Here is a 57,671-nt window from a genome sequence, read left to right as displayed (position 1 = left end):
GGAAAAAACACGGTTTGGCGTTTATTAATTCAGAAAAACTTAACCCAATATCTTGATGTAAATGTAAATTATCAAGGTCGAAAAAGTGAAACAAGCCAAACTATACATACCGGAAGTGTACAATTGAGAGCCTATTTTTAAAAAAAATATTTATGGAATGGTTTTTGTTAAATAAAAAACATTAATTTTAACATTCAAATTTAATTAAAGAAAAACTATGAAATCGAAGATTCACGAATCCCAAAAAACAAATCTTTTCACCATGAGTAAAAAAGTATTATTGTTATGTTTAGTATTTGTTTTCTCAAATACGATTTTTGCTCAAGAAGTAAAAGAGAAAAAATCTAAAACAAAAGCTAAAACAGAAAAAATTGTAAAAGAAAAAGCTGAGAAAGCTGAGAAAGTAAAAGCAGATAAAGCTAAAGCTAAAAAGGACGCAGAAAAAGAAGCTAAAAAAGCAGAAAAAGATGCAGCTAAAGCGAAAAAAGAGGCTGACAAAACTAAAAAAGACGCTAAGGAGAAAACTACTAAAGCTAAGAAAGATGTAGAAGAAAAAGCGACTAAAACTACAAAAGAAGCTAAAGAGAAAACTACTAAAGCTAAAAAAGAAGTAGAAGAAAAAGGAACAAAACTTAAAAAAGATGGAACAGTTGACAAACGTTTCAAAAATACTGAAGATAAAGCTACAAAAGTAACTAAAGGTGTTGATGCAAAAGCAACTACTGCTAAAAAAACAGCTACTACTAAAGCAAAAAAAGTAGAAAAAGAAACTAACGAAAAAGCTCCAAAAGTTGCTGACAAAGTAACGGGAGAATACAATGGAAACAAAGTATACACTGGACCAAGAGGTGGAAAATACTACATCAACAAAAACGGTAACAAAACATATATTGATAGAGACGAAAATTAATTTTTTCGCTTTTCTAAAATAGAAACTCCAAAGCTTCAATGTTTTGGAGTTTTTTTATTGGAGTTTGACAAGACGTAATCATGTTAATGAGTTGTTAAGTCTAGTTTTGATTATAAAAAATGACTATTTTTAGCATTGAATTTAAAAGAAGTTTTTTGAAAATTAACAGATTAAATACCATTATAATTCTCGGATTGGTTGCTATCATTGGGATTTTGGTGGCACAATTACTTTGGACAAAGCAAGCCTACACGATTGAAGAAAAAAAATTCAGTCAAAAAGTGTACGTTTCTTTGCTAGAAGTTGCCAAAAAATTATACGAAGGAACCAATAATGAACTGCCGTCTGAAAATCCAATTCAGAAGGTTTCTAACGATTATTATATTGTAAATGTCAACAACGATTTTGATGCCGAAGTTTTAGAATTTTACCTAAAATCTGAATTTGAAAAAGCGTCGATCAAAACCGACTTTGAATACGCCATGTACAATTGTCAAAGTGACGAAATGGTTTATGGAAATTACATTTCACTAGATAAAAGCAATAATAAAACATCCGTTTTTTTTCCAAAGCATGAAAATTTGGTTTATTATTTTGCGGTTCGTTTTCCTAATGAACGCTCTTTTTTGTTCAGTTCACTCAAATTTTGGTTTATACTTTCATTTGCTTTAATCATTATTTTATTGGTTTATGTATATTCAATTGTAACGATTTTGCAACAAAAAAAATACTCCGAATTACAGCGCGATTTTATCAATAATATGACGCACGAATTCAAGACGCCATTGTCTTCCATTTTGATTGCTTCCAATTATTTAATCAATCAAGACAAAATAAAATCGGACGCGAGACTTTCTAATTATTCCAAAATCATCATCGAACAAAGTAAAAAATTAAACAGTCATATCGAGAAAATTTTGACCGTTGCCAAGTCCGATAGTGTGCAAATGGTTATTAGAAAAGAAAAAGTTTTAGTCATTTCAATCATCGAAGAAGTAATTGAAAATGTGAAACTTAGAAATGAAGAGGTGACTGTTGAACTAAAAACCATTTTGTCAAATATCGAAATCGAAGCCGATGTTTTTCACTTTACCAATCTCATTTATAACTTAGTTGATAATTCAATAAAATATTGTGACGGAAAACCAAAAATAACTATCGAAATTTCAAAAACTTACACACATTCAGTCATCAAATTTATCGACAACGGAATTGGAATTTCAGAGAAAAAATTGCCATTTATTTTTGATAAATTTTATCGCGAAGCCACACAAAAAAGCAATGAAGTCAATGGTTTCGGGCTTGGATTGTATTACGTAAAAAAAATATGCGAACTTCATAAATGGCAAATTAGCGCAAAAAACAACACCGAAAAAGGAATAACAGTATCACTTTTAATCAAATAAAAATGAGTCAATTTAAAATTTTATATGCCGAAGACGACGAAACTTTAGCTTTTTTAACCAAAGACAATTTGGAGCAAAACGGCTACGAAGTCCATCATTGCTCAGATGGTGCTTTGTGTATAGAAAAATTTCAAAAAGAAAATTTTGACATTTGCATTTTCGATATCATGATGCCCAAAATGGACGGTTTTGAATTAGCAGAAGCCATTAGAAAAGTAAATTCAGATATTCCAATCATTTTTCTTTCGGCAAAAACACTAAAAGAAGATCGAATCAAAGGCTTGCGATTAGGTGCCGATGATTATCTGGTAAAGCCTTTCAGCATCGAAGAGTTGGTGCTCAAAATTGAAGTTTTTCTCAAGCGTTCACAAAAAAATAAAGTCCAAGGACAAGAATTTTATAAAGTGGGCAACTACCAATTTGACCCAACCAATTTTTTGGTTTTTAATTCAAACGAAAAAGTAAACCTTACCCAACGCGAATCAGAATTGTTAAAACTTTTCCTCGATAACAAAAATAAAGTACTAAAAAGAGAAGAAATTCTCAAGGCTTTATGGGGAAATGACGATTATTTTTTGGGCAGAAGTTTGGATGTTTTTATTTCGCGTTTGCGCAAAATTCTAGTAAACGAAAAAAACATCACTATCGAAAATCTTCACGGAATCGGGTTTAAGTTTTCTGTTTCGGAGTAAATTTAAATTATTTATTTTATTGAAAATCATTTGATAAAAACAGGAATATTTATTACTAAAAATTTTGCCTGCCAATGATTACCATGATTTCTATTTCATCGGCATTAATTTTATAAAAAATAGTGTCAACTCCACAAACACAATAGCGATATCCTCTTTTATAATGATTACCATTGGGAAACAAAAAAGGATTTGATGCTATTTTAGAAAAACATTCAAAAAACATTTCGTAATATTTAACAGCTTGTTCCAACCCAAATAGACCAATACCATATTCAAAAATCCGAGTCAAATCTTCTTCAACTTGAATGTTAAGTTTATAACTATACATTCAATTTTTTCTTAATTTCTTCTAATAATTCTTCTTTAGTCTTTGTGCTAAAACCACTTTTCTCTGCCTTTTCTATCTTCATTCTCACAAATTCAACATAAGCATCTTGCTCACGAGCTTGCTTGATTAAATAATTTACTGCTTCACTTTTACTAGTAAATTCTTCGTTAGCTACTTGTTGTTTTAACCATTCATCATTTTGATTAGCTAATGTAATACTTTGTCTCGACATATATAACATATTTTGTGGTGTAAATATACACCATTTTGTTTTGATTATACTAATTTTTTCTCAAAATAAATTAGTAAACTATTGTTCAAAACCATTAATAACTTCTGCTAAATAGATTTGTAACAACTATAAAATACATTTACTTTTGCCACATCATAAATTTAACTACATATAATGGCAAACATTCAACAACTACAAGATTTAACAACACAAGTTCGTCGCGACATTTTGCGAATGGTACATGCTGTAAATTCAGGGCATCCGGGTGGTTCACTTGGCTGTGCAGAATTTCTAGTGGCACTTTACCAAGAAATCATGAACAGAAAAGATGGTTTTGATATGGACGGAAAAGGAGAAGATTTATTTTTCCTTTCTAACGGTCACATTTCTCCTGTTTTTTATAGCGTTTTAGCAAGAAGCGGCTATTTTCCAGTTTCAGAATTGGCAACTTTCCGAAAATTAAACACACGTTTACAAGGGCATCCAACAACTCATGAAGGTTTGCCTGGAGTTCGTATTGCATCAGGGTCATTAGGACAAGGTTTGTCGGTGGCAATTGGTGCTGCTCAAGCAAAAAAATTAAACAATGATACTAATTTAGTGTATTCACTTCACGGTGACGGCGAACTACAAGAAGGTCAAAACTGGGAAGCCATTATGTATGCTTCTGCCAAAAAAGTTGACAACTTAATTGCAACTGTCGATTTAAACGGAAAACAAATCGATGGAACAACTGACGAAGTTTTGAACATGGGAAGTTTAAGAGCAAAATTTGAAGCTTTTGATTGGGATGTTTTAGAAGTTGTTGAAGGAAATAACCTAGAAGCAATAATAGCTGGACTTAATGAAGCCAAATCACGAACTGGAAAAGGAAAACCAGTTTGTATTTTGTTGCATACCGAAATGGGGAATGGTGTAGATTACATGATGTATTCACACGCATGGCACGGAAAAGCTCCAAATGATGAGCAATTAGCAAAGGCTTTAGAACAAAATGTTGAAACTTTAGGCGATTACTAGAATTATGAAAAAATATACAAATACAGGAAGTAAAGATACACGTTCAGGTTTTGGTGCAGGAATGACCGAATTGGGACAAAAAAACGAAAATGTTGTGGCGCTTTGTGCCGATTTAATAGGTTCGTTAAAGTTTGACGATTTCAAGAAAAACCATCCAGAACGTTTTTTCCAAATTGGAATTGCTGAAGCTAATATGATTGGTATTGCAGCAGGATTAACTATTGGTGGAAAAATTCCATTTACAGGAACATTTGCCAATTTTTCTACTGGTAGAGTTTATGATCAGATACGTCAATCGGTTGCTTACTCAGATAAAAATGTAAAAATTTGCGCCTCTCATGCCGGATTAACATTGGGTGAAGATGGTGCTACACACCAAATTCTTGAAGATATTGGTTTGATGAAAATGCTGCCAGGAATGACCGTAATCAATACTTGCGATTATAACCAAACCAAAGCAGCAACACTTGCTCTTGCCGACCATCATGGACCAGCTTATTTGCGTTTTGGTCGTCCAGTTGTGCCAAATTTTATGCCAGCCGACGAACCATTTGTAATTGGTAAAGCGATTATGCTTAATGAAGGTACAGATGTCACTATTGTAGCAACTGGACATTTAGTATGGGAAGCATTAATTGCTGCTGAAAAGTTAGAAGAAAAAGGAATTTCAGCTGAAGTAATCAATATTCATACTATTAAACCTTTAGACGAAGAAGCTATTTTAAAATCGGTTGCTAAAACTGGTTGTATTGTAACAGCCGAAGAGCATAATTTTTTAGGCGGATTAGGAGAAAGTGTTGCAAGAGTTTTGGCACTTAACAATCCAAAACCTCAAGAGTTTGTTGCCGTAAACGATAGCTTTGGCGAAAGCGGAACTCCAGAACAATTGATGGAAAAATACAAGCTAAACAATCAAGCAATTGTTGATGCCGTTGAAAGAGTTATGAAAAGAAAATAACTAGTTTAGTATAATTTAAAAATCCCTTCAAGTTTTAGTTTGAAGGGATTTTTTTATTTAATAAGTAGTATATGGCGGTTTTGCATTTTTGTCTAAATGTCTTCTAACTCTTGTTGGAGTTGAGAAATCTCCTGATTTATCTGGAATTCCTTTTGGTTCGGATTCATCAATATCCGTAGTTAACGGATTGTCAACTATTGGATTAAATGGGTAATACAGACTTGTTCCTTGATTTATTCCTAAAGGAGTTGGTTTTTTTATTTCATTTAGAGTTGTAAAACCATCATTATCATCATCAATATCTCCAAAATCATATATACCATCACCATCAGTATCTGTATATTTGCCCTCACTATTTACTGCAAGTTCATCAACTGTTAAAATACCGTCGTTATCATTATCACTTCTTTTAAGATTTAATAATTGAAAACTAAAAACAAGAGGTGAATAACTTGGTATATTTGTTTGTGGTGATTGTTGGTAATAAGCTAATCCAGATGGTAAAAACATAATACCAGCTCCATAATTAGTATATACATTTGGTCCATTACCAGTAGCTGTTTCGTCAAAAACTCCTATACCAAACATAGGGAATATTTCAGGCCAGCCTTTTACAAAAACAGTACCTAAATTAAATAAGTTTGCAACAGGTGAATTTTCAAATTCAGTTTCGTTTACAACTTTAACTTGACCACTTGTCTGAGTTTCGGTTTCACTTTTTAAAGATGTTCCTCTGTAGGTAACCAATATTTCATCATATGGACACGGTTTTTCTACTGAATTCCCTTCTTGAAATTGTAAGTAATAGACTTTGTATGTTATATCGTGTTTATTAACTAATTTAGAAAGTAATTTAGGACTGGTATTTTCGCCTAATAAAGATAATCTAGCTAAATCTGTTGATGAACATTTAATTAATAAATTTGAACTATTTACGTTTGCTGCATAATCGGTAATATCAGGATTCAATTTGTGAGTACTTAAATATAATTCAATATTTTCAATGTCAGTTTTAAATTGATCACCAAAATCTCTTAAAGGTGTTGCGGCAACTTCGTCATCATCTTTATTACAAGAAGAAAATAATACTAAAAGAGTTGAAAAAAGAATAAAATAAAACTTAAATTTGTTCATTATAATGTGTTTTGATGGCGCAAGATACAATATAGATTTATTTTGGTAAACAAATTTAACGTTGATTTTAAGAAAATTTATGAGAGTTGACAAATATTTATGGTGTGTACGATATTATAAAACCCGAAATATGGTTACCGAAGCTTGTAAAAAAAATCATGTTACTGTAAATGGTCAAGTAGCAAAGCCATCTAAAGAAGTTTTTGCAACGGACACGATTACTTTTAGAAAAGACCAAATTACGCATATTATCACCGTTTTGGACGTGCCTGAAAATAGAGTAGGCGCGAAGCTGGTTGATATTTATAGAAAAGACGAAACGCCAGCAGAAGCTTATCAGCATTTAGAGTTATTAAAGCTATCAAAAGAACATTATCGAAAAACTGGTGATGGTCGACCTACCAAAAAAGATAGAAGAGATTTAGACGAGTTTGGAAATGAAACAATAACCGAAGATTGGGATAATATAGTATAATTATGAATGAAAATAGAATTTTAAATCATCAAGAAATTGAGCATAAGATCAAACGAATTGCTTACCAAATCTATGAAACGTTTGTTGGTGAAGAAACCATTATTATTGCTGGCATTGCTTCAAACGGTTTTGTTTTTGCAAATAAAATTGCTCATGCTTTAGAATCAATTTCTGATATCAAAGTCATTCTTTGTGAGGTTACTATTGACAAACAAAATCCAAGTAAACCAATTTCAACATCTATTTCAAAAGAAGAATATACTAATAAAGGATTGGTTTTGGTTGATGACGTACTAAATTCTGGAACTACTTTGGTGTATGGTGTGAAGCATTTTCTAGATGTTCCTTTGAAGAAATTCAAGACAGCAGTATTAGTAGATAGAAATCATAAAAAGTATCCCGTAAAAGCCGATTTTAAGGGGATTTCGCTAAGCACATCTTCCCTTGAGCATGTTCAAGTCGTTTTTGATGAAAAAGGAGATTATGCTTTTTTAGAAGAGTAAATCTTTAATTTCACGGACTATTTCATCAGGTGATTTTCCATCAACATTAATTGTATATGTGGCTTGATTGTAAAATACACTTCTCTCAAAAAGGTGTATTCTAATATATTCTCTCATTTGTTCTGAATTTAAGTTGGCTAGTAACGGACGTTTGTCTTTGTTTTTCTCAAGTCTATTGTAAAGCTCGTTTATTGAAGCTTTAAGATAAATCGTTATGTATTTATCTGTAAAAAGAATTTTATTGTTATTTGTAAAACAAGGTGTTCCTCCGCCAAGACTTAAAACCATTTTTTCATTTGATTCTAAAAGTTCAACTAAAAATTGGTTTTCAATTTTCCTAAAATAGATTTCTCCTTTTGTTTTAAAAATCGTTTCGATAGAAGTTTCTAACTTTTTTTCGATAAAAAAATCTAAATCTTCAAACTCAAAATTAGATGATTTCGCCAATAATTTGCCAATTGTTGACTTTCCACAACCCATATAACCTATCAAAATTATTTTTTTCATGAGAATAAAACCTTATATATTAGGTTGTTAAAGATAATTACTAAAAAAAGACAAATTTATAACAAATTTGATTTGAAATATAAATAATATCGCCTTATATTTGCACCCGCATTGAAGAAATGATAATGACTTGGTAGCTCAGTTGGTAGAGCACATCACTTTTAATGATGGGGTCCTGGGTTCGAGCCCCAGCCAGGTCACAATAAAAGTCGTTCGCCTTAGGTGAATGGCTTTTTTTAGTTAAGGCCACGTGGAGAAACGGTAGACTTGCCATCTTGAGGGGGTGGTGCTCGTAAGGGCGTGTGGGTTCAAATCCCACCGTGGTCACGGATGAATAGAAAAAAGCTCTAAAAAGCATCAAGCTCGCTTGAAATGTTTTTTAGAGCTTTTTTCTATTATCAAAGCGGAGCTTTGTTGGGAAAGACGAAGTAAGTCACACCGTGGTTATGTAATAAAAAAAAGCAACTCTAAAAAACAGTATATTTAGTTTTTTAGAGTTGCTTATTTTTAAAAATTTATCAAAATCACTCCTTAGTTACCACTTGCATAGTTTCTCTCGAAATTTGTTTTACCAAAATAGTTTTATCTTTTTCTACAATTTCTGCAGCTTCTTTGGTGTAATGTCTAATGGTGTAAAGCGATACATTTTCGTTATAAGAAACTTTGAATTTTTTAGATAATATGTTTTTTAAATCATTGAAATTTCCAAATTTATCTTCAATACAAATTGAAAAACTAATAGCTGTATTCTGAATCAGACTTACTTTTATTTTGAATTTATGTAACAAAGCAAAAATTTCACTGATGTTTTCTTCCATAATGAATGAAAAATCGATTGATGATAACGAAATCAACAATTGATTTTTCTTAACAATAAAGCAAGAAGTTTTCGGATTCAAATCTTCGCCTTTAGAAACACTTGTTCCTGGTAAAAGCGGATTTATAAATGATTTTACATATAAAGGAATCTCTTTTTTCTGTAAAGGTTGTAACGTTTTTGGGTGAATTACCGAAGCGCCATAAAATGCCAACTCAATTGCTTCACGATACGAAATTTGATTTAACAAAACAGCATTTTCAAAATACCTTGGATCGGCATTCAAAACGCCTGGAACGTCTTTCCAAATGGTTACACTTTCGGCACTTAAGCAATAAGCGAAAATAGCTGCTGTATAATCAGAACCTTCTCTTCCTAAAGTTGTGGTAAAATTATTTTCGTCAGAACCAATAAATCCTTGTGTAATATTCAAAGTTTTCTTTTTAATTCCTTTTGAAATTAATTTCTGAGTTTGTTCCCAATCTACATTTGCATCACGATAAGTCGCATCTGTTTTGATTAAATTGCGAACATCTATCCAATTGTTTTTTAACCCTTTTTCGTTGAAATAATGGCTTACAATTGTGGTAGAAACGATTTCTCCATAACTAATAACTTGATCGTAAACAAAGTTATAATTAGGCGATTTATTGCTTCTTAAGAAATATTCTAAATCTGCAAAATGGCTATTTACAGCAAAATAAACATCATGCTCTTCATCTTCAAAAAGCTCTAATAATATTTGATTATGGTATTTTCTAACTTCTTGTAATGATGCATTGAATTCATTTGACTTTTCAAAATAATTTTTGATTACAACTTCAAGTGCATTGGTCGTTTTTCCCATTGCAGAAATTACAATTAAAACATCTTCATGTCCCACTTTTTCTAGAACAGATGCTACATTTTTTACACCATCGGCATCTTTCACAGAAGCGCCACCAAATTTGAATATTCTCATCTTAAATTATTTCTATTTTTTTGGAACACTGATTTTAGAAATTTCTAAAATTTTAAAAATCTGTGTTGATATTTTTTATTACTTTAAAAAGTTATTCATTCCGTTTTCATCCATTTGTGCTACTCGCCAATCATCAAGCACTTTTGCACCTGTTTTTTCGTAAAATTCAATTGCTGGTGTGTTCCAATCGAGGACATTCCATTCAATTCTGCGAACATTGTCTCTTTTTCCTTGTTCAATAATTTCGCTATACAAAGCAAAACCTGCGCCTGAACGACGTTTACTTTCTTTTACAATTAAATCTTCCAAATGAATGGTTTTTCCTTTCCAAGTAGAATATCTGTAATAGTAAAAGGCAATTCCAATTATCTCAATACCAACTTCGGCAACAAAGCAATAAAATAATGGATTTTCAGAAAAGCCATCACGAACTAAATCTTCAACTGTTACGACAACAGCATCTGGTTCTTTTTCGAAGGTTGCTAATTCCTGAATTAATTCAAGAACTTGAGGCATATCTTCTTTTACAGCTTTTCTAATAATCATAAATATTATTTCTTTTTAGCTGTTTTTTTTGTTGGCTTTTTTGTTGTTGCTTTAGTAGTTGTCGCTTTGTTATTTATTGTCCCTTGCTTGTAAGGTTTATATAATCCATCAGCTTCAGCTCTTGCTTTTGCAGTTGTAGCTCTTTCAGAAGGATCTGGATGTGAGCTCATCATTTGTGACAAGAAATCGGCAGAAGCACCACCACTTTGACTTGCTAATAATTCAAAAGCCGAAGCTACTGCATTTACATTATAACCATGTTTTTTCATAAAATCATAAGAGTAAGTATCTGCATCTGATTCTTGTTTTCTGCTGTGTTTGCTATCTAACATGGCACTTCCAATTTGTCCTAATTGGCTATCAGTTAGTTTAGCTACTTTATCCGATTGTGAAGCAATGGCATCAGTCAAAGCCGCTTTTCTGTAGGCTGCTTTCATGGCATCTTTTGTATCTTCATTAGCAACGTGACCAATTTCGTGACCAATTACAGCTAATAATTGATTATCATCCATAATATCCATCAAACCTGAAAAAACACGTACACTTCCATCAGCGCAGGCAAAAGCGTTTATATCTTTTGTCAAATAAACTTTGTAGTTTAAAGCCAATCCATTTTCAGTAGCATGTTTGCCAAAAATTCTATTCAATCGCAAAGCATAACCATCTTTTGGACCTGCAACAACATTTGTAGAATCCATTTTTCTTACGGCTTCTTTTGCAAGTGCAGCTGCAGTTTCATTACTAAATGTAAAACTTGCTACTCCGTTTTGCAAAGCTCCTAAAGCTCTATCTCCTAATTTTATTTGCGCAGTCGTTTTAGTAAAACTAAATAATACGATACATATTCCTAAAAATAATTGTCTTGATTTCATTCTAAATGATGTTAAAAAATTGAGCAACAAAGATAAAACAAGTTTCGTAATTTTTTTACTAGAATTTTTACAGTTTTTAGATTGAATTTTAATTAAAAAAACGATATTTGCACAAACAACTACATCGATTTCGTAAATGGAAGAACGCAACAAAACTTTAGGTGAATTTATTATTGAAAATCAAAATGCATTTCAATATTCTTCGGGAGAATTATCCAGAATTATTAACTCTATTAGACTAGCAGCCAAAGTTGTAAACTACAAGGTAAACAAAGCTGGATTGGTTGATATTGTTGGTGCTGCAGGCGAACAAAACATTCAAGGTGAAGACCAACAAAAGTTGGATGTGTATGCTAATAATGTTTTTATTCAAACGTTAATCAATCGCGAAATTGTTTGCGGTATTGCTTCTGAAGAAAATGATGATTTTATAACTGTTGCAGGTTCTGACAATAGTCATAGCAATAAATATGTGGTTTTGATGGATCCACTAGATGGTTCATCTAATATTGATGTAAATGTTTCGGTAGGAACCATTTTTTCAGTTTTTAGAAGAGTAACTCCAGTAGGAACACCAGTAACATCTCAAGATTTTCTGCAACCAGGAACTCAACAAGTCGCAGCTGGCTATGTTATTTATGGAACTTCGACCATGCTAGTTTATACAACAGGTCATGGTGTAAATGGTTTTACTCTAAATCCAGCTATTGGTACGTTCTATCTTTCGCATCCAAATATGAAATATCCTAAAGATGGAACAATTTATTCTATCAACGAAGGAAATTATGTTCATTTTCCGCAAGGAGTTAAAAGCTACATCAAATATTGTCAGTTAGAAGAAGGCGATAGACCATACACTTCTCGTTATATTGGAAGCTTGGTTTCAGATATGCACCGTAATATGATAAAAGGCGGAATTTATATTTATCCAACAAGTTCAAAAGCTCCTGATGGAAAATTACGTTTGTTGTACGAGTGTAATCCAATGGCATTTATAGCTGAACAGGCTGGCGGAAAAGCATCTAATGGTTACAAAAGGATTATGGAAATTCAACCAACAGAATTGCATCAACGTGTACCATTTTTCTGCGGAAGCTACAATATGGTTGCCAAAGCCGAAGAGTTTATGGACGAACATAAATAAATAAAAAAATCCTGAGCAATCAGGATTTTTTTATACTTTGTACTTCGTATTTTTTTACCTCGTAATTATTTATTCATATGTGTCATTTCATAAGTAAAAGTGTCTAAGTCAACACCAACTACTAACAATGACAATGCTTTATCAACTATAAAAGAAACATTTCCAGGTGTAAAACCTAATGCTAAAGCAAAACGTGTTAAAATCTCTTTTTGCTTTTCTCCAAGAACATGGTCAACATAAACCATTCTTGATAAATCATACAAACGCTCTAAACGATGCGCGTATGAATAAGGTGGATTGATTGGGTATTTAGAAGGGTTTTCAAGAATTTCTTCGTACTCAGCAGCCGAAATCTCTAAACGAACCGCTAATTTATCTAAAAATTCTTTTTCCTCTTTGCTCAAATCTCCGTCAGCCATAGCAACACGAACAATTGCTGAAAAATGACCTTTGTTTCTGGTTTTAAATTCGCTATCAAATAAATCTGAAAATGACATAAGTATATTAGTTTTGTTATGCAAATATAAACCTATTTCAGATTATTTAAAAATCAATTAGTAAGTTTTTAAAAAGTTAATGTATTATTGTAGAAACAAATTTAATCGTAAGTTTACACTACCTAATCTATCAATTTTCTACTATGTCTGAGTTTTGGATTTATTTTCAAGTAGGTTTAAGGCACGTTTTAGATATAAATGCCTACGATCACATCCTTTTTCTAATTGCAATGGTGGTTCCTTATACCTTCAAAGATTGGAAGAAAGTCTTAATTTTGGTTTCCATTTTCACCGTTGGGCATACTTTAGCTTTGCTACTTTCTGTTTTCAAAGTCGTTTTTGTAAAAGCCGATGTTGTCGAATTTCTTATTCCAATAACTATTTTAGTAACGGCTATTTATAATCTTTTTACAGCAGGAAAAACTTCCAAAAACAATAATATGAATTTCATTGGTTTCATCACATTGTTCTTCGGAATCATTCACGGACTTGGATTTTCTAATTATTTCAATTCTATTTTGTCAGGAAAACCAACCGACAAAGTTATCCCGTTATTAGAATTTGCGACTGGAATTGAAGCCGCACAAATTATTGTAGTACTGACAGTTCTCATTTTTTCATGGCTATTGCAAACATTTTTTCGATTTTCCAAACGCGACTTCGTTCTCATTTTATCAGCCTTTGTCGTCGGAGTTGTAACACCCATGATTATCGAAAGCAAAATTTGGAGCTACTAAATTTGTTTTAGGAGCGAATCAGTAGTTATATTTGTAAATCATTTTCCTGCTCTTCGCTCTACAAGGTGCCGCTACGATCAGGGCTAGACAGTAAACCATTTGAACAGAAATCAGTTTTTCAAAACACAATGATAGAAAAAAAACAAGCCAAATACGACAAAGCCTATTTACGCATGGCATCCGAATGGAGCAAACTTTCTTATTGTAAACGCAAGCAAGTAGGAGCCATAATAGTTAGAGATAGAATGATCATTTCCGATGGTTATAACGGTACTCCATCTGGTTTTGAAAATTGCTGCGAAGATGAAGAAGGTTTAACCAAATGGTATGTGCTTCACGCCGAAGCCAATGCTATTTCTAAAGTAGCCAATTCAACACAATCGTGTGACGAAGCAACATTATATATAACACTTTCACCATGCAAAGAATGTAGCAAACTAATTCACCAATCTGGAATAAAACGTGTTGTTTACCAAAACGGCTATCGTGACACTTCTGGAATTGATTTTCTAGTAAAAGCAGGTGTTATAGTTGACCAAATAGAAGAATTAGATTAATATTGAAATATATAAAGCAATTTTTCGTTTAAACAGTAATGAGAATCCATAACAAACATATTCCAATCTTACTTTTCGGTGCTTTAGCCATCGGAATCCTTATTGGTGGTGTTTTAGATTTTCCAATTGATAGAAATTATTCGGGGCAAAAAAACTATAAATCCAAACTAAATAAACTAATAAGTTTTATCGATAACGAATATGTTGATGATGTCAACACCGATTCTATTGTAGACTTAACAGTTACCAATATTCTAGCGCAACTTGATCCTCATTCGGTTTACGTGCCACCAAGCGAGCAAGTTGCCGTTGCTGAAAGTATGCGTGGCGATTTTGTTGGAATTGGTGTTAGTTTTTACATGTACAACGACACAGTTGCTGTTATTCAACCAATAGCCAATGGACCATCAGCAAAGGCTGGTATAAAAGCAGGTGATAGAATCTTATACGCTGATAACCATAAACTTTTTGGGAGAAAATTGCCAACAGATTCACTTTTCACCAAACTTAAAGGTGAAATAGGTTCAACAGTTGAGTTAACTGTTTTTAGAAAAACCGAAAAAAGAAAGTTCAAAGTCAAAGTTAATAGAGATGTTGTGCCTTTAAAAAGTGTTGATGTTGCGGTCTTGGTACAACCTAATTTGGGTTATATAAAAATAAACCGTTTTGCCGAAAAAACAGATGTTGAATTTAAAGAAGGTTTGCAAAAATTAATCCAACAAAAAGCTACTAGTTTAATAATCGATTTGCGCGAAAATGGTGGTGGTTATCTAGAAACAGCTGTCGAAATTGCCGATGATTTGCTAAAAGATAAAGAGTTAATTGTTTTTACCAAAACCAAAAAAGGAAATACCGATAAAACATTTGCAACAGCCGATGGACTTTTCGAAAAAGGAAAAGTTTATATTTTAATAGATGAAAATAGCGCTTCTGCAAGTGAAATTCTAGCTGGTGCTATTCAAGATAATGACAGAGGAACTATTATTGGTCGTCGTTCGTTTGGAAAAGGGTTGGTACAACGCGAAATGAATTTTGATGACGGTTCAGCGGTTCGTTTGACAATTGCAAGATATTACACGCCAAGTGGTCGTTCCATTCAAAAACACTATAAAAAAGGTGAAAGCGAAGCCTATTTCAACGAATTTGAAAAACGTTTTAGCGAAGGTGAATTGTACAATAAAGACAGTATCAAAATTGCTGATACATTAAAATTCAAAACCAAAAAAGGACGAATTGTTTACGGCGGTGGCGGAATTGTACCAGACGTTTTCGTGCCAATTGAAACCGAACACGGACAAGAAGCTATTCTGTATCTAATGCAATCGGGAATTACTGGACATTTTGTTTTTGAGCAAATTGACAGTAACCGCAATCAATTTAAAAATTTGTCGTATCAAGAATTTTTGTCTAAAATGGATAAAACCGACTTGTATTTCAATAATTTCAGTGCTTATTTGGTGAAAAATGGTGTTGAGCTTTCGTTGCAAAAAAACAAATCAGTTGTAAAAAGATACATTACGGCCGAATTTGCCAGACAACTTTATGGCGAACAAAAGTACTACGAAATTATCTTGAAAGAAGATCCAATGATTAAGGCTGTTTTGTCTAAAAAATAGCTTGAAAATCTTGGCAAATAATTAACAATTTCTCCTAAAAATAAAAGCATCTTTTTCTTGTTATCTAATTTTGAATAAGTCTCAAATCAATTAGTAACAAAAAATGAAACACTTCCTTTTCGTAGTTTTTTTATGCTTTATCTGTTGCAATAACTCAAGTACAAAATCTGTTGCCAAAAATTATTCCAAAATACATGATGAGGCATTGGCTTTTTGTAAAGAAAACAATTATAATAAGGATTTTTATTTTTTAGTCGATTTGAGTATTCATTCTGGTAGCAATCGTTTTTTTGTATATGATTTTGCAACCAAAAAAGTTATTGATAAAAATCTTGTGACACATGGAAGTTGCGACCAATTTGAAGAAAATCCAGACAAGTGGGAAAAGGTTAAATTTAGTAATAAATTGGATAGTCATTGTTCGATGAAAGGCAAATATAAAATTGGAAAACGAGATTATAGCAGTTGGGGAATAAAAGTTAAATATTGGCTTCACGGATTAGAAAAAAGCAACAAAAATGCGGTTGATAGAGTAGTGGTTTTACATTCTTGGAGTGCGGTTTCTGATGAAGAAATTAACCCAAAGTATAGTCCGTTAAGTTGGGGTTGTCCGGCAGTTTCTGATGATTTTATGAAAAAATTAGATAAGAAATTGCAAAAAACCGAAAAGCCAGTTTTACTTTGGATTGTTGAATAGAAAATCCCGCAAAAAAAATTTCCTGCGGGATTTGCTCCAAATTAACTAACCTATAATTAGACTATGAAAATCTGAAAAGGTTTAATTGTTTATTGAATATAATCTGCCAACAATTTCAGTTTATAAAATAAGTTAGAAAATTGAAGTGATATATTACTGTTTTCAATATTGTTAAGCGAGTCGTTGTAGTTTTTCTGAATTCGTAAATCTTCTATTTTTTCATAAATATTTTTAAATAACCAGTTACAATCTTTACCAATAAAGCGTAAATTTCTTTTGTCATAAACATCGGTTTCTTCTATTTTTCCAGCTTTTATTGAATTGAAGGTAAAACGTTCTTTTCGAGCAGTTTGAATGGCTTCATTGTGCAACAAATCAACTAGTTTGTCAAAATTAATTTTTTTGGTTTTGCTAGCTGTTTCAAATGCTTTTATATTAAGTCGCAATTCACGAATCAAAGCATCTTTGGTTGCGCGATTGTTTTTGACCAAACTTCCTAATCCTGATAATAATTCGGGAACACTTTTCAGTATTGATAACCATTCTATAGCCATTTTACTCTTTTTTAGAATCTAATAAATCACTCAAGTGTACACGCAAAGCCGTAACCGAAATACTGATTTCCCAAAAAGAAATTCCCAACGAAATTAAAAGACAAAGTAAGCTTGCGCCAAAAATATAAATTCCAACTATTTGCAATTCTAAAAACAAAACCAACATTCCAAAAACCGAAAGAAATAAGCTCATAACTCCAAAAAGTTGCATATATCTTATAAGTGTTAGTCGCAAGTTTAGGTTCTTAATTTCTAGTAAAATACTTTTGTTTTCTTTTTCGTCATACGTTTTTTTTAATCCACGTACAATTTGAGCAATTGTCAAAAATCTGTTGGTGTATGCCAAAAGAATTAGCGATGTAGCAGAAAAGAGTAGCGCAGGAGTTTCTATGTTGAGTGTCATGATAGGTGTGAGGTTTGATTTACGTGGTACGAAGTTACTAATTTATTAGTTTCTCACACCATAAATAAACTTCTCATATTTATATTATTAGCATATTTTGGTATATTATTGATATCAGAAAGTTGCCAAGGACGAAGTTCAAATTGCATAAACACTTTTTTTGATAAATATATAAAAATTAAGATACATCGCCATACTAGTATATCTTAGAAGTTTTTTAATTCTTTTTAAGAAAACTGTAACATTTGTAAATATTAGTAGTCTTAAACTAAAGGCACAATCTCAATTCATGAAAAAATCAATACTATTTATCGTTTTACTTTCATTTTTATCTGTTTCTGCTCAAGATAAGACTAAGGATTCATTGCAATTGAAAGAAGTCGTTATTAAGAATGAGAAAAAAGCAATTGAGCACAAGGCTGATAGAACTATTTTTAGTATTGCAAATCAATCAAATCTTAGTGCTGGAACTCTTATGGAAACTATCAAGCAACTACCAGGATTAGTTTCTTCTGATGTTGCAGGAATGATGTATCAAGGTAAATTATTAGAAGTTTTTTTAGATGGACGTCCGTTGAATATTTCAAATAATGAACTCAATTCTTTTCTTGAAGGTTTGCCAGCAAATTCTGTTGATAGGATTGAGGTTATTACACAGCCAGGTGCTGAATTTCCAGCAACTGCAGGTGGTGCAATATTGAATATCATTACCAATAAAAATGCGAAAAAATATTTAACAGCTACTTACACAACTAGTTCAGCCTTCAATAATTATGATAAAATGAGGTTTAGAACCTATAATAGTATGTTATTAAATGCAAGAAATAAGTACTTCGGATGGCAACTAAATTTTGGTCAAAATTATAGAGAAAATGCTTTGTGGAATTCATTTTTGAAAACTGACAATAATGTATTTTTATCAAATACATCAACGGATAGAATCAATAGATCACAATTCTTAAAATCCGGTATTACTATTGATATAAATAAAGATAGATTATTGCTAAATTATGATGTTTTTACTAGCAATGGAGATAGCGAAATAGAAGGTTTTGGTGAAGGATTTAGTTCGTTAGACAAAGGGAAATCGCTTTCAACTAGGCAAGATTTTGTGGTTACTTATCAAAAACGATTTGATGATAAAAGTAAAAAATTGGATTTTGTTTTGAATTACAATAAAAACAAAAATAATTTTAATTTGTTTTCAAAATTATTCTCAAATGATTTATTAAACAATTTTTCAAATCAAGATTTTTACACCGCAAAAATTGATTATTCTCAGGGATTAAAAATTTTAGATGACGGAAAACTGAGCTTTGGAGGATTGTATGACAAACTTATTTTTGACACTAAAAGTTTTGGTATTACCAATCTTGAATATAATCGTATAACAACTGCGGGTTACATCGAGTTTCAAGCTAAGTTGAAAAAGTTTGATTTTATTTTAGGCACTAGAGCAGAGGATTATTCTATTGAAGGTAGAAATGAAGAAACTAATTTACTACCGTTTAATCAATTTCGATTTTTCCCCAATGCGACAATTCAGTACAATGTTTCCAATCAAATTTTCTTTAACGTAAATTATAATAAGAAGATAACCTTGCCATCTACTTCGGCTTTAAATCCGAATAATACAACCTATGAAAATCAAAATGTTTCTGTGGTTGGTAATCCAAATTTGCAGCCAACCATATTTGATAATTTTGAAATAAAGGTTAGCGCTTTTGATTATGCTTATTTAGGATATAATTTGAGTTCTGCTTCTAATCAAGTAGTACAACAAGTAAGTTTAAATGCTAATCAAATTTTGAATACAAATGTAAACTTGTCTGAAATAAAGATTCATAATTTTAATTTCGCACTTCCATTGCCTTATATGTTGTTTACTAAAGGATTGCAAGAAACAATGAAATTTGATTTTAATCCTGATAAGATAAACTTTTTATACATTTATACAGGCTATCAATACCATCAAATACCAAGTTTAGAGACTAAAGGATTTTGGAGTATCAATTTAATGTCGCAAGTACTTTTACCAAAAGAGATTAAGTTTATTGCAGAGTATGGCATAAATACTGCTGGTGGAAATTATTTTTATTTTGTTGCCGATAAACCTTTCGGAAATTACCTCGACTTGACTTTTAGCAAAAAAATCTTAAACGATAGATTGACAATTTCAATTTACGGAGATGATATTTTTAACATGAATAGAAGTCTTTTTAAACCAGTTAATGCACCGTTATTAGCATATAATAAAAACGATACACGAAAATTTGGGTTTACTCTAAACTACAAGTTGCCTACTAAAAATAAATTAGCAAAAGAAGATCCTAGTTTGTTAAATGATAAAAAAGAGGAAAATGGGAATTAGTGATTTTTAAGGAATTAGTTAAAATGAAAAACCTGCAAGTTTTCACTCACAGGTTATTCTCTTTATTCTATTCTCTTTATTCTTATTTAATCAACTCAAAACTTCTTTTAACAAAAGCGGTCAATTCTTCACCTTTTAATAATCCTTGAGAGATTTTAGCTAAATCTAATGCTTGTTTTACCAAACTTTCTTGAGCCGATTTGTCTTCGTTTTTCAAGATTGTTGTTGCCAATTCAGAGTTGGTGTTTACAACCAGATTGTACATTTCTGGCATATTTCCCATTCCGAACATACCGCCACCGCCAGTTTGGCTCATTTCTTTCATACGACGCATAAATTCTGGTTGCGTGATGATAAATGGTGCTGCATTACTATCAAGAGCTTCCATTTGAACCGAATAGGTTGGTTTTGGTACAATAGCTTCAACAACTGTTTTAAGGTTTTCTTTTTCGTCGTCTGATAGTTTAGATATTTGTGTTTCTTCTTTTTTGATTAAATTATCAATATGATCAGAATCTACTCGAGTAAACGTCATTTTTTCGTTATCGCCTTCCAATTTTTGAATTAAATGCGACACAATTGGCGAATCTAATACTAAAACTTCATATCCTTTTTCTTTGGCAATTTCAATATAACCGTGTTGCGATTCTTTGTTTGATGCATAAAGCACAACTAATTTCCCATCTTTATCCGTTTGATTTTCTTTGATTGCATCTTTCAATTCAGCCAAAGTATAATACTTGTCATCAACTGATGGATATAAAACAAAATCACCTGCTTTTTCGTAGAATTTTGGTTCAGAAAGCATTCCGTATTCTAAAACGATTTTGATATCGTTCCATTTTTTTTCAAAATCTTCACGATTTTCGTTGAATAAAGCTTTTAGTTTATCGGCAACTTTACGAGTTATGTAGTTTGAAATTTTCTTCACATTACTATCAGCTTGTAAACCTGAACGTGAAACATTCAACGGAATATCTGGCGAATCAATAACACCTTTTAGCATTCCTAAAAATTCTGGCACAATTCCCTCTACATTATCAGTTACATACACTTGATTTTGGTACAACTGAATTTTGTCTTTTTGCATTTGCAAATCAGCTGACATTTTTGGGAAATATAAAATTCCTGTCAAGTTGAACGGATAATCAACATTCAAATGAATATTAAATAAAGGTTCTTCAAATTGCATTGGATACAATTCGTGGTAGAATTTTTTATAATCTTCATCGGTCAAATCGACAGGTTGTTTTGTCCACGCCGGATTTGGATTGTTGATGATATTGTCAACTTCAATTTCTTCAGGTTTTGCATCTTCGGCAGCACCGTCTGGCAATGGAAGTGTTTCTTTTTTTGTTCCAAATTTGATTGGAATAGGCATAAACTTGTTATACTTATTCAACAATTCTCTGATTTTGAATTCTTCCAAAAATTCTAATGAATCTTCAGCAATATGAAGAATGATTTCTGTTCCTCTATCGGTTTTGTCATGAGCCGTTAATGAAAATTCAGGGCTTCCATCGCATGTCCAATGTGCTGCAGGTTCGTCTTTGAATGATTTGGTTATGATTTCAACTTTTTCTGCAACCATAAAGGCTGAGTAAAAACCTAGACCAAAATGTCCAATAATACCTGAATCTTTGGCAGAATCTTTGTATTTGTCCAAAAATTCTTCAGCACCAGAAAAAGCTACCTGATTGATGTATTTTTCAACTTCATCAGCTGTCATTCCTAATCCTTGGTCGATAATGTGAAGTTTTTTACCTTCTTTATCAATTTTTACTTCAATAATAGGGTTTCCGTATTCAACTTTTGCCTCACCAATACTGGTTAGGTGTTTAAGTTTTAAAGTGGCATCAGTCCCATTTGAAACCAATTCACGCAAGAAAATTTCGTGATCGTTATATAAGAATTTCTTGATTAAGGGAAAGATGTTTTCTACCGAAACATTAATTTTTCCTGTTGTCATAATTGTTACTATTTAAATTATTTTGATTTGCTTTATCTAATTCAAATAAGATACCAAATTTAATAATGTGACAAATTGTCGTTAAAAGGCATTTTCTTATATTTAATCGATGTTTTAGAGACATTTGTTTTAATGATTTGTATATTTGTAAACTTATAACATTAAAATTTTTAAACATGAAAAAAATTATTTTATTAATTGCATTTTCAGTTTTTGTAGTAGGATGTAAACCAAAACAACAGGTTACAAGTACAAAAGTTGACAATAAATCTGAAAGAGTAATAAAAGGTGATTGGACTATTTCGTCAGTTACATATCCTGGTTCTGATTATATCAAAGTAACTTCATTTGAACTTGCAGATTCAAAATGTTTTGTTGGAAGTACTTGGAAATTTATTTCTAACAATAACAAAGGTTCTATGGCTTTAAATAGTGCTGGTTGTGCTGCTTATTCAACTGATATTACTTGGTATATTAATAAAGAAGGAAGATTTGTAATGAAATTTTTAGATGAAGGTTTGAAAGCTAAAAAAGTTACTCAAGGATATATTCTTACTGTAGCTAATCAAACAGAAACGTCTTTCCAATTGCTTGACGGAATTAATGTTGGTGGAAAAATGGTAAATGTTGTTTATCAATTTGAAAAAAAATAATTTTAAAATAAAGAAAATATGAAAAAGATAATAGTAATTGCTCTAATTATAATACTTGCTGTGAGCACAGTTTTTACTAGTTGTGAATCAGTAAAAAACACTAATAAAACACAACGAGGTGCAGCTATTGGTGCTATCGCTGGAGCCGTTTTGGGTGGTGTAATTGGAAATAATGTAAAAGGAATGAATACCGAAATGGGTGCTGTTCTTGGTGGTGTAGTTGGTGGTGTTGCAGGTGGCGTTATTGGAAATAAAATGGATAAACAAGCTCGTGAAATTGAAACGGCTCTGCCTGGTGCACAAGTAGAAAGAATCGGAGAAGGAATTAGATTGGTTTTGGGTGAAAATGCTGTTCGTTTTGATACTAACAAATCAACTTTAACTGCTGCTGCTAAAGCTAATTTGGATAAATTGGTTCCAGTTTTTCAAAGTTATGCAGATACAGATATTATTATTTACGGTTATACTGATAGCACAGGTGCTGTTGAATACAACCAAAAATTATCTGAGCAAAGAGCGGCTTCTGTAAAAACTTATTTGTCTTCAAAAGGATTAAATGTTTCTCGTTTTACTTCAAAAGGTATGGGAATTTCTGATCCTATTGCTTCAAACGAAACTACTGAAGGAAAAGCACAAAATCGTAGAGTTGAGTTTGCTATTACTGCAAATGAAAAAATGATTGAAGATGCTAAAAAAGAAGGAAACTAATTTCTGGAAAAAATATAATTTTGAAAAAGCGTTCATTAAGTTGGACGCTTTTTTTTGTTTCATTTTTTTTGAACAACATTTAACAAAATATTTTGTTTAGTTCAAAGCATTGATTCTCCAACAATTATTAATTTTACAAAAAAATAAATATTATGGAAGCTACTAAAAAGACAACTTCTAAAAAGAAAGTTATCAATGATGATTTTATAATTGAAAAATATATGAATCAGGTTTTAGAAAAAAATGAAGAACCTAAAAATGTATTCGTTTTTTGTAAAGAAAATAAAATTGATGAAACTGAGTTTTATGCTTTTTTCGGTTCGTTAGATGCTTTAAGACAAGAAATTTGGGTTAAGTTTTTTGAAAACACACTAGTTGCTATTCAAAAAGAAAAAGAGTTTGAAACTTATTCTGATAAAAATAAGCTATTGACAATGTATTTCACTTTATTTGAAATACTTACTCTAAATAGAAGTTATGTTCTTTTTGCTTTGAAAGAAAATAAAGAAGGATTGAAAAATCTTAAAAGTTTAAAAGGAATTCGAAGCCACATGAAAGATTTTGTTGAAACCATTATTGATACAGAATCTTCTGAAATCAAAGAAAAAGTTTCTAAAATTACAAAACCTGTTTTTGCTGAAGGTGCATGGATTCAGTTTTTGTTTTTACTAAAATTTTGGATGGATGATACTTCTAAATCATTTGAAAAAACAGATGTATTAATTGAGAAATCAGTCAATACAGTTGTTGATTTACTAAATACCAAACCACTAGAAAGTCTATTTGATTTGGGTAAATTTCTATGGAAAGAAAAAATGAACTAATTAATGAAAACATTAGATAAAATTCCAACTGGTAAAATAGAGCGTGCTAGTCAATTAGTAAAAACAGGTTTCAAAGTAGGAGGAAACTATGTTGCTTATTATGGTGAGAAAATGGTAAATCCATCATTGACCAAAGATAAACTGAACGAAAATAACGCTGAAGACATTTATGATGGACTCAAAAACATGAAAGGTAGCGCATTGAAAGTTGCCCAAATGTTGAGTATGGACAAAAGCATCATGCCACAACAATATGTAGATAAGTTTTCGTTGTCGCAATTTTCTGTTCCACCATTATCGGCACCTTTGGTTAGAAAGACTTTCAAAAAATATTTAGGAAATTTTCCAGAAGATATGTTCGATACTTTCACGCCAGATGCAATTAATGCTGCTAGTATTGGTCAAGTTCACAAAGCTACTAAAGATGGTAAAACATTGGCTGTAAAAATTCAATATCCAGGAGTTGCCGATAGTATAAGTTCTGATTTGGCTTTGGTAAAACCTTTTGCTACTAGAATGTTTAATTTGAAAGGAAAAGATTCAGAAAAATATTTTATTGAAGTAGAAAATAAATTGCTTGAAGAAACTGATTACAACCTAGAATTAAAGCAAAGCCTAGAAGTTTCAGATAAATGCAAAATGATTGAAAATTTAAGATTTCCAAATTATTATCCAGCATTATCATCTGAAAAGATTTTAACAATGGAATGGATTGATGGAGAACATCTTTCAGAATTTGCTGCGCATAATACTGATAGAATAAAAGGTGATAAAATAGGGCAAGCACTTTGGGATTTTTATATGTATCAAATGCATTATTTAAAACAAGTACACGCCGATCCGCATCCAGGTAATTTTTTGATTGATAAAGATTCAAACTTGGTAGCAATTGATTTTGGATGTATCAAGCAAGTTCCTGAGGAATTTTATGTTCCTTATTTTGAATTAGCTGATCCAAAAGTAATTGACAATCCAAAAGTTTTCAATGAAAAATTATATGAATTGGAAATCTTGCGTCATGATGATTCAAAAGAAGAAATAGTTTATTTTACTAAATTATTTCATGATTTATTGAGTTTATTTACCAAACCATTTCACGGAGATTTTTTCGATTTTTCTGATGAAGATTTCTTTGGTGCTATTGCCACAATGGGAGAAGAATTTGCCAAAGATACCCAACTACGAAAAATGAATGGCAATAGAGGTTCTAAACATTTTTTATACATAAACAGGACTTTCTTTGGGTTATATAATTTATTACATGAGTTGAAAGCTCGAGTTGATACTAAAAGTTTTGAGAAGTATTTATAAAAAAAAGCGGTGAAATTTTCGCCGCTTTTTTTGTTTATTTTTGTTCTTGAGGTTTTACCACTTCAATAGAAGGTCTTTTTTTGTTTTGACCTTTTGCCAATTTTGCTTGTTGAAAAGAATCAGGAGTTCTACCTGTTTGAACTTTATTTCCATCAAACCAAATTCCCTTTTGTTGTCCGTCAGTATTATTATCATTGTACATAACTGCATCCATGTTTTCATCAAATTTTGAAGACAGGATTTCTTCAGATACTATTTCTTCAGGGTTTTCGTAACCAATTCTAGTTCCATAAGCAACCCAATTTACAGAAACATTTGATCTTCCATCACCATTTTCTACTATTCTAAAACCTTCATTAGAAATATCCGTTACATAAACACCTTTAGATGCACCAGTAGGAGTTACAGTTATGTTTAGAGGAATTTCTTTTGATGTAATAGAACTAAAATCTTCTTTTAAGCTGATATAAGTTGTTCCATTTACTAAAGCACTTGTTCCTCTTGTATATACATCAACACTCATTGATGTTGTTGAATACGAAACAGATCTTTTTTCTTTACCATTTTCTATAAGTTGCACTACTGGCTTATTGGTTATAGTGTTTCCATCCACATACATCCCGTATTCTTTTCCTTTTGCATGAAAACCGTAGTTCATACCGCGAACCCATCCACCCATAACTCCACCATAAATACCAAGTCCAACCATATTATTTGGTTGGTCAGCAACAATAGCACTACCTGGACGACCACCAGCAGCACCAGTTTGATAGGCTAACCCAAATCCATAAACTGCATAATCAACACTACCTGAGTTAAAATAACCCAATGCACCTCTAGAAAAACCATAATTATCACCAAACACACCACCAGATCTTGTTGAAGTTCCACCATCACCTAGTATTCCAAACGAGTAACTTCCAGCATCTAAACCATCGCCAAACACCGAAACTCTACTGACACCGAAGCCATATCCAAATGAGGTTCCACCTGTTGTATTACTATTATATCCATAAACGCCAATTCCATCTCTTTGTGAAGTTCGTCCAAATATACCATTACCTGATCCTGTTCCAGAAGGAGCATTGTTAATACCAGCTATTGCTGTTCCACCAGAAGTATTATTTTGACCTTGCACACCAGCACCAGTTCCTGTGCTTGAACCAAATACACCAACGCCAGTTGAAGAATTTTGACCTTGTACACCGACACCAGCTCCAGTGTTAAATCCAATAACACCAATACCAACACCAGCACTATCACCTTCAACACCTCTACCAGTTCCAGAATTAATTCCATAAACGGCTATTCCTGTTCCAGTATTTTCTCCTTGCACACCTCTACCAGTTAGAGTTGAATAACCATGAACTGATATTTGAGAACCTGTAGTGTAGGAGCTAAATCGATCTCCTGTCACAATTGTTGTACTGCCAATTACTACTTCACCCGTCGGAACAATCCTCATTCTTTCAGTTCCAGATGTTACAAATCTTAATGGAAATGCATTATTCGTTCCTAAAAAATCTGCCGCAACTGATGTATTACCTGATGTTAGCCAAACCGAACTGTTTAATGCAGCTGCTGGTGTTTGCCAAGTTACAACACCAGTTGCATTACTCTGCATGATTTGCCCTGCAGATGTTGCTCTTGAAGCTGGTAAAGTATATGTATTTAAATTTGTTGTCCCAATACCAACATTCCCTAAAAAGTAACCTGCAAAATTTGTTGCTCCAGCTTTTAAAACTTCTGAATAGACTCCATAATGAGTTCCTCCTGCAGTTGTGTTTATTGTTGTTGAAGTCCCATATTTTTTTCCTGTTCCACTACCATTTAGTATGCTTAGTATTCCAATATGGTCACCATTACCTGAGTTTGCAATTGAAGAAAATACACCATTAACATTTCCATGACCAGTCCCATTTATATAGTTATAATTTCCACTAGTAATTGCATCATTATTTAATGTTATTGAGTTTTCTACCCCTGTTGTATTTCCATTTGTTAATGGATTCCCATCTGTAGCTGATGATGTAATCAAATTATAAACTCCGTATAAACTATCTTCAACGTCTGATGTGACAGTATTCTGTACTCCAAATTTGCCACCAAGTTTATAACCACTTATTGTATTAAACACACCATAATTTCCACCAGTACCAGCTGTAGCTCCAGAGGTAACAGCATTGTAAGAACCAAAAGAAGGACCATTAATACTATTATTATTAATAAAATTTTCTACACCATAGACAGAGGCTCCTGATGTGTTGTTACTATTTATTATCGAATTAAATACTCCTTTGTGTGTAGTTGTTGTTGATGTTACACTAGTAGTAATATTATTTTGAACGCCTATTTTTTCATTTCCGTCATTGCTAATATTATTTTGAACACCTATTTTATTACTTGTATTTCCAACAGAACCGTTTAGATTATTTTGTATACCTAATCTTCTGCTGAATTGAGCATCAATCGTATTGTTTATACCAATAGCATCTATAAAAGCACTGCCACCAATTTTATTTGTTGAGTTTTTTATACCTTCATAATCATCAACTGTTTCAACATCTAAAGTAGAGCTAGCTGTAATTTTTCCAATTGCTACTTTTCCTGTATGAAACATATCATCTGTTATTGCAGTTGGTGCAGTTGTTGTTCCTACTTTGTACCAATCATGGTCACCATTTACAGTTGAGTTTAGACCAACCCAACTAGGAATATCATTGTCCCAGTAGTAAAAGCCAGGTTGATTTGTTCCCGAAATAGCGTTTAAATATACAAGCATTCCTTCTTGAGCTGCTGTTGGTGTGGCTGCTAAATTATCAACTTTTGGAATTATAACACCATCAGTTATTGCAGGAGAAGCTTGACTTGAAGATGTTATTTGCAATTTTGCATTTGGATTACTCTCACCAATCCCGATTTTACCAGCAGCAGTTGAGGTCATTGTGGTTCCATAAATAACATTTCCAATAGATAATTGGTCGCTGTTGGCTAAGACAGGAACTTCGGAACCTGAACCAATTGTTATATTTTTTGAACCTGTATTATCCTTACCAGATTGATAACCAATAGCAACATTACTGTCTCCAACTAAATTATTTCGTAAAGCTTCTCTACCAACTGCAGTATTTTGTTGACCAGTTTGGCTATTTCTTATCGCTTCATAACCAACAGCAGTATTGTTTGAGCCTTGTGATCCAGAAATGCCATTCAATGCAGTTAGGGCTTGCCTTCCTATTGCAGTATTTGCTACTCCTAATAGACTAGAAAATAGTGAGCCAGCTCCAACAGCAGTATTGTTATTACCTGTAGTATTTGAAAACATACTTGATTCTCCAATTGCTACATTCAGATTACCAGTTGAACTTGTTGTTAATACATTTGTACCAATAGCTACATTTCTAATTCCAGTGGCAGATGGAGTTAATAATGTATTTGCCCCAAACGAAGTATTTCGGTTTCCTGTTGATGTATTAGGGTTTCCAATAAACCCTGCACGAATATTATTTCGTCTGAAAACAATATCATTATTGTCGGTTGTTCCAAAAAAGTTTGTAGCTGGTGCAGTTCCAGCATTTCCCAATAAAGTCCAATCTGTAGATGCACCGGCGGTTATACCGACCCAAACTGTACCATTGTAATAATAAAATCCTGGTGTATTATCTGTTTGATAAATCAATAAACTTGTTGCTGGTGTAGCAATAAGATTTCGTTGAGCTTGTGTCATCCTTGGTATTAAAACACCTTTATCATTAAGCGGAGATGATACATCAAGTTCAGATGAAGGATCAGGCAATGTTGTTCCAATTCCTACTTGAGCAATTGACAACTGAAAAAAGAATACTAGTAAAGTTGTTAGTAAGTAGTTGGTTCTCATGATTGAATAAATTATCGGTTATCTAACAAAATTAGTATTTTTATCAATATAAAAATCAGTTAAACAACTATTTTTTAATAGTCAAATAACAAAATAGTTAATTCAAAATAGCTTTTGTATCTTTGAAAGCTTCTTTTTTTAAGTCAAAACATGCTTCAAGTCAACAATATTTCCTTTTCTTATAATAAAAACATTGCTATTAAGAATGTGAATTTTTTACTTTCAAAAGCAAATACTATCGCTATTATTGGTGAAAGTGGTTGTGGGAAAAGTACATTGCTCAAACTAATTTATGGGTTGTATGATTTAGATGAAGGGAAAATTTTTTGGAATAAAATAGAAGTTCTTGGGCCTAAATTCAACCTGATTCCTGGAATGGATTTTATGAAATATTTAGCACAAGATTTTGATTTAATGCCCTACATAACTGTTGCTGAAAACGTTGGAAAGTATCTTTCTAATATTTATCCTGAAATCAAAAAAGCTAGAATTGATGAACTTTTGGATGTTGTAGAAATGACCGAATATGCTTCAGTTAAAGCTAAAAATCTTAGCGGTGGACAAATGCAAAGAGTTGCAATTGCTAGAGTTTTAGCACTAGAACCTGAAGTTTTATTGCTTGACGAACCTTTCAGTCATATTGACAATTTTAGAAAAAATAGTTTGCGAAGAAAATTGTTTTCTTACCTGAAAGAAAAAGAAATTACAACGCTAATTGCAACTCATGATAGTACTGACGTATTGTCTTTTGCCGATGAGGTTTTAGTAATGAAAAATGGAGAAATTATAGAAAAAGGTAATCCAAATTCTATTTACAACAATCCTAAATCTAAATACACAGCCTCACTTTTTGGAGATGTTAATGAAATTTCAATAGATGGTAAAACAAAATTTGTCTATCCAAATCAATTTCAAATGGTTCAAAAATCAAATTTGAAAGTAAAAATTCAAAATTCATATTATAGAGGAAGTCATTTTTTAATTGAATCAAAATCAGATAATTCCACATTTTTTTTTAATTCAAATTGCGAAATTGAAAAAAACACAATAATTTTTTTAGAAGTAATTGATGATATACTAAATCAAAATCACTAATTTTATTTAAAATATAAATTTATGTACAATTCAAAAATAGCTGGACTAGGGTTTTATGTGCCAGAAAATATAGTTACCAACGACGATTTATCAAAAATAATGGATACCAACGACGAGTGGATTCAGGAACGAACTGGAATTCAGGAACGTCGTCATATTATAAAAGGGCAAGATACTACAACTTCAATGGGTGTTAAAGCTGCCAAAATTGCCATTGAACGTTCAGGTTTGACTAGCAATGATATTGATTTTATAGTTTTTGCAACTATTTCGCCCGACTATTATTTTCCTGGTCCAGGTGTAGCTTTACAACAACAACTCGGAATGAGAACTATTGGTGCACTTGACATTAGAAACCAATGTTCTGGATTTGTATATGCGCTTTCAATTGCAGATCAATACATCAAAACTGGAATGTATAAAAACATTTTAATTGTTGGTTCTGAAGTGCAATCGTTAGGTCTAGACATGACCGATAGAGGTCGTAGCGTTTCAGTAATTTTTGGTGATGGAGCAGGAGCAGCCGTTTTAACAAGAGAAGAGGATTTGACCAAAGGAGTTCTTTCAACACATTTGCATTCTGAAGGTGAACATGCCAAAGAATTAGCTGTTTTAGCTCCAGGAATGGGCGGACGTTGGGTAACCGACATTCTTGCAGAAAACAATCCTGACGACGAAAGTTATTTTCCACACATGAATGGGCAATTTGTGTTCAAAAATGCAGTTGTTCGTTTTAGCGAAGTCATTAACGAAGGTTTACAAGCCAATAATTTGCAAGTTTCTGATATTGATATGTTGATTCCGCATCAAGCCAATTTGAGAATTTCGCAGTTTATTCAAAAGAAATTTGGTTTGACAGATGATCAAGTTTTTAACAACATTCAAAAATACGGAAATACAACAGCTGCTTCAATTCCAATTGCTTTAACTGATGCTTGGGAACAAGGCAAAATCAAATCTGGTGATACTGTTGTTCTAGCAGCTTTTGGTAGTGGTTTTACTTGGGCTAGTGCTATTATAAAATGGTAATTTTCAATTTAAAGATAAACTAAAAAAGGCTTCCAAATTTCAGGAAGCCTTTTTTTATAAATCTATTTTTTTCAGTTCGTTGTAATTGTTAAATAGTTTTTTCAGTAATCTACCATATAGTAATCTATAAAGCAACCAAAATAAAAATACCAAAACTCCAACAATCAATATACATGCAAAGCAAAAGATAACCATGAACGATGAGTCTAATGCTATATGTTTTGTTTTTTCTGTAATCGATAAAGCAACATACGAACCAAATAAAGCCGAAACAGCAATCATAATTAAGTTGTACCAAATATAGTATTGAACTGTTTTTCTTGTTGAAATAATATCATCCATCAATTTTTTTGTAGAATCTGTAGATGAAATGGTTTTATAATTTTTGAAAAATTTATAAACAAAAAACAATATAACAGCATAATTTACAATTGTCAAAGCTTCTAAATAACCTGAAAAACCATTAGCATCAATTTTATTAAAAAAATCAATGTCAAGAGACAAAAAATTCAATAAAATCCCAATTGATAATTCAATCAAACTTATAATCAATATCCATTTTACAACCGATGATGACTTTTGGTGAATCATGTTGTAAATGTCTTTTTCCGACAATTGTTCAAAAGAATTCTCACTCTTTTTCCAATCTTTTTTTAGTAAATCCAACTCTTCCATTTTTCTCTACGGATTTAATATTTTTTTTAATTTTCCTTTTATTCTATTCATTTTTACACGTGCATTTACTTCAGAAATTCCCAAAGTAGTGGCTATTTCGGTATAATCTTTATCTTCTAAATACATGAAAACCAATGCTTTTTCAATATCATTTAGCTGATGAACCGCTTTGTACATCAATTTTAATTGTTCTTCTTCCTCAGTATTGTATTCTTCCTGACTTATAAAAAAATTAAACTTTTCTGAAGAAGTTGTCTGAATGCTTCGAGTGCTTTTTCTGTATAAAGTAATAGCTGTATTTAAGGCAACTCGATAAGACCAAGTAGAAAATTTGGCTTCACCTCTAAACTTCGGAAATGCTTTCCATAACTGAATCGTAATTTCCTGAAACAAATCTTTATGCGAGTCAGCATCAGAAGTATATAACTTACAAATCTTGTGAATTATATTCTGATTCTCACGCAGTTGCTGTACAAAAGATTGTTCTAAATTGGCGCTCATGTTATGATTAGTAACCAAAAGTTGGTTTATGTTACAAATTACATAAAAAATTGTGGTAATTTGCATAAAAATATAATAATACTAATTTTTTTGGCGTTCCCTACGGTCGGGCTTTCCATTACAATCTTTTCATTTTTAAAGAAAAAATAAAAAGGATTTTCATTGCAATCCCTAACGCATCAGTAAACACTATGATTTCAAAACAACAAATTCATAACCAATACGCAACAATGGTTCAAGACAAAATCGATATTTTCAAAGATATGATTGCTGCCTTAACCGAAGATTCTAAGAACGATGCAAAAGGTTCAGCTGGCGACAAACACGAAACAGCTTTATCCATGATGCATCTTGAACAAGAAAAACTCAACCATAAAATTCAGGAATATCTCGACCAAAAATCCATTCTCGATAAAATTGATCCAACTCAATTTCATACAAAAGTAGCACTAGGAAGTTTGGTGGTTACCAATAATCTGACGGTTTATGTAGCAACCGCTTTGCCCAAAATAACTGTAGATAATAAATCCGTTTTCGGAATCTCGCCTCAATCTCCACTCGGAATTCAGTTACTCGGAAATAGTTCAGGCTTTTCTTTTCAAGTTAATGGAACAAATTATACTATTTTAGAGGTTCAATAGTTTGTATTATTTATACGAACAGAAGTTATTTATTTTGGTTTGCATTTCCTCATTGGAAACATCGTAATGATAATTCATACCAAATAATTCTACTGATGCTAATTTGCCAATGAAATATGGGTTTTCATTTTCAATCAAATAATTTAATGCCGTATCGTCAAGTTTCAAATTTTCAGCAATATAGCCATTTTTAAAAAAATCCTTTTTAAATTTAAGATTGTTTAAGCCATCAATTGGCAAGCCATTTTTCTTTTTCGAAACCAAATCATGTGGCAAATATTTTTTTGAAATTTCTCTAACAATCCATTTATCTGTAATAAAGGGATGTTTCTTGTTGTGAAGTTTAGTTGTCCATCTTGTTTTATATTCTAAAGGAAGATTTATTGCAAACTTAATAACATCTTCATGCAAAAAAGGGAATCTCACTTCTATTGATGATATCATGCCCATTCTGTCATTTCTATATAATAATGCATGCAAATGTTTTTGCATCATTTCATATGAATCGATGTAATATTTTTGTTGAGATTTTGGAGTATGACTAAATAGTTCTTTCCCATCAGCATAGAGCATTTCACTTTTAAAACCATTTGCAAGTCTAATGTTAAAACTATCTAAATTTGAATATTCTGAAGGAAATAAGTAATTGTTTAAAGCTGGATATAGCTTGTAAATACTTTTTACAATTTTTTCGGGTAACAATAATTTTGATTTATATCGTTGAGCCATTAATTTTGAATAGCCTAAAAAGATTTCATCAGAACCTTCACCCGATAGAATTGCTTTTATATTATTTTCTCTTGCTAAATTGGCTACCCTTGAAATAGGTAATGCATTTGTAAAATATACTATTGGAGCTGCATTATGTTCGGTTGCTTGAATCCAATATTTCAGAAAATCTGATTGGTCAAAATTGACTTTTTTTAAATTTAAATTTAAATAGGTTGCCAACAATTTTGCATCTTCATATTCAGAGTGTTTACCAATGATATCAGCAGTGAAAAGACTTAGATTAGGAGAAAACTTTTTGGCTATAGCTGTAATTATAGACGAGTCAATTCCTCCACTTACAAATGATCCCATTGGTGAATCACTTACTAGCATTTCTTTTACAGAGCTGCTTACCAAATCTTCAAAATCAGAAAGAATTTGATTTTTTGATTTTCTGCTTAATTCATTAAAAATCTTTTCGTCAACATCATCAGATAATCTATAATACTGATGTTTAGTTACAGTAAAGTTTTCAGATATTTTAACGTAAGTTCCTGGATTTATATTTTCAATATCATTAAATAGAGTATACGTTGTACTACCTTCAGCAGTACTATTTAATGACATTATAGTTTTATATGAATCTGGTTTTAGTTGTAATGCCTTAGCTAAAGTTCTTACTTCAGAGGCAAAAGCAAAAATTGTTTGATTATTTACAAAGTATAATGGTTTTATACCATATCTATCTCTTGCTAATATAATCTCTCTTTTTTTCTTAGAGTAGAATGAGAAAGCAAACATTCCTTTTATGTCTTGAAGAGTTTTCTCAATACCAAAATTAATTAGGTAATAAAACAAAACTTCGGTATCAGATTTAGAAACAAATTCAACATTTGGTAAAGATTGTTTTAATTGTAAAAAATTATAAATTTCACCATTGTAACATAAAACATAATCTTCATTATAAAAGGGTTGATTCCCGTTAGCCGATTCGTCAATAAGGGCTAGTCTATGGTGAAAAAAGTAATTTTGTTCATCATTCCACTCGTCATTAAAATCTGGACCTCTATGAACTTGTAACTTTTTAAAATTTTCAATTAAAAACTTCTTCTGATTTTCATTGAAGTTTTTTACACTAAAGCCAGAGATACCACACATAATGCTTGTTGATGTCTAAATTATTTGATAAGTAGATACTATCCAGCAAATGTATTATTTTTTTATCTGATAGAATTACTTTAATAAATAAATAATACAGTTAATTGTTGAAACTCGCTTAATTTCAAATTATTCTTTGAATGCTTTTTTTTTATTATTTTAGTTTCATTTATAAGTTATAAATGGTTTTATTGTTTTAAAATGTAATCAAATAGTTGTTTTTAGTTTTAATTATAGATGTAATACTTCAATTTTGCTTCATCAAATAAATAAAACGAAAAGATCATGTGCGGTATTTTAGCAATCATAGGAAAAGGAAAAGACGAAGAAGTAGTAAAACAACTTTCAAAAAGGATGTCGCATCGAGGTCCAGATGAAAGTGATACACATATAACTGAGAACGGGCATATTTTAAGTCACGAACGTTTATCGATCATCGATTTGCATTCTGGTAAACAACCTATTCAAGGTTCATCAACTGCTTGGATGATTCACAACGGTGAAATATACAACCATCAAGAACTTCGTCAAGGAATTCTAAAAGACCATACTTTCCGTACCAAATCAGATTCTGAAGTTATTGTTCATTTGTATGAAAAATTTGGATATGATTTTGTAGATATTCTTGATGGCGATTTCGCTTTTGTAGTAATCGATGGTGACGATTATATTGCAGGTCGTGATCCACTTGGTGTTAAACCTTTATATTATGGTATGGATGAAAGAGGCAGAATGTATTTTGCTTCCGAAATGAAACCTATTGCTGATCAATGCAAAACCTTTTCAACATTTCCTCCAGGACATTATTATACACCTTCAACAGGTTTCGTTAAATATTACAAACCTGAATACGAAGATTTCACAAAAGCAGATAAAGAACTCGATTTGTCTTTGATTAGAGAAAAACTAACCGAAGCGACTCGCAAACGTTTAATGAGTGATGTGCCGATTGGTGTTTTACTTTCTGGCGGATTAGATTCATCCTTAACATCTTCTATCGCTGCTAGATTATTAAAAGAAAAAGGAAAAGAATTACACTCATTCTCTATAGGATTAGATGCCGATGCACCAGATGCAAAAGCCGCAAGAAAGGTTGCCGAGTTTTTAGGAACAAAACACCACGAAGTTCATTTTACGATAGAACAAGGAATTGCTATTTTAGATAAATTAATTTGGCATCTAGAAACATATGATGTTACTTCTGTAAGAGCAAGTACGCCAATGTATTTCTTATCAAAAGCGATTACAGATTTAGGTGTAAAAGTGGTGCTTTCTGGTGAAGGAGCAGACGAAATTTTCGGAGGTTATTTGTACTTCAGAAATGCTCCATCGACTATTGATTTCCAAAAAGAAACTATTGAAAGAGTTCAAAAATTGTTCACTGCCGATTTACTTCGTGCTGATAAGTCAACGATGGCTCATGGTTTAGAAGCTCGTGTTCCATTTTTAGACAAAGCTTTTTTAGATGCTGCAATGCTTATCAAAGGTGAAGAAAAACAGCCAAAAACGTATGGTGGAGTAGAAAAATATATTTTAAGAAAAGCATTCGACACACCAGAAGATCCTTATTTGCCAACTGAGGTTTTATGGCGTCAAAAAGAGCAATTTTCAGATGGAGTAGGGTATAGTTGGATTGATACTTTAATAGATTTCTGTTCTTCGCAAGTTACCGATGAGCAAATGGATTCAGCAGCCGAATTGTTTCCTTATAACACACCTGCAACTAAAGAAGCTTATTATTACAGAACCATTTTTCATAAATATTATCCACAAGTAAGCGCTGCTCAAACAGTTCGTAAGTGGATTCCAAAATGGCAAGAAAACCAAGATCCAAGTGGTAGAGCAAATGCTGCTCACGTTCAAGCTGATATAGAAATTGCAAAAGCCACAATTAGTGTTTAATATTTTAGTTTGTTTTATAGATTGTTTGTGATTAAAACGCTTGCTTCGGTGGGCGTTTTTTTTGTATAAAAACTATTTTCTTCCTATCTTCTTGAATTTCAATTCAAATTTAATTTCACAAAGTATGTTTGAAACAATGTTTTTTGTTTGCTTTTTTTGAAAATAAAACACAAAATAGTTTTCAAAGATAAATGTTAATAACTTATATCTTTAAAACGTCTAAAATCGCTTTAAAATCATTCTCTATTTTATATATTTGCGTGTTATACAATAAATATATTTTTATAGAATAAATTCATATGAGCGACGAGATTAAGAAGAATAATTATTCAGCAGATAGTATTCAGGCGTTAGAAGGAATGGAGCACGTAAGAATGCGACCTTCCATGTATATTGGAGATGTTGGAGTAAGAGGTTTACACCATTTAGTATATGAAGTTGTCGATAACTCTATCGATGAGGCAATGGGTGGACATTGTGACACAATTGGTGTTGCAATAAATGAAGACGGTTCTGTAACTGTTGAAGATAACGGTCGTGGTATTCCAGTTGACATGCACAAAAAAGAAGGTGTATCTGCACTTGAAGTTGTAATGACCAAAATTGGAGCTGGAGGAAAGTTTGATAAAGATTCCTATAAAGTTTCTGGAGGACTTCACGGTGTTGGGGTATCTGTAGTTAACGCGCTTTCTAAACATATGAAATCTACCGTTTTTAGAGACGGTAAAATCTACGAACAAGAATACGAAAGAGGTAAGTCTTTATACCCTGTAAAACAAGTTGGCGAAACTACCAAACGTGGTACAATGCAAACGTTTTATCCAGATGATATTATTTTTACACAAACAACCGAATTTTCTTTTGAAACACTATCGGCTCGTATGCGTGAATTGTCTTTTCTTAACAAAGGGATTACGATTACTTTTACAGACAAACGTCAAGTAGATGAAAAGGGTGAATTTTTGCAAGAAGTTTTTCATTCAGATGAAGGTCTTAAAGAATATATCCGTTACTTAGATGGTAACCGTGAGCCTATCATTTCGCATGTAATTAGCATGGATAATGAAAAAGGTGAAATTCCAGTTGAGGTTGCTCTTATTTATAATACAAGTTATAGCGAAAATATTTTTTCTTACGTAAATAATATTAATACACACGAAGGTGGAACGCATTTGCAAGGTTTTAGAACTGGATTAACTCGTTCGTTAAAGAAATATGCAGATGCTTCTGGAATGTTGGACAAATTGAAGTTCGAAATTGCAGGAGATGATTTCCGTGAAGGTTTAACAGCAATTATTTCTGTAAAAGTTGCAGAACCACAATTTGAAGGTCAAACTAAAACTAAACTTGGAAACAGAGAAGTTGTTTCTCCAGTAAGTCAAGCTGTTTCTGAAATGATTGAAAATTATTTGGAAGAAAATCCAAATGATGCTAAGATTATTGTTCAAAAAGTAATTCTTGCTGCTCAAGCACGTCATGCTGCCAAAAAAGCACGTGAAATGGTACAGCGTAAAACCGTTATGGGCGGTGGCGGATTGCCAGGAAAATTATCAGATTGCTCTGAACAAGATCCAGCCAAATGCGAAGTGTACCTAGTCGAGGGAGATTCGGCTGGTGGAACAGCAAAACAAGGTCGTGACAGAAACTTTCAAGCCATCATGCCATTACGTGGTAAGATTTTGAATGTTGAAAAAGCAATGCACCACAAAGTTTTTGAAAACGAAGAAATCCGAAATATATTCACCGCATTAGGTGTAACAATCGGAACTGCTGAAGATAGTAAAGCTTTAAATTTAGAAAAATTACGCTACCATAAAGTTATTATCATGTGTGATGCCGATGTCGATGGTAGTCACATTGCTACATTAATCCTAACATTCTTCTTCCGATTTATGAGAGAATTAATAGAAGGCGGACACGTATATATTGCTGCGCCACCTTTATATTTAGTTAAAAAAGGAAATAAAAAAGAATATGCTTGGACAGATATTCAACGTGATCAAGCTAACGAGAAAATGGGTGGAAGTGCCGCTATTCAACGTTATAAAGGTCTTGGAGAGATGAATGCTGAGCAATTATGGGAAACTACAATGGATCCTAATTTTAGAACACTTCGACAAGTTACTATTGATAGTTTATCAGAAGCAGATAGAGTTTTCTCAATGCTTATGGGTGACGAAGTACCTCCACGTAGAGAGTTTATCGAGAAGAATGCAGTTTATGCAAACATCGACGCTTAATTTTTAATATATTGGCTTGCAGTTTTGTAAGCCAATTTTTTTTTATTGTTAATGAAAAAAACAATAGTATCTTTTTTATTTGTATTCAATATTAGCTATTCTCAATCTTTTGATCCAGCTGTTTTTGAGCATTTAGATGATTTTTTTAATGATGCCATTTTTTATGCAGATAAATTTATTTCTCCTGCAACAGATGCTGCAGTCTATCAATCTTCAAGTGGTTGGGTTAGTTCTGCAAAAGTTAATGAAAGCTGGAACACAACTTTAGGATTGCATTCTAATGTTTTTTTTGTGCCAAATAGAGATAGAGAATTCGTGCTGAGTAATAGTGATTTCACTTTTTTAAAAATACAAGACGCTACTTCTGCAACAATTCCAACTGCTTTAGGTAATGGTCAGCAAATTAATATTGTTGATAGTTATGGAATCATAAATCCAAATTATCCAATTGAAACTCCCGAAGGAATTGACGAAGATAGAATATTTTATCCGCATCTTTCAGGTTCTTTGTCAATAGGTTATGGAACTGAGATTATTGGAAAATTCGCCCCAAAAACTAAAATTAAAAAAGGTGAATACCAAGTGTATGGTTTTGGAATCAAGCATAGTTTGAGTCAATATATCAAATCTCTTCAGTCCAGAAAAATAAATCTTGCCATAACATTAACTAATTCTATAGAAAATATAAGTTTTAATTTTCTTGATATTCAAACCGATTTTGGAAGCCTTGGTATAAATAGAATTAATGGAAATATAAACTCATGGCAGTTTCAAACCAATGTTTCTAAGGAATACAAAAATTTTGAATTTATGCTTGGATCAATGGTAAATATTAGTGATTTTAAATATACATTTTCTGGTGATAAAGGAACAGCTGAACAATCTTTGAAAATTGATGGTATAGGACCGCAAGATTTTTTTAACGAAAGATTAAAAGCAATAAATAAAACTAAAATAAATAGTATATTTGAAGTCGCTGCTATGTACAAATGGAATAAGGTATATTTTCAATCTGCAATTGCATTCAATAGATTCTTAAATACCAATTTTTCTGTACATTATAAAATAAATTGATTTTTGATTTAAAATTGAAACATACACATAAATATAAATATTAAATAAAAACAAAATGAAAGTTACAATTGTAGGCGCTGGAAACGTAGGAGCTTCTTGCGCAGATGTAATTTCTTATAGAGGAATTGCTAGCGAAGTAGTATTATTAGACATTAAAGAAGGTTATGCCGAAGGTAAAGCAATGGATTTGATGCAATGTGCTACAAATACAGGTTTTAATACACAAATAACTGGAGTTACCAACGATTATTCAAAAACTGCCAATAGTGATGTAGTTGTTATCACTTCTGGAATTCCAAGAAAACCTGGAATGACACGTGAAGAACTTATCGGAATAAATGCGGGAATTGTAAAAACAGTTGCAGATAATGTTTTAAAATTTTCTCCTAATACAATTATAGTTGTTGTTTCTAATCCTATGGATACAATGACTTATCTTACTTTAAAAGCAACAGGACTTCCAAAAAATAGAATTATTGGAATGGGTGGAGCTCTAGATAGTTCACGTTTTAAATATTATTTATCTAAAGCATTAGACAAACCAGCTAATGACGTTTCTGCAATGGTTATTGGTGGTCACGGAGACACAACAATGATTCCATTAACAAGATTAGCGTCTTACAATGGTATTCCAGTTTCTGAATTTTTGTCTCAAGAAGCTTTAGAAAAAGTAGCAGCCGATACAATGGTTGGTGGAGCAACACTTACTGGATTATTAGGAACTTCTGCTTGGTATGCGCCTGGTGCATCAGTTGCTTATTTAGTTGATAGTATATTGAATGATCAAAAGAAAATGATAGCATGTTCTGTTCTATTAGAAGGTGAATATGGGCAGTCTGATATTTGTATCGGTGTTCCATGTATTATTGGTAAAAACGGTGTTGAACAAATTTTGGATATCAAATTAAACGATAGCGAAAAAGAAAAATTTGCTAAGAGTGCAGATGCTGTTCGCAATATGAACGCTGATTTAAAATCTGTTTTATAAAGAAATTTATAGTTATTAAAAACGGTAATCATTTTTGGTTACCGTTTTTTTATTTTATGAAGTTTCAAAAAGTTTTCTATCTTCGCTAAATCTAATCAGTAAATCATGAAATATTTAAATCTTTTTTTAGCATCTTTACTAGTAATTTTTTCTTCATGCGGAGACGATCTTGACGATAATATTGTTCCGGTTTATGAAACTCCAATCGATAATTCTGTTGTAACAAATTATTTTCCAGAAAAAGCAAATAATTATTGGACGTATAAAACTGAAAATATTTCATCTACAGCAACAACTATTGGAAGAGATTCGCTATATGTAGGGAATGACTCTATAATTAATGCCATAACATACAAACGAATGAAGACCAAGGCAGCTCCAACAGGTTTCTTTTGTGGAGCATTAAGGAATAATGGTTTGCGTATAGAAGGGAAGTTAATGAAATTAACAGGTGATGTATCTGTCAATGTAGGAGCAAGTTTGCCTGTAGCTTTTTCAGTTACCGATTTTGTTATATTTAAAGAAAATGCAACTGCTGGAGAAGAATTTGGAGTAACTTCAGGAACAATAACTGATGCGACAGCTATACCAGGTTACCCTTTAACAATTAATTATGTTTTGAAAGCGATTGAAGATGGTGGTTTAGCAACTTTTACATCAAATAGTGTTAATTATACTGATGTAAAAAAAATAAAACTAGTTTTAAGTGTAAAAGTTACTACTCAAGTTTCCTCACCATTTGGACCTGTGGTTGTAAATGCTTTAGATCCTGCTTTTTCTGACGTTGATGGTTTTCAAAGCGTTGTGATTTCTGATCAATACTATGCTAAAAATTTTGGTATGGTTAAATCTGGGACTAAAGTTGAATATCATTTAAATCCTTTACTTGCTTCAGCAACAATACCTGCAACTGCAACTCAAACAATAAATGATTATTTGTTGACAAAGCTTATAAATTAGTGAAAAGGTTATAGCTTTAAACAATATAATTGCTTTCTAAAATGTTTTAAACTAATTGTTTATGAAAAAAATAAGAGAGACTGTAATTATTACAGTCTTTTTTTTAATATTAATGCTTAAATAAATTGGTTAATCTTTTCCATAATTATATATTTGCACGTTTTAAAAAATGTTAGCCGCTTAAAGTTTATTTTTTAAGCAGGTTTTTATTTGATTTAAACCAACCATAAATAACTGAAACAAACAGAATTAATTAATTTTTAGAATAATGCAGAATAGAGGACTAGTTAAATTTTTCGCAATTTTATTTGCATTGGTAAGCATTTACCAACTTTCTTTCACTTTCGTATCTCACAAAGTTGAGAGCGATGCAAAGGCTTTCGCCAAAGGAGATTCAGAAAAAGAAGTAAAATATTTAGATTCTATTGGAAAAGAAAAAGTTTTCAATATGGGTTTTACCAGTTTTACTTATAATGAAGTAAAAGATAAAAAAATCAACAAAGGTCTTGACCTTGAAGGTGGTATCAATGTTCAACTTCAAATATCTATTAAAGATATCGTTGCTGGACTTGCCAACAATACTAAAAACCCTGTTTTCAATAAAGCATTAACAGAAGCAACAAAAAACAGACAAGGTAACGAAGATTATCTTGATGTTTTCTTTAGAGAATTTGACAAAGCTTCTGCAGGTTCAACTAAATTAGCTTCTCCAGAGGTTTTCTCTAACAAAATCATTGGAGACGAAGTTAACTTTAAAATGGCTGACGACGAAGTTAAAAAAGTGGTTAGACGTAAAGTTGATGAGTCAGTTCAATCAGCTTTTGAAGTTCTAAGAAAACGTATCGATAAATTCGGAGTAACCCAACCAAATATTCAAAAAATTGGTGAATCTGGAAGAATCTTAGTTGAACTTCCAGGCGCTAAAGATGTGGATCGTATCAAAAAATTATTGCAAAGTACAGCTCAATTAGAGTTTTGGGAAACATACAAAATTGATGAAGTTGGTGGTTTCTTAATGCAGGCTAATGAAGCATTAAAAGCTACTGAAAAAACAGCTTTGGCTAAAGAAACTGTTAAGAAAGATGATTCACTTACAGCTTTATTGACTGATAAATCAAAAGATTCTGCTAAAGCTTCGGATACTAAAGATTTAGGACCATTAGTAAGCAAATTTTTTCAACCTGGTGGAGGACCAGTTTTAGCTTTAGTTGAACCTAAAGATACTGCTGCAATCAATGGTTACTTAAAAAGACCAAATATTAAAGCGATTTTACCAGCTGAATTACGTTTTGCAAAATTCGTTTGGGGTAAACCAACAATTACTGTTGACGAAAAAACTAAAAAAGGTACTGAAACTGTTGAGTTTTATGCTTTAAAAGGAAATAAAAACAACCAAGCTGCTATGAGTGGTGGTGTTGTAACTGATGCAACTGATACTTTCGACCAATCAGGAAAACCAGCAGTTTCTATGCAAATGAGTGGTGCAGGTGCAAGAGCATGGGAAGAGTTAACAGGAAAAGCATATACTCAAAAAAGTAATATTGCAATTGTTCTTGATGATGTTGTTTATTCAGCTCCAGGTGTAACTTCTGGACCAATTTCTGGTGGAAGATCTGAAATATCAGGAGTTTTTGATGTAGCAGAAACTAAAGATTTAGCTAACGTATTAAGAGCAGGTAAATTGCCAGCTGCTGCCGAAATTGTACAATCAGAAGTTGTAGGACCATCTTTGGGTCAAGAAGCTATTGATAATGGTACAACATCTGCAATCATTGGTTTATTAATTGTTGCTCTTTGGATGATTGTTTATTATGGTAAAGCTGGTTGGTATGCTAACATTGCACTTTTAGTAAACTTATTATTCTTATTCGGAATTTTAGCTAGCATCGGTGCTGTACTTACATTACCAGGTATTGCGGGTATCGTATTAACTATGGGAACTGCTGTTGATGCCAATATTATTATTTATGAAAGAGCAAAAGAAGAATTGCGACAAGGAAAATCTCAAGAGGATGCTATCAATGCTTCATTTGGTTGGAAAGGGGCAATGCGTTCTATTGTAGATGCTAACGTAACACACGTTCTTACAGGAGCAGTATTATTGATTTTTGGAACAGGACCAATTCAAGGTTTTGCTACTACATTATTAATAGGTATAGCTACTTCATTATTTACTTCTATTTTTATTTCTAGAATATTATTAGATTGGAGTTTATCAAGAAACAATGTATTGACTTTCACTACAGGTTTCTCTAAAAACTTCTTTACTAACTTCCATTTTGATTTCTTAGGTATTAAAAAGTATACTTATGCATTCTCACTTTTAGTTTGTGTTGTAAGTGTTATTTCTTTAATGACTAACGGTCTAAATCAGGGTGTTGATTTTGTTGGAGGTAGAACGTTCCAAGTTCGTTTTGAAAAGCCAGTTTCTGCCGAAATAGTTAGAGAAGAATTATTAAAAGTTTTTGATGGTAGTGCCGAAGCTAAAGTATTTGGTAAAGATAATCAATTAAAAATCACAACTAAATATAAAGTTGAAGAGTCTGGTAGCGAAGCAGATCAAGCTGTAAACAAAGTTTTGTTTGAAAACTTAAAAAAGCATTTTGACGATAAAATGACATATGAGAAATTTGTAAATAGCTATGACGGAAAAAGATATGGTATTTTACAAGCTTCTAAAGTTGGACCAACTGTAGCAGATGACATCAAAACGAATTCATATTGGGCTGTTTTAGGAGCTATGGCAATTGTATTTCTATACTTAATGATTAGTTTTAGAAAATGGCAGTATAGTCTTGGTGCGATTGCAGCTGTGGCGCACGACGTTATCTTCGTATTAGGAATCTACTCATTGTTATGGAAATACATGCCATTTGGTATGGAAATCGACCAACATTTCATTGCGGCGATTCTTACCGTAATTGGTTACTCGATGAATGATACAGTAATCGTATTTGATAGAGTTCGTGAATACCTTGGTGGTAAAGCTAAAGGTAACTTCAACCAAATTGTAAACCAATCTATTAACTCTACAATGTCTAGAACAATCAATACATCATTAACAATGATATTGGTATTGTTAATCATGTTTATATTTGGTGGAGAATCAATTAGAGGATTTATATTTGCTATGTTAATTGGTATTGTGGTAGGAACTTACTCTTCATTATTTATCGCAACACCAGTTCTTGTAGATACAATTTCTGATGCTGAACATAAAAGAATTGAAGAAGAGCACAACAAAGCTTAATTTCAAAATATATTTTATAGAAAGTCCTAAAGAAGAGCAATCTTTTTTAGGACTTTTTTTTATATTTGATTAAAGATTTTAGGTATGGAAGAAAAAGTAAACTATTGGAATAAAAACCACCTTTGGGAAACCGAACTTGAGTTACTCAAAGATATTATAAGCAAAACAGAACTCGTAGAAACAACAAAATGGGGCGGCATTGTTTATACTTTCAATAAACGAAATGTTATTGGTCTTGGTGGTTTTAAAGAGTATTTTACCATTTGGTTTTACAATGGTGTATTTCTAAAAGATGAACAAAAACTTTTGATTAATTCTCAAGAAGGCATTACAAAAAACTTAAGACAATGGCGATTTACTTCTAAAGATGAAATCAACGAAAAACTAATTTTAGCTTATATAGCTGAAGCTATTGAAAATGAAAAACAAGGAAAAATTAGCAAACCTCAAAAGAAAGAACCAATAGTTTCGACCTTTTTTGAAAATGAATTAGAAATAAATCCCGATTTGAAAATTGCTTTTCAAAAATTTACACCGTACAAGCAAAAAGAATTTATTGAATATATTGAAACAGCCAAACAAGAAAAAACCAAGTTAGCCAGAATGGAAAAAATAAAACCGATGATTATGGAAAATATTGGTTTGAACGATGGTTATAGAAAATAGATTAAATTGAGTTAAAAATTTGTCAACCTATTTCAGTAATTGTCATCAGGTATGATTACTGCTAACGTTTCGCCTTTAGTTTGCATTATGAAATAAATAACTAAAATTTAGTTTCAAAAATTAAGTTTTATTAATAAATCCCAAGCCTAGCCATTGCTAGAAACAGCTGTTGTACGACGTATTTTATTTAATTTTGTTTCTTCTTTTTATTAGTTCTTTAACTCTGAGCATAACAAACTCACTTTTTTTGTCAAAAAGCACCATTTTATAGTCATTACTGAATTGTTCACCCATTTCATTTTTGGCTTCAATACTTGCTTTTTTGAAATAAGTATCTCGTTTTTTTAACCAATTTATTTGCTCAATTTTTAAATTGTTTTGATCTGTTTTATTTAGTTTGATTTTAAGGTTTTTGAATGAAACATTTAATAAACTATCACAAGTAAGATAGAAATCTGAAGCACATTTTTTCATTTCGATTCCAGAATCAAGACATTCTTGATATTTATTTTCTAGTTTTTCAACTGTTGTTAAAGTTTGCGCAAAACTTTTGTTACTGAAAATAATAATAATTAATGATATGAATTTTTTAATCATTTTTGTTGCATTAAGTTATTGAATTCGTCTCATTTTTGGAATATGTCGTACAACGTTCCCGCGCTTGGCGTCAGTTGCGAGCTTCGGAACTGATTATTTTCTATCAAAGATAAAATTTCTTGCGAAACGAGAACGTGAATTTACCATAAAATTCGCAATTGCGCCAAACGTGTGTTGGTGGCAGTTTTTATTTGTCTTCCTTCTTAAATCTCGTTAATTTTATTGCTTTTTCGGGGCAAGCTTGTACACAAAGACCGCAAGCATGACACTGTTCTGGATTGATAACATAAGCTTTTTGTTTAAAGAAGAAGGTTTTGATTTTTCCTTTTAAATTTAGTTTTTCTTTATCATCTTTGGTAATGGGGTGCATTTCAAAAACATTGTATGGACAAACTTTCACACAGTCTTTTTTACCACCACAGTCGTTAAAATTTACAATTGGCATTAATTTTTCTGTTATATCCGAACAATTTGATTTATCTAATTTTTTTTCCTTCATGTTAATTAAAGTTTATTAACCATTTTGAAAATTCATCCCATTGTTTTGTAGAAATGGAATGACCATTGGAGTCTTCATAGTAGGTTATCTGAATACCCAACTCTTTTAACTTAGTTATATTTTCGGTGACATACGTTTTAGGCAACATAGTATCTCCACTTCCATGAGCAATGAATGCCTTGCTGTTTTTTAGTGCTATTGATTTGCTAATATACGGACTAAACTCTTCATTATATCTGCCATTAAACACACCAAAACCAGTTACCGAATTTGGATTTCCTAAACCTAAAGATTGCGACATATTTCCACCTTGACTAAAGCCTGCTACAATAATTTTTTGGCTATCTACATTGTATTTATTAGTTATTTCTGAAATTAACTGCTTTAGTTTTTTTCTACTTCTTTCTTCTTCATCAATATTGATGACAATTTTTCCATTTATCATTTTTGCATCATACCACCGATAACTATTTTCAGCTAATTGATATGGACCACGAACAGAGACTACTATCCAATTTTCAGGAATTTGTGAACTAAATGAAAACAAGTCATTTTCATTATTGCCATGTCCATGCAACAAAATCAAAAGAGGCAATTTTGCTACACTATCTTTACTCTCTCTAATTATTTAATGTAGTGATGTATCTGATACCATAATATTTTGAATTCTTTGTGCTTTGCGATTACTTGTCAAGGCTAATTGTTAAATGAGCACGATTGTTAATTTTTGAAATATTTTTTTTCAAAATTAAATCTATGCATTATGGGTAATCAATATCTCAATTCCCGTAGGATCGGTTGCCCAATATTTACCTTCTTTTTCCTATGCATTGTCAATTGCCTTAACAGCCTTTAAAAGTTGTTCTTTTGATTTGAAAACAATGTGATAATGTTTTAGTCTTTCATTGTCAGTTGGTGCTAAAGGTTTGTTGTTATATTGGCTTTTATCATTTTAAATTAGATTTTATTCCAATAATGCTTTTTTGGAAATAATCTGTTAGCTCTACTAATTACCATGTGAGTTGGATTGATTAACTTCATTTTAATTTCATATTGGTCATTTTTTATAATATCTGAGAACATTCCACCATAAAGTTTTCTGTTACTTCTTGCACTCATTTGGTAAATAAGTATTTTATTTTTTTTATTCTGAATTTTTTGAATAGTTGAATTGCTTATTTTGCCATAATAACTTTCTTCATTCTTATAAATTTCGATAGTTATTGATTTATCTCTATTTATCCAATATCCAATAAAATCGTCACTTTTTTGTGAATGAACTGCTGTGTTTATAAATAGAAAAAATAAAATAATATATTTCATATTGAGTAGCAAATTAGATTTTTGATACTTATTCGCTTTGCAAAAAATTGAATTCTACCAACAGCATTTTGAAGATATAACCATAAAGTAAGCCGACTAACATTCCACAAATTACATCTAACGGATAGTGAACACCATTGTAAATTCTACTATACGAAACAATACATGCCCAAAAAATCAAAATAATTTTTAAGGTGTTATATTTTCTTGGTAATAGAAAAAATAGAAAAGTAGCTAATCCTGATACGTTAGTTGCATGAGAAGATATGAACCCATACATTCCTCCAGGACCAGCCTCGCTTAAATGAATTATGTCTTTAAGAAAAGGTTCATGTGAAGGTCGCAATCTCTTTACTAAAGGTTTAAATAGATGGGATGCCGTTTGGTCGCAAAAAAATATTGTTAGAGCAATTGTTATTAAAACATAAATACTTCTTCTTTTGTATTCTCTATAGATTATAACCACTAAGAATATATAGAATGGAACCCAAAATAATTTATCGCTAGCCCAAAACATTATCACATCTAAAAATGGGTTGTGTAAACCATTTAGAAATATGAAAATTTCGGTATCGATTTTATTTATTTCTTTCATGAATTTTATAAAAATTTATTTTACTTATTTATGCTTTTGCAAAAGGATTGTTTAAGTAAATGTTGATTAAATCTAACATTTCAATATTTTTTACGTTGTTTGTGTTTATTGCAAGTCCCTTTTTGTTGTATGGCTTGTAAACTTTTTCATCTGTAACGGAGAACAACCCAATTGTTGGAGTTCCAACTGCACTTGATAAATGCATTAATCCACTATCTGCACCAATAAATAAATCTGCGTTAGCGATTAAAGACCCTATTTCTCGAATGTCTGTGCTGTAAAACGTTGGTATTTTAAATCCTAATTTTGACGTGTTTTCGACAGGAAGAATTTCAATGATGTTATAGTTTGAAAATTCGTTTTTTAATTTTTCATACAATGTATTCCACCATTCTTCTGAATAGCATTTTTCTCCGGTTGCATTTGTGAAAAGGCAAATTGTTTTGTTGTCGTTGTGTGTAATTTGATTTAAACTTTTTTTACCACGTTCCATTTCAAATGAATTCAACTTCAAATCTAAAAAAGGAACTACGTTTGGTTTTTCATTACGCTCGACCTTATTCAAATAACTCCTTAAATTATACACAGGAAACTTCGCACTATGTATATAATCACTATATTTTATGTTGTTTTGATCATTAAATTCACCGTAGAATTTATACTTTGCATTTGAGAAAAATGTTGACAGTTTTCCTGAAGATGAATTTTCGCTTGCATTAATAACTAAATCATATTTTTTTGATTTTAGTGTCAACCAAACATAGACGTATTTCATGATATTACTGAATGGCTTTATTGGCAACTGTATAATATGATTTATATTTTCATAATTTCTAAAAATTGATTCGGCTTGATTACCTTTTACAAATAAATCAATTTTACAATTTGGAAAAGTAGCCGTAATTTCTTGAACCAATGGAGTAATCAGTAACAAATTACCAAGTCGTTGATTTGGTCTTGAAATTAAAATAGTAACAATTTCACTGGTGTGTTCAATCCTTTTATTGTAATTGGTTTTTCCTATGTTTTTAGTGAATTTTTTCATGAAAAATCTTCTAAAAATATTTATCTTTTTTGGTATTTTCATTTTTTTAATTTGTATTTTTAAATCGTTTTAAAATCTCTGACCTTTTTAAGGTTTTAGCGCAATTTTTTAATACTGTAACAAGAAAACAACAAACAAAAGACTCAATCATCAAAACAGAATTGTAGTCTCCAGATTATGTTCCTTGAAAAACAAAATAGCATGCGCAAGTCCTTCAATTGGTGTAAACCGATAATGGTGGCAGTTTTTATTTGTCTCGCTTGATAAATCTCGTCAATTTTATTGCCTTTTCGGGGCAAGCCTGTACACAAAGACCGCAAGCATAGCATTGTTCTGGATTGATAACATAAGCTTTTTGTTTAAAGAAGAAGGTTTTGATTTTCCCTTTTAAATTTAGTTTTTCTTTATCTTCTTTGGTAATGGGTTGCATTTCAAAAACATTGTATGGACAAACTTCCACACAATCTTCTTTACCTCCACAGCTATTGAAGTTAACTATAGGCATTAGTTTTTCTGCAATATCCGAACAATTTGATTTGTCTATTTTCTTTTTCATAATTGTTTAATTGAAATTAAGAAGCCATTTTGAAAATTCATCCCATTGTTTTGTGGAAATGGAATGACCATTGGTGTCTTCACAGTAGGTTATCTGAATACCCAACTCTTTTAACTTAGTTATATTTTCAGTGGCATACGTTTTAGGCAACATAGTATCTCCACTTCCATAAGCAATGAATGCCTTGCTGTTTTTTAGTGCTATTGATTTGCTAATATAGGGTGTAAACTCTTCAACATATCTTCCGCTAAAAACACCAAATCCAACCACTAAATTTGGTTCACTCAAACCTAAAGATTGAGACATGTTTGCTCCCTGGCTAAATCCTGCAACAATAATTTTTTCGCTATCTACATTATACTTTTGGGTTATTTCAGAAATTAACTGTATTAGTTTTTTTCTACTTCTTTCTTCTTCATCAATATTGATGACAATTTTTCCATTTACCATTTTCACATCATACCACCGATAACTATTTTCGGCTAACTGATATGGTCCACGAACAGACACTACTATCCAATTATTAGAAACGCTATTGCTTAGCGAAAACAAATCATTTTCATTACTGCCGTTTCCGTGCAACAAAATCAATAGAGGCGATTTCAACACACTATCTTTACTCTCTCTAATAACATAATGCAGCGATGTTTCTGATGCCATAATTTTTTGATTGTTTTGTGCCTTGCAGCTACTGAGCAAGGTTAATTGTGTAATGAAAAGGATAATAAATTTTTGAAACATTCTTTACTTAATTTATACATTATGGGTAAGTAATATCTCAATTCCCGTAGGATCGGTTGCCCAATAATTCACTTCTTTTTCCTTTACATTATCAATTGCCATAACAGCCTGTAAAAGTTGTTCTTTGGAATTGAAAACAATTTGATAATGTTTTAGCCCAGCATTGGTGCTTGGTGCTAAAGGTTTGTTGTATCCATGCCAAGAATTCATCGCTATTCGATGTGAATATGACGAACCAGCACCTAGGTCGGCAAAACTATATTCAGGAAAATAATTGGATTGAGTAAATCCTAATTTTTTATAAAATCTATTATTTTGATCTACATCCTTGGCATAAAAATGCAAGTGACCAATTTTTGCATCATTATCAATAATTTTAGTCAAATCTTTTTCTTCAAGACTTTTCAAGATTTCTTCGGTATCTAAAGGTGCAGAAGCTCCTCTTATTGTTCCATCTGTGTCTTCCATAAAAAGCCCACTTTCGGTAATTACTCGTTTAAAACGTTCAGGTGTTTCAAATGCTAATTCTACCATCACATTATCAAAATCTGTTAAATAAAGAGATTGAGTCATGGTATGATCTACTGGAGAAAAAGAATACTTATTTTGTTGTAAACGATAAATTGCTTTTGCAAACGCTGCCTTGTTAGGTAAATGAATTGCAAAATGATACAAACCACTGTAACCCTCTTTAAAAGAAGTTGCAGCGGTTTGATGAACTACAACTAAAGTTTTGTGTTCAGTCCCAAATTCTACTTCTGTTTCAGATTGTTTTCTTAATTTCAAACCAATTACTTTTGTCCAAAAAGAGATTGCTTTTTCAATTGAAGTATTATTTAAGTGAATAGCTCCAAATGAAGCTATTTCATTTGAACCTACTGAATTATTGGCGTTTTCTAATACAAAAGCATTTGCAAATGTTGATATACTGTCCATAGATAATAATAGTGATGTTCCTAATATGCCTTTTATAAAATGTTTGCGTTCCATTTCTTTATCATTTAAAATTTATAAATTTTAGGGTCATTTTTTTTAACCATGAAAAATAATTTTTGATGTGAATGAAAAAAAGAATGATTGTTAAAAATCCTAATTTACTGTGAATTCCTTTTAATCCATCACTTATAGTTGTTTCTGAAAAAACCAGCCATGAGCACATTGCTGTTAAAACGGCAAGAGTAAATACTATAAATAATGTGGTGTTTATTCTTTTAAATTTACTTTTCAGTTGTAACGTAATTAAATTTTTAATCCAATAAGCATGTTGTATTAGATGCCAAATGACCATTAATAAAGCAATGCAGGATGTTATTTTGTGAAAAAGTAACCAACTGCTTTTATTGATACCAAATAGCAATAGTTTTTCATTTTCGCTTATATGATAAATTAGCATTAGTATACCGCTTGCTATCATTGCTATAAACGGAATAAAAGCAAGCAGTTCTACTAAATAATTTCTATTTGCATTTGAATTAAGATAGAAACTTTTTATTTTTTGAATTTTCATTTATAATTACTTAAAATTTAATCCTAAAGTTATTGAGTGAGCAAAAAATCCGTTATTGCGTTCATAATAACTGTATCGTAAATCGATTACATTTAGCTTCTTGATAAATAACTTGCCATTTAGATCTGCAAATCTTAGATTTAATCCAAACATATTACTATTAAACTTTGCTAAGTCAAAATCACTGGTGTAAAATTCCGAATTAGGATCATGTGTAGCATATTCAGAATAATGTTCTGCTGCTGTTTGTACATAAAATCTATAAAACGGTGCAAACGAGATAAATGGTGTGAGTTTATAACTTATTTCGGTGCTTAATGTATGTGCGTTAACATTCCAATTATCAGTGTAATAACGGTAAAAACTTCTTATAACTGTTTTGTCGCCAAGAAAATAATTAGCTCTAATTCCTATTGGTATTTTTAACCTAGTACCAGGTAAATTCTCAACTCTTACACTACCATCATTAAAAAATACTCTGTGAAATCTTGTTGCCAAAAGGCCTTCTTGATAACTAATATCAGATAACAATGCAATCTGTAAATTTTTATTAATTACTTGTGAAAACATCAATCCAAAATTGTAAGAAGTTCGATTCGCTTTATCTATTGGCAATGGATCGTCTTCTGCACCCGAGCCGTAACCATTAGGCCTTAATTCTACTGGAAGAATAACACTTATATTATCAAAAAATACAGAGGCTTTTGCGGTTAATTCACTATTTCTATCTTTACTCCATTTACTTCCAATAATATTTAATCCATGAGATGTATAATCATATTCTCTTGAAAACGAATAACCACCACCAATGCTAAATCGTTTTTCATCGTTTTGAATTAAATAGTTAATAGAAGGATATAATCTAATATCACTAGATGAAGCAGAAGAAACTGTATTAGGATCAATTTTATCTGATGAAGCAGATGAATATACATCAACACCCAGTTCTGCACCTAATGAATGCTTGCGATTTTTTTTATCGTATTTTACCCAATTTAAGTTATAAGTTGTAGCCACATCTGTTAAATGCTCATCACCCATACCACCAGTAACAGCAGCATTGTTTCCATCTTGTATGTAATAACCTGTAACAAAATTTTGTTCTTCAAGTTTTAATTTTCTTGACTTGTAATTAGTATTTGCTACTGTATCAATAGTTCTTTCTTGAGCAAAACTAGTTTTTGCAGCTAATAACATACATACTGCCAATACGGACATTTTTGGTCTAATCATACTGTAAATTTTAATTAGTTACAACCACATCCGCCACCAGTTTTACCTCCATTGGCACCTGAAGCAGCTTCTCGATATTGTTGAAAATTCAGTTCGTTTTTTTCAGAAAGTCTTGAAGATAAAGACATTTCTGCATCATTTATTTTTGCTTTTTGATATTCTTTTACTTCGCTACAGCTTGTTAGTAAAAAAATAGTTGATAATAAAATAATTAACTTCATGATTTATTTTTTAATGTTATTAGATGTATAAATATGGTCGTTGTCATCTATAACGATACATTCAACACCATTCAATTGGTTTATTAAATAAAGACCAGCTTTTATACCCATTACTGTAACTGGAGTTGCAAGAGCATCAGCTAATTCCGCATTCTTTGTGATGATACTTACGCTTTTAATACCACTAATTGGATAGCCTGTTTTAGGATCAATAGTATGAGAATATTTTTTTCCATCAATAATTACATATTTCTCATAATTACCTGAGGTAGCAATAGCAGCATCTGTTAAAGCAAGTGATGACAGTAAATTATGCTTTTGATTTGGATCAGCAATGCCAATTGTCCATGGTCTCCCATTTTCTTGAACCCCCCAAGCGTTTAAGTCGCCAGCTGCATTTACAAATCCATTTTCTACTCCATGGGCTTTCATTATTCTTTTCGCCCTATCAGCTGCGTAACCTTTGCCTATTCCACCAAAACCAATTCGCATTCCTTTTCTTGCAAGAAATACCGATTGTTTTTCTTTGTTAAGAATGATGTTTTTGTAATTGATTAGCGCAACTGCTTTTTTAGCATTTTCTTTAGACGGAAGCTCTTTCATGTTCGTGTCGAAATTCCAAAAACGTTTATCAAAACTCCCATAGCTTATATCAAATGCACCTTGTGTTAAATTGGATATGTTAATGCATCTGGTAATCAAGTCAAATACTTCTGATTCAACAATTACTTCTTCTATTCCTGCTTTTCTGTTGATTTCACTTGTAACACTATCGTCGGAGAAAGTAGTTAAAAGTTTTTCTATTCTTTTAACTTCATTTATCGCAATTTCAATTTGTGTATTAGCCACCTTTTCATTTTCAGCTACAACAGCAAATTCAAATGCATTTCCCATTAGTTTTATGTTACGTTTAACCAACATATTATTTTAAGTTTTTAATAAACTCTTCTATAGATTCAGTAGGAAGCTCTAACCACTCTTTTATGATAAAACCATTAAAATCCAATAAAATTATTTTTGGAAAAGCACCTGTTTTATTGTAATTGTCTGCTAATTCTTCATTAAACTTTACAATTTCTTTATTTAATTGATTGTTTTTTTTTCTAGGAAAATCTGCATTGTACACAATTAAATTATTTTTAGCAAATTCTTTAAAATCAGCATTTTCAATATATTTCTTTTTAAAACGAATACAAGGAGCACACCAGTCTGAACCAGAGAAGTATAATAACACTTTCTTATTTTCGCTTTTTGCCTTAGCAAATAGTGAATCAACCTGTTGGTATTCTTGTGCTTTTGAACTAAAACTTATAACTACTAATAGAATAAATGACAAAAAGGCTTTCATACTTTATTTAATTTGTTGTAATTGGCACTTTTTTAGTTCTACCCCATGCCACAAATGCAGCTAAAATCAAGAAGAAAATGTTCATTCCAATAAGTGATTCTTCACCTCTTGAAATATGAAATACAGATGCAGCAATCATTAATGCTATTACACCATAGGCTGCAAAAACAGTTAATTTTGGTTGAATTTTTAATACTGCTGGTAAAATGATACCTAAGCCACCTAATAAATCTATTAAGCCCGTAAATTTTACTAATCCAGGATTGTCTAAAGCCCAAGGTAACATTTTTGCAGTTTCTTCTAGGGGCTGTAACAATTTAGCATATGCGCCCCAAATTAGGGTTAAAGCAATAAGTACTTGAGCAATCCATAATGCAATGTTTATTCCTTTTGTTGATTTTGTAGTTTCCATTTTTTTTGTTTTTAAATTGTTATATATTAAATTATTTTGTGACAGGAACAGCGATTTGTAAATCGATTTTATTTCCAACTTTTTTAGACATTCCTTCCATGCTACCAATGTGGTAATCCATTCGATTTACACTAAATTTACCAGAAAACACATTGTTTTTAAAGGTTAAGGGTATTTCGATAGATTTTGTTACATCTTTCATTGTTAAATTACCAATAACAATAAACCCATTTGTTGATTTTGAGATTTTTGTTGATACGAAAGAAATTTTTGGATATTTCTCTGATTCAAACCATTTTTTCCCTTTTGCGTGACTGTTTTTTAAAAAATTTCCTGTAGCAATAGATTGAACATCTACTTGCATATTGAATGAAGAATTTGCCAAATCATTTTCGTGGAAATGAATTGTTCCAGTGATTTTTTCGAACTCTCCAGAAACACTATCTGTAGAAAACTTTATAGAATAGCCATCAGAAATTTTCCATTCCAAAGAAGTAACTGAAAATGCTGAAAGAATAGTTACTCCAAGTAACATGAGAACTAAATTTAATTTTTTCATTGCATAAATTTTAATAATTAATATCACAACAAAGATGTATTGATATGGTTTATTAAAACGATGAGAAAAATCAAAAAAAAACGTTGACTTATGTCAACGTTTTTTTAAATAATAATTTTATTTCTTTAATGAACTATTTCTGATACGACTAAATGTTTCTTTGGTCATTCCTAAATAAGATGCAATAATGTGTTGAGGAAATCGTAGGAAAAATTCGGGATAGGTATTTTGTAGCTCTTCTAATTTTTGTTCAGCTATAAGTGTTTGAGAAGAATGTAACCTCTTGATAAGTTGAAATGAATTCCGTTCGGTTAATACACTGTTGAGTTCAGAAATAAAATGAAGCTTACTGAGTTTATTAGTAAAGTTCTCTTTTGTTATTACTAATAATTCTGTGTCTTCGTAAGCATCAATGTAGTAAGGTGTTGGTGTGCCTATCATAAAACTTTCCTTATCACCAGCCCACCAATTTTCAATGTATAATTCTAGAATATTTTCTTTGCCAGTAGTGTCAATGGAATATTTTTTTAAAGCTCCTTTTACAACAAACGCTGCTATTTTACAAACGTCTCCACTTTGAATTAAGTATTGATGTTTACGTAACTTTTTTAAATGAAAAACATCAGAAAGTAAGCTAATGTCGCTTTCTGTCAGTTTGTTTTCAATTCTTGCATTGATATGTTGTACAAGTTTGTCTATCATTTTTCTATTTGTCTATGTCGTTGTCATGTCCTAAAATACGTTGACCATTTTTAGGTTATTAATTAATTCAAAAATACGGATTTGTAATCGGAACATTGATAACTTTTTTTAAAAATTCCCTTCGGTTTTTAAAAAAGTTACCAACATTCCTTACGCAACCT

60 protein-coding genes and 2 tRNA genes (1 of these 62 running past the window's edge) are annotated in these 57,671 nt (G+C 31.5%); 30 read left to right on the top strand and 32 right to left on the bottom strand.

Annotated features, from left to right (window positions below; translation table 11 throughout):
- The 4 genes from O9267_RS06040 to O9267_RS06025 all read left to right on the top strand — a co-directional run.
- Window positions 1–141 carry the 3' portion of a hypothetical protein gene (locus tag O9267_RS06040; RefSeq protein WP_298177173.1) on the top strand. Its footprint begins 3,279 nt before the window's first position, so only the last 141 of its 3,420 coding nucleotides appear in the window; its start codon lies beyond the left edge, outside the window; its stop codon occupies window positions 139–141.
- Between the two features lie 121 nt (window positions 142–262).
- Complete coding sequence (locus tag O9267_RS06035) at window positions 263–910, top strand: hypothetical protein (RefSeq protein ID WP_298177171.1); 648 nt, start codon at window positions 263–265, stop codon at window positions 908–910.
- Between the two features lie 119 nt (window positions 911–1,029).
- The gene (locus O9267_RS06030; protein ID WP_366521990.1) at window positions 1,030–2,316 is read left to right on the top strand and encodes a HAMP domain-containing sensor histidine kinase; all 1,287 of its coding nucleotides are present in this window, start codon (window positions 1,030–1,032) and stop codon (window positions 2,314–2,316) included.
- 2 nt (window positions 2,317–2,318) lie between these two features.
- On the top strand, window positions 2,319–3,008 hold the full coding sequence (locus O9267_RS06025; protein ID WP_298177169.1) for a response regulator transcription factor: 690 nt from the start codon (window positions 2,319–2,321) through the stop codon (window positions 3,006–3,008).
- 55 nt (window positions 3,009–3,063) lie between these two features.
- On the opposite strand, the gene O9267_RS06020 is transcribed toward O9267_RS06025, so the two are convergent.
- Entirely contained in the window at window positions 3,064–3,339 is a 276-nt protein-coding gene (locus O9267_RS06020) for a type II toxin-antitoxin system RelE/ParE family toxin (protein WP_298177167.1), read from the bottom strand.
- On the bottom strand, window positions 3,332–3,571 hold the full coding sequence (locus O9267_RS06015) for a CopG family transcriptional regulator (protein ID WP_298177165.1): 240 nt from the start codon (window positions 3,569–3,571) through the stop codon (window positions 3,332–3,334). The genes O9267_RS06020 and O9267_RS06015 overlap by 8 nt, the downstream gene beginning before the upstream one ends.
- 171 nt (window positions 3,572–3,742) lie before the next feature.
- On the opposite strand from O9267_RS06015, the gene O9267_RS06010 reads away from it, so the two are divergent.
- The gene (locus O9267_RS06010; protein ID WP_298177715.1) at window positions 3,743–4,591 is read left to right on the top strand and encodes a transketolase; all 849 of its coding nucleotides are present in this window, start codon (window positions 3,743–3,745) and stop codon (window positions 4,589–4,591) included.
- A 4-nt stretch (window positions 4,592–4,595) separates the two neighbouring features.
- Entirely contained in the window at window positions 4,596–5,549 is a 954-nt protein-coding gene (locus O9267_RS06005; RefSeq protein ID WP_298177163.1) for a transketolase C-terminal domain-containing protein, read from the top strand.
- A 57-nt stretch (window positions 5,550–5,606) separates the two neighbouring features.
- On the opposite strand, the gene O9267_RS06000 is transcribed toward O9267_RS06005, so the two are convergent.
- The gene (locus O9267_RS06000) at window positions 5,607–6,683 is read right to left on the bottom strand and encodes a hypothetical protein (protein WP_298177161.1); all 1,077 of its coding nucleotides are present in this window, start codon (window positions 6,681–6,683) and stop codon (window positions 5,607–5,609) included.
- 79 nt (window positions 6,684–6,762) lie between these two features.
- On the opposite strand from O9267_RS06000, the gene O9267_RS05995 reads away from it, so the two are divergent.
- Window positions 6,763–7,158 (top strand): S4 domain-containing protein, encoded by a 396-nt coding sequence (locus tag O9267_RS05995; protein WP_298177158.1) that lies wholly within the window; start codon window positions 6,763–6,765, stop codon window positions 7,156–7,158.
- Between the two features lie 2 nt (window positions 7,159–7,160).
- A complete protein-coding gene (locus O9267_RS05990; RefSeq protein ID WP_298177155.1) occupies window positions 7,161–7,661 on the top strand; it encodes a phosphoribosyltransferase family protein in 501 nt (166 codons plus the stop codon).
- Here O9267_RS05990 and O9267_RS05985 read toward each other — a convergent pair.
- Entirely contained in the window at window positions 7,650–8,168 is a 519-nt protein-coding gene (locus tag O9267_RS05985; RefSeq protein ID WP_298177153.1) for a shikimate kinase, read from the bottom strand. The genes O9267_RS05990 and O9267_RS05985 overlap by 12 nt on opposite strands.
- Window positions 8,169–8,295: 127 nt before the next feature.
- Here O9267_RS05985 and O9267_RS05980 point away from each other — a divergent pair.
- Together O9267_RS05980 and O9267_RS05975 are read left to right on the top strand one after the other, a co-directional pair.
- Window positions 8,296–8,368: transfer RNA gene (locus O9267_RS05980), tRNA-Lys, on the top strand.
- Between the two features lie 44 nt (window positions 8,369–8,412).
- Window positions 8,413–8,495, top strand: a tRNA-Leu gene (locus O9267_RS05975).
- Between the two features lie 197 nt (window positions 8,496–8,692).
- Here the strand turns inward: O9267_RS05975 and O9267_RS05970 are convergent.
- The 3 genes from O9267_RS05970 to O9267_RS05960 form a co-directional block, all read right to left on the bottom strand.
- Window positions 8,693–9,946: an aspartate kinase gene (locus O9267_RS05970; protein WP_298177151.1), complete on the bottom strand. Its 1,254-nt coding sequence runs from the start codon at window positions 9,944–9,946 to the stop codon at window positions 8,693–8,695.
- A 78-nt stretch (window positions 9,947–10,024) separates the two neighbouring features.
- Window positions 10,025–10,492: a GNAT family N-acetyltransferase gene (locus O9267_RS05965; RefSeq protein ID WP_298177149.1), complete on the bottom strand. Its 468-nt coding sequence runs from the start codon at window positions 10,490–10,492 to the stop codon at window positions 10,025–10,027.
- Between the two features lie 5 nt (window positions 10,493–10,497).
- Window positions 10,498–11,364 (bottom strand): M48 family metalloprotease, encoded by an 867-nt coding sequence (locus O9267_RS05960; RefSeq protein WP_298177146.1) that lies wholly within the window; start codon window positions 11,362–11,364, stop codon window positions 10,498–10,500.
- A gap of 136 nt (window positions 11,365–11,500) precedes the next feature.
- On the opposite strand from O9267_RS05960, the gene fbp reads away from it, so the two are divergent.
- Window positions 11,501–12,508 carry a class 1 fructose-bisphosphatase gene (gene fbp / locus O9267_RS05955; RefSeq protein WP_298177144.1) on the top strand — a complete coding sequence of 336 codons (1,008 nt, stop codon included), beginning with the start codon at window positions 11,501–11,503 and terminating at the stop codon, window positions 12,506–12,508.
- Window positions 12,509–12,573: 65 nt separating this feature from the next.
- On the opposite strand, the gene O9267_RS05950 is transcribed toward fbp, so the two are convergent.
- Entirely contained in the window at window positions 12,574–13,005 is a 432-nt protein-coding gene (locus O9267_RS05950; RefSeq protein WP_298177141.1) for a TerB family tellurite resistance protein, read from the bottom strand.
- A gap of 143 nt (window positions 13,006–13,148) precedes the next feature.
- Here O9267_RS05950 and O9267_RS05945 point away from each other — a divergent pair, with 143 nt between their 5' ends.
- The 4 genes from O9267_RS05945 (at window position 13,149) to O9267_RS05930 (ending at window position 16,612) form a co-directional block, all read left to right on the top strand.
- Window positions 13,149–13,742, top strand: coding sequence for a HupE/UreJ family protein (locus O9267_RS05945; RefSeq protein ID WP_298177139.1), 594 nt, complete (start codon window positions 13,149–13,151; stop codon window positions 13,740–13,742).
- 128 nt (window positions 13,743–13,870) lie between these two features.
- On the top strand, window positions 13,871–14,299 hold the full coding sequence (locus tag O9267_RS05940; protein WP_298177137.1) for a dCMP deaminase family protein: 429 nt from the start codon (window positions 13,871–13,873) through the stop codon (window positions 14,297–14,299).
- 38 nt (window positions 14,300–14,337) lie between these two features.
- Window positions 14,338–15,915, top strand: a complete 1,578-nt coding sequence (locus O9267_RS05935) for a S41 family peptidase (protein ID WP_298177135.1) — start codon at window positions 14,338–14,340, stop codon at window positions 15,913–15,915.
- Window positions 15,916–16,018: 103 nt separating this feature from the next.
- Window positions 16,019–16,612, top strand: a complete 594-nt coding sequence (locus O9267_RS05930; RefSeq protein WP_298177133.1) for a murein L,D-transpeptidase catalytic domain-containing protein — start codon at window positions 16,019–16,021, stop codon at window positions 16,610–16,612.
- A gap of 89 nt (window positions 16,613–16,701) precedes the next feature.
- On the opposite strand, the gene O9267_RS05925 is transcribed toward O9267_RS05930, so the two are convergent.
- Both O9267_RS05925 and O9267_RS05920 read right to left on the bottom strand, forming a co-directional pair.
- Window positions 16,702–17,166: a hypothetical protein gene (locus O9267_RS05925; protein WP_298177130.1), complete on the bottom strand. Its 465-nt coding sequence runs from the start codon at window positions 17,164–17,166 to the stop codon at window positions 16,702–16,704.
- A gap of 1 nt (window position 17,167) precedes the next feature.
- On the bottom strand, window positions 17,168–17,569 hold the full coding sequence (locus tag O9267_RS05920) for a DUF2721 domain-containing protein (RefSeq protein ID WP_298177128.1): 402 nt from the start codon (window positions 17,567–17,569) through the stop codon (window positions 17,168–17,170).
- A gap of 289 nt (window positions 17,570–17,858) precedes the next feature.
- Here O9267_RS05920 and O9267_RS05915 point away from each other — a divergent pair, with 289 nt between their 5' ends.
- Window positions 17,859–19,940 (top strand): outer membrane beta-barrel protein, encoded by a 2,082-nt coding sequence (locus O9267_RS05915; RefSeq protein ID WP_298177125.1) that lies wholly within the window; start codon window positions 17,859–17,861, stop codon window positions 19,938–19,940.
- Between the two features lie 82 nt (window positions 19,941–20,022).
- Here the strand turns inward: O9267_RS05915 and htpG are convergent, their stop codons facing one another.
- A complete protein-coding gene (gene htpG / locus O9267_RS05910; protein ID WP_298177123.1) occupies window positions 20,023–21,909 on the bottom strand; it encodes a molecular chaperone HtpG in 1,887 nt (628 codons plus the stop codon).
- Between the two features lie 176 nt (window positions 21,910–22,085).
- Here htpG and O9267_RS05905 point away from each other — a divergent pair, with 176 nt between their 5' ends.
- The 4 genes from O9267_RS05905 (at window position 22,086) to O9267_RS05890 (ending at window position 25,405) form a co-directional block, all read left to right on the top strand.
- Complete coding sequence (locus O9267_RS05905) at window positions 22,086–22,562, top strand: lipocalin family protein (RefSeq protein ID WP_298177121.1); 477 nt, start codon at window positions 22,086–22,088, stop codon at window positions 22,560–22,562.
- A gap of 18 nt (window positions 22,563–22,580) precedes the next feature.
- On the top strand, window positions 22,581–23,270 hold the full coding sequence (locus O9267_RS05900; RefSeq protein WP_298177119.1) for an OmpA family protein: 690 nt from the start codon (window positions 22,581–22,583) through the stop codon (window positions 23,268–23,270).
- Between the two features lie 152 nt (window positions 23,271–23,422).
- Window positions 23,423–24,094: a TetR family transcriptional regulator C-terminal domain-containing protein gene (locus O9267_RS05895; RefSeq protein ID WP_298177117.1), complete on the top strand. Its 672-nt coding sequence runs from the start codon at window positions 23,423–23,425 to the stop codon at window positions 24,092–24,094.
- A 3-nt stretch (window positions 24,095–24,097) separates the two neighbouring features.
- Window positions 24,098–25,405 carry an AarF/UbiB family protein gene (locus tag O9267_RS05890; protein ID WP_298177115.1) on the top strand — a complete coding sequence of 436 codons (1,308 nt, stop codon included), beginning with the start codon at window positions 24,098–24,100 and terminating at the stop codon, window positions 25,403–25,405.
- Between the two features lie 34 nt (window positions 25,406–25,439).
- Here O9267_RS05890 and O9267_RS05885 read toward each other — a convergent pair whose 3' ends face one another.
- On the bottom strand, window positions 25,440–29,282 hold the full coding sequence (locus O9267_RS05885; RefSeq protein ID WP_298177113.1) for a hypothetical protein: 3,843 nt from the start codon (window positions 29,280–29,282) through the stop codon (window positions 25,440–25,442).
- 150 nt (window positions 29,283–29,432) lie between these two features.
- Here O9267_RS05885 and O9267_RS05880 point away from each other — a divergent pair, with 150 nt between their 5' ends.
- Together O9267_RS05880 and O9267_RS05875 are read left to right on the top strand one after the other, a co-directional pair.
- Entirely contained in the window at window positions 29,433–30,377 is a 945-nt protein-coding gene (locus tag O9267_RS05880; RefSeq protein ID WP_298177110.1) for an ABC transporter ATP-binding protein, read from the top strand.
- A gap of 21 nt (window positions 30,378–30,398) precedes the next feature.
- Window positions 30,399–31,406, top strand: coding sequence for a beta-ketoacyl-ACP synthase III (locus tag O9267_RS05875; protein WP_298177107.1), 1,008 nt, complete (start codon window positions 30,399–30,401; stop codon window positions 31,404–31,406).
- 54 nt (window positions 31,407–31,460) lie between these two features.
- Here O9267_RS05875 and O9267_RS05870 read toward each other — a convergent pair whose 3' ends face one another.
- Together O9267_RS05870 and O9267_RS05865 are read right to left on the bottom strand one after the other, a co-directional pair.
- Window positions 31,461–32,081, bottom strand: a complete 621-nt coding sequence (locus O9267_RS05870) for a hypothetical protein (RefSeq protein ID WP_298177105.1) — start codon at window positions 32,079–32,081, stop codon at window positions 31,461–31,463.
- Between the two features lie 6 nt (window positions 32,082–32,087).
- Complete coding sequence (locus O9267_RS05865) at window positions 32,088–32,582, bottom strand: sigma-70 family RNA polymerase sigma factor (RefSeq protein WP_298177103.1); 495 nt, start codon at window positions 32,580–32,582, stop codon at window positions 32,088–32,090.
- A gap of 191 nt (window positions 32,583–32,773) precedes the next feature.
- Here O9267_RS05865 and O9267_RS05860 point away from each other — a divergent pair, with 191 nt between their 5' ends.
- Window positions 32,774–33,223, top strand: coding sequence for a hypothetical protein (locus O9267_RS05860; protein WP_298177101.1), 450 nt, complete (start codon window positions 32,774–32,776; stop codon window positions 33,221–33,223).
- 6 nt (window positions 33,224–33,229) lie between these two features.
- Here the strand turns inward: O9267_RS05860 and asnB (O9267_RS05855) are convergent, their stop codons facing one another.
- Window positions 33,230–35,092 carry an asparagine synthase (glutamine-hydrolyzing) gene (gene asnB / locus O9267_RS05855; protein ID WP_298177099.1) on the bottom strand — a complete coding sequence of 621 codons (1,863 nt, stop codon included), beginning with the start codon at window positions 35,090–35,092 and terminating at the stop codon, window positions 33,230–33,232.
- A 285-nt stretch (window positions 35,093–35,377) separates the two neighbouring features.
- On the opposite strand from asnB (O9267_RS05855), the gene asnB (O9267_RS05850) reads away from it, so the two are divergent.
- The 7 genes from asnB (O9267_RS05850) (at window position 35,378) to O9267_RS05820 (ending at window position 46,172) form a co-directional block, all read left to right on the top strand.
- Window positions 35,378–36,994 (top strand): asparagine synthase B, encoded by a 1,617-nt coding sequence (asnB, locus tag O9267_RS05850; RefSeq protein ID WP_298177097.1) that lies wholly within the window; start codon window positions 35,378–35,380, stop codon window positions 36,992–36,994.
- A 299-nt stretch (window positions 36,995–37,293) separates the two neighbouring features.
- Window positions 37,294–39,234 carry a DNA topoisomerase (ATP-hydrolyzing) subunit B gene (gene gyrB / locus O9267_RS05845; protein ID WP_298177095.1) on the top strand — a complete coding sequence of 647 codons (1,941 nt, stop codon included), beginning with the start codon at window positions 37,294–37,296 and terminating at the stop codon, window positions 39,232–39,234.
- A 51-nt stretch (window positions 39,235–39,285) separates the two neighbouring features.
- Window positions 39,286–40,308: a DUF6588 family protein gene (locus O9267_RS05840; RefSeq protein ID WP_298177093.1), complete on the top strand. Its 1,023-nt coding sequence runs from the start codon at window positions 39,286–39,288 to the stop codon at window positions 40,306–40,308.
- Window positions 40,309–40,363: 55 nt separating this feature from the next.
- A complete protein-coding gene (gene mdh / locus O9267_RS05835) occupies window positions 40,364–41,296 on the top strand; it encodes a malate dehydrogenase (RefSeq protein WP_298177090.1) in 933 nt (310 codons plus the stop codon).
- Window positions 41,297–41,401: 105 nt separating this feature from the next.
- Window positions 41,402–42,256, top strand: coding sequence for a hypothetical protein (locus O9267_RS05830; RefSeq protein ID WP_298177088.1), 855 nt, complete (start codon window positions 41,402–41,404; stop codon window positions 42,254–42,256).
- A gap of 268 nt (window positions 42,257–42,524) precedes the next feature.
- The gene (gene secDF, locus O9267_RS05825; RefSeq protein WP_298177086.1) at window positions 42,525–45,506 is read left to right on the top strand and encodes a protein translocase subunit SecDF; all 2,982 of its coding nucleotides are present in this window, start codon (window positions 42,525–42,527) and stop codon (window positions 45,504–45,506) included.
- Between the two features lie 84 nt (window positions 45,507–45,590).
- A complete protein-coding gene (locus tag O9267_RS05820; protein WP_298177085.1) occupies window positions 45,591–46,172 on the top strand; it encodes a DUF1801 domain-containing protein in 582 nt (193 codons plus the stop codon).
- A 183-nt stretch (window positions 46,173–46,355) separates the two neighbouring features.
- Here the strand turns inward: O9267_RS05820 and O9267_RS05815 are convergent, their stop codons facing one another.
- The 17 genes from O9267_RS05815 to O9267_RS05735 form a co-directional block, all read right to left on the bottom strand.
- The gene (locus O9267_RS05815; RefSeq protein WP_298177084.1) at window positions 46,356–46,769 is read right to left on the bottom strand and encodes a lysozyme inhibitor LprI family protein; all 414 of its coding nucleotides are present in this window, start codon (window positions 46,767–46,769) and stop codon (window positions 46,356–46,358) included.
- 187 nt (window positions 46,770–46,956) lie between these two features.
- Complete coding sequence (locus tag O9267_RS05810) at window positions 46,957–47,268, bottom strand: 4Fe-4S dicluster domain-containing protein (RefSeq protein WP_298177082.1); 312 nt, start codon at window positions 47,266–47,268, stop codon at window positions 46,957–46,959.
- 1 nt (window position 47,269) lies between these two features.
- Complete coding sequence (locus O9267_RS05805) at window positions 47,270–47,863, bottom strand: hypothetical protein (protein ID WP_298177080.1); 594 nt, start codon at window positions 47,861–47,863, stop codon at window positions 47,270–47,272.
- Window positions 47,864–48,225: 362 nt separating this feature from the next.
- Entirely contained in the window at window positions 48,226–48,591 is a 366-nt protein-coding gene (locus O9267_RS05800) for a DUF2147 domain-containing protein (RefSeq protein WP_298177079.1), read from the bottom strand.
- 28 nt (window positions 48,592–48,619) lie between these two features.
- Window positions 48,620–49,186: a phosphatase PAP2 family protein gene (locus tag O9267_RS05795; RefSeq protein WP_298177077.1), complete on the bottom strand. Its 567-nt coding sequence runs from the start codon at window positions 49,184–49,186 to the stop codon at window positions 48,620–48,622.
- A 28-nt stretch (window positions 49,187–49,214) separates the two neighbouring features.
- Window positions 49,215–50,273, bottom strand: coding sequence for a glycosyltransferase family 9 protein (locus tag O9267_RS05790; RefSeq protein ID WP_298177075.1), 1,059 nt, complete (start codon window positions 50,271–50,273; stop codon window positions 49,215–49,217).
- 205 nt (window positions 50,274–50,478) lie between these two features.
- Entirely contained in the window at window positions 50,479–50,787 is a 309-nt protein-coding gene (locus tag O9267_RS05785) for a ferredoxin family protein (RefSeq protein ID WP_298177073.1), read from the bottom strand.
- A gap of 6 nt (window positions 50,788–50,793) precedes the next feature.
- Window positions 50,794–51,447, bottom strand: a complete 654-nt coding sequence (locus O9267_RS05780; RefSeq protein WP_298177071.1) for a PHB depolymerase family esterase — start codon at window positions 51,445–51,447, stop codon at window positions 50,794–50,796.
- A gap of 93 nt (window positions 51,448–51,540) precedes the next feature.
- Window positions 51,541–52,518: a VOC family protein gene (locus O9267_RS05775; RefSeq protein ID WP_298177069.1), complete on the bottom strand. Its 978-nt coding sequence runs from the start codon at window positions 52,516–52,518 to the stop codon at window positions 51,541–51,543.
- Window positions 52,519–52,525: 7 nt separating this feature from the next.
- Window positions 52,526–53,035 carry a DUF4405 domain-containing protein gene (locus O9267_RS05770; protein ID WP_298177067.1) on the bottom strand — a complete coding sequence of 170 codons (510 nt, stop codon included), beginning with the start codon at window positions 53,033–53,035 and terminating at the stop codon, window positions 52,526–52,528.
- A 6-nt stretch (window positions 53,036–53,041) separates the two neighbouring features.
- Window positions 53,042–54,268 carry a DUF3570 domain-containing protein gene (locus tag O9267_RS05765; protein ID WP_298177065.1) on the bottom strand — a complete coding sequence of 409 codons (1,227 nt, stop codon included), beginning with the start codon at window positions 54,266–54,268 and terminating at the stop codon, window positions 53,042–53,044.
- Between the two features lie 14 nt (window positions 54,269–54,282).
- Window positions 54,283–54,489, bottom strand: coding sequence for a DUF4266 domain-containing protein (locus tag O9267_RS05760; protein WP_298177063.1), 207 nt, complete (start codon window positions 54,487–54,489; stop codon window positions 54,283–54,285).
- A 3-nt stretch (window positions 54,490–54,492) separates the two neighbouring features.
- Window positions 54,493–55,410: an FAD:protein FMN transferase gene (locus O9267_RS05755; protein ID WP_298177061.1), complete on the bottom strand. Its 918-nt coding sequence runs from the start codon at window positions 55,408–55,410 to the stop codon at window positions 54,493–54,495.
- Window position 55,411: 1 nt separating this feature from the next.
- Window positions 55,412–55,837: a thioredoxin family protein gene (locus tag O9267_RS05750; RefSeq protein WP_298177060.1), complete on the bottom strand. Its 426-nt coding sequence runs from the start codon at window positions 55,835–55,837 to the stop codon at window positions 55,412–55,414.
- 7 nt (window positions 55,838–55,844) lie between these two features.
- Window positions 55,845–56,249 carry a DoxX family protein gene (locus tag O9267_RS05745; protein ID WP_298177058.1) on the bottom strand — a complete coding sequence of 135 codons (405 nt, stop codon included), beginning with the start codon at window positions 56,247–56,249 and terminating at the stop codon, window positions 55,845–55,847.
- Window positions 56,250–56,280: 31 nt separating this feature from the next.
- The gene (locus O9267_RS05740) at window positions 56,281–56,808 is read right to left on the bottom strand and encodes a YceI family protein (protein ID WP_298177056.1); all 528 of its coding nucleotides are present in this window, start codon (window positions 56,806–56,808) and stop codon (window positions 56,281–56,283) included.
- Between the two features lie 117 nt (window positions 56,809–56,925).
- On the bottom strand, window positions 56,926–57,510 hold the full coding sequence (locus O9267_RS05735) for a Crp/Fnr family transcriptional regulator (protein ID WP_298177053.1): 585 nt from the start codon (window positions 57,508–57,510) through the stop codon (window positions 56,926–56,928).
- Window positions 57,511–57,671: the final 161 nt, after the last annotated feature.

It is taken from the genome of Flavobacterium sp., from assembly GCF_027531705.1.
Classification (GTDB): Bacteria; Bacteroidota; Bacteroidia; order Flavobacteriales; family Flavobacteriaceae; genus Flavobacterium.
This window is presented reverse-complemented; position numbering and strand designations above follow the sequence as displayed.

Bases quoted from the DNA above. Each gene is read 5' to 3' on its own strand.
- O9267_RS05745 (WP_298177058.1), bottom strand. From the start codon at position 56,249: ATGGAAACTACAAAATCAACAAAAGGAATAAACATTGCATTATGGATT.
- O9267_RS05865 (WP_298177103.1), bottom strand. From the start codon at position 32,582: ATGAGCGCCAATTTAGAACAATCTTTTGTACAGCAACTGCGTGAGAAT.
- O9267_RS05800 (WP_298177079.1), bottom strand. From the start codon at position 48,591: ATGAAATATATTATTTTATTTTTTCTATTTATAAACACAGCAGTTCAT.
- asnB (WP_298177097.1), top strand. From the start codon at position 35,378: ATGTGCGGTATTTTAGCAATCATAGGAAAAGGAAAAGACGAAGAAGTA.
- O9267_RS05840 (WP_298177093.1), top strand. From the start codon at position 39,286: ATGAAAAAAACAATAGTATCTTTTTTATTTGTATTCAATATTAGCTAT.
- O9267_RS05915 (WP_298177125.1), top strand. From the start codon at position 17,859: ATGAAAAAATCAATACTATTTATCGTTTTACTTTCATTTTTATCTGTT.
- O9267_RS06035 (WP_298177171.1), top strand. From the start codon at position 263: ATGAGTAAAAAAGTATTATTGTTATGTTTAGTATTTGTTTTCTCAAAT.
- O9267_RS05815 (WP_298177084.1), bottom strand. From the start codon at position 46,769: ATGATTAAAAAATTCATATCATTAATTATTATTATTTTCAGTAACAAA.
- O9267_RS05760 (WP_298177063.1), bottom strand. From the start codon at position 54,489: ATGAAGTTAATTATTTTATTATCAACTATTTTTTTACTAACAAGCTGT.
- O9267_RS05905 (WP_298177121.1), top strand. From the start codon at position 22,086: ATGAAAAAAATTATTTTATTAATTGCATTTTCAGTTTTTGTAGTAGGA.
- O9267_RS05895 (WP_298177117.1), top strand. From the start codon at position 23,423: ATGGAAGCTACTAAAAAGACAACTTCTAAAAAGAAAGTTATCAATGAT.
- O9267_RS06000 (WP_298177161.1), bottom strand. From the start codon at position 6,683: ATGAACAAATTTAAGTTTTATTTTATTCTTTTTTCAACTCTTTTAGTA.
- O9267_RS05735 (WP_298177053.1), bottom strand. From the start codon at position 57,510: ATGATAGACAAACTTGTACAACATATCAATGCAAGAATTGAAAACAAA.
- O9267_RS05935 (WP_298177135.1), top strand. From the start codon at position 14,338: ATGAGAATCCATAACAAACATATTCCAATCTTACTTTTCGGTGCTTTA.
- O9267_RS05795 (WP_298177077.1), bottom strand. From the start codon at position 49,186: ATGAAAGAAATAAATAAAATCGATACCGAAATTTTCATATTTCTAAAT.
- O9267_RS05820 (WP_298177085.1), top strand. From the start codon at position 45,591: ATGGAAGAAAAAGTAAACTATTGGAATAAAAACCACCTTTGGGAAACC.
- htpG (WP_298177123.1), bottom strand. From the start codon at position 21,909: ATGACAACAGGAAAAATTAATGTTTCGGTAGAAAACATCTTTCCCTTA.
- O9267_RS05925 (WP_298177130.1), bottom strand. From the start codon at position 17,166: ATGGCTATAGAATGGTTATCAATACTGAAAAGTGTTCCCGAATTATTA.
- O9267_RS05780 (WP_298177071.1), bottom strand. From the start codon at position 51,447: ATGGCATCAGAAACATCGCTGCATTATGTTATTAGAGAGAGTAAAGAT.
- O9267_RS05890 (WP_298177115.1), top strand. From the start codon at position 24,098: ATGAAAACATTAGATAAAATTCCAACTGGTAAAATAGAGCGTGCTAGT.
- O9267_RS05965 (WP_298177149.1), bottom strand. From the start codon at position 10,492: ATGATTATTAGAAAAGCTGTAAAAGAAGATATGCCTCAAGTTCTTGAA.
- O9267_RS05900 (WP_298177119.1), top strand. From the start codon at position 22,581: ATGAAAAAGATAATAGTAATTGCTCTAATTATAATACTTGCTGTGAGC.
- O9267_RS05880 (WP_298177110.1), top strand. From the start codon at position 29,433: ATGCTTCAAGTCAACAATATTTCCTTTTCTTATAATAAAAACATTGCT.
- O9267_RS05860 (WP_298177101.1), top strand. From the start codon at position 32,774: ATGATTTCAAAACAACAAATTCATAACCAATACGCAACAATGGTTCAA.
- O9267_RS05765 (WP_298177065.1), bottom strand. From the start codon at position 54,268: ATGATTAGACCAAAAATGTCCGTATTGGCAGTATGTATGTTATTAGCT.
- O9267_RS05885 (WP_298177113.1), bottom strand. From the start codon at position 29,282: ATGAGAACCAACTACTTACTAACAACTTTACTAGTATTCTTTTTTCAG.
- O9267_RS06020 (WP_298177167.1), bottom strand. From the start codon at position 3,339: ATGTATAGTTATAAACTTAACATTCAAGTTGAAGAAGATTTGACTCGG.
- O9267_RS05785 (WP_298177073.1), bottom strand. From the start codon at position 50,787: ATGAAAAAGAAAATAGACAAATCAAATTGTTCGGATATTGCAGAAAAA.
- O9267_RS05790 (WP_298177075.1), bottom strand. From the start codon at position 50,273: ATGAAAATACCAAAAAAGATAAATATTTTTAGAAGATTTTTCATGAAA.
- O9267_RS05775 (WP_298177069.1), bottom strand. From the start codon at position 52,518: ATGGAACGCAAACATTTTATAAAAGGCATATTAGGAACATCACTATTA.
- O9267_RS06005 (WP_298177163.1), top strand. From the start codon at position 4,596: ATGAAAAAATATACAAATACAGGAAGTAAAGATACACGTTCAGGTTTT.
- O9267_RS05995 (WP_298177158.1), top strand. From the start codon at position 6,763: ATGAGAGTTGACAAATATTTATGGTGTGTACGATATTATAAAACCCGA.
- gyrB (WP_298177095.1), top strand. From the start codon at position 37,294: ATGAGCGACGAGATTAAGAAGAATAATTATTCAGCAGATAGTATTCAG.
- O9267_RS06030 (WP_366521990.1), top strand. From the start codon at position 1,030: ATGACTATTTTTAGCATTGAATTTAAAAGAAGTTTTTTGAAAATTAAC.
- O9267_RS05930 (WP_298177133.1), top strand. From the start codon at position 16,019: ATGAAACACTTCCTTTTCGTAGTTTTTTTATGCTTTATCTGTTGCAAT.
- O9267_RS05770 (WP_298177067.1), bottom strand. From the start codon at position 53,035: ATGAAAATTCAAAAAATAAAAAGTTTCTATCTTAATTCAAATGCAAAT.
- O9267_RS05970 (WP_298177151.1), bottom strand. From the start codon at position 9,946: ATGAGAATATTCAAATTTGGTGGCGCTTCTGTGAAAGATGCCGATGGT.
- O9267_RS05750 (WP_298177060.1), bottom strand. From the start codon at position 55,837: ATGAAAGCCTTTTTGTCATTTATTCTATTAGTAGTTATAAGTTTTAGT.
- O9267_RS05740 (WP_298177056.1), bottom strand. From the start codon at position 56,808: ATGAAAAAATTAAATTTAGTTCTCATGTTACTTGGAGTAACTATTCTT.
- asnB (WP_298177099.1), bottom strand. From the start codon at position 35,092: ATGTGTGGTATCTCTGGCTTTAGTGTAAAAAACTTCAATGAAAATCAG.
- O9267_RS05950 (WP_298177141.1), bottom strand. From the start codon at position 13,005: ATGTCATTTTCAGATTTATTTGATAGCGAATTTAAAACCAGAAACAAA.
- O9267_RS06025 (WP_298177169.1), top strand. From the start codon at position 2,319: ATGAGTCAATTTAAAATTTTATATGCCGAAGACGACGAAACTTTAGCT.
- fbp (WP_298177144.1), top strand. From the start codon at position 11,501: ATGGAAGAACGCAACAAAACTTTAGGTGAATTTATTATTGAAAATCAA.
- O9267_RS05830 (WP_298177088.1), top strand. From the start codon at position 41,402: ATGAAATATTTAAATCTTTTTTTAGCATCTTTACTAGTAATTTTTTCT.
- O9267_RS05945 (WP_298177139.1), top strand. From the start codon at position 13,149: ATGTCTGAGTTTTGGATTTATTTTCAAGTAGGTTTAAGGCACGTTTTA.
- O9267_RS05940 (WP_298177137.1), top strand. From the start codon at position 13,871: ATGATAGAAAAAAAACAAGCCAAATACGACAAAGCCTATTTACGCATG.
- O9267_RS05870 (WP_298177105.1), bottom strand. From the start codon at position 32,081: ATGGAAGAGTTGGATTTACTAAAAAAAGATTGGAAAAAGAGTGAGAAT.
- O9267_RS05960 (WP_298177146.1), bottom strand. From the start codon at position 11,364: ATGAAATCAAGACAATTATTTTTAGGAATATGTATCGTATTATTTAGT.
- secDF (WP_298177086.1), top strand. From the start codon at position 42,525: ATGCAGAATAGAGGACTAGTTAAATTTTTCGCAATTTTATTTGCATTG.
- O9267_RS05990 (WP_298177155.1), top strand. From the start codon at position 7,161: ATGAATGAAAATAGAATTTTAAATCATCAAGAAATTGAGCATAAGATC.
- mdh (WP_298177090.1), top strand. From the start codon at position 40,364: ATGAAAGTTACAATTGTAGGCGCTGGAAACGTAGGAGCTTCTTGCGCA.
- O9267_RS05920 (WP_298177128.1), bottom strand. From the start codon at position 17,569: ATGACACTCAACATAGAAACTCCTGCGCTACTCTTTTCTGCTACATCG.
- O9267_RS05875 (WP_298177107.1), top strand. From the start codon at position 30,399: ATGTACAATTCAAAAATAGCTGGACTAGGGTTTTATGTGCCAGAAAAT.
- O9267_RS06015 (WP_298177165.1), bottom strand. From the start codon at position 3,571: ATGTCGAGACAAAGTATTACATTAGCTAATCAAAATGATGAATGGTTA.
- O9267_RS05985 (WP_298177153.1), bottom strand. From the start codon at position 8,168: ATGAAAAAAATAATTTTGATAGGTTATATGGGTTGTGGAAAGTCAACA.
- O9267_RS05810 (WP_298177082.1), bottom strand. From the start codon at position 47,268: ATGAAGGAAAAAAAATTAGATAAATCAAATTGTTCGGATATAACAGAA.
- O9267_RS05755 (WP_298177061.1), bottom strand. From the start codon at position 55,410: ATGTTGGTTAAACGTAACATAAAACTAATGGGAAATGCATTTGAATTT.